Here is a 50,374-nt window from a genome sequence, read left to right as displayed (position 1 = left end):
GGGTAGCATTGTCTAAGCCTAATAGCTCTTTAAAAGTAGAACCGCTAGCCTTAAATAAACGCATATAAGTATTTACAGTATTGCGAGAAATTCCTAGAGTGGATCCTATTTTGCGGTTGCTAAACCCATCAAGATGAAGAGTGATAATTTGTTTTAAGTCCATTGGATCAAGTGTATTGGCCATATCGCTAGTTTTTAAGCGACAAGGTATTATTAACTTAATCTTTCAAATCAGTTCAATCTGTCTTGTGGCACAAAACGAACCGAAAGGACTGGCACAAAAAAAAACCGATATAAGCTCTGTTAAGAACTTAAAGTGGCACAATTTGAACCGAAATGCCTGGCATTAACAAACCGAAATCAGTGGCACAAAACGATCCGATGTATCCAAGCGGATGCTTATTTGCACTTTTAATATCTAAAAACTATAAAAATTAGATCTTACCATTGATAATAACTGCATTTACAAGTTTTTGATACTTAAAAAATTGCACAATAAGACATTTCGTAATTTTTTTTATGTTTTTCATCCTAAAATTTATAGGTAAAATTTTTAATTATTATCCACGGCTTTATTTTACGGAATTAATTTGAGGAGTTATATTTTATTGAAATTTAGAATCTTGCATTTTATCGATGTTGTGTTATTGTTGTTTTAATTGTTGATTATGAGTGTTTTGTCTTATAAGTTGATAGTGGTGATTTGGGGAGGTTGATTGTGTTAGTGTAAAATATTGAGTTTTGTAATGATCCTTAAATCAGGTAATAAGAGATCTAAGTGTGTTTTTTTTAAATAATATGATCCAAATTAAAGATTAGGTCGTACCTCTAAGAGTGAGGAATATTAATAAAACATGTTTTTTGTCCAATAAAAAAAGCATTTTATCGATTTTTTAATTATTATTATGTATTTTGCCGATAATAAACATGCGTTCAACGATATTTTCTTTAAATTTTATATTCAAACCTAAACATTATTAATTGCATTGCCACAAATCATTATTTTTATGAAAACAACTTATAACGTTATGATGCTTACTGTATTACTTTTATTAGTCACGACATCATGTAACAATGAAGAACTTTTTGTTGATACAAGCTTAGAAGATCCGGAAGAAATAATAAAAGACGAGCCTGATGGCATTGAATTGAACGATAAAGAATTCACTTTTATTCCAGAGCATTGGGGAATAGTTCAAGGTGTAGTTGATTCGCAAACTGCCTTAAACAATAGAAATATTTTAGAGTCAATTATGATAAAGGCCAAGTCTCAAGGATTTACGACTTTTAAAATTGATAAGCTTGATGCCTATTTTGAAGTAGGGATAGTTACTAGTGAAACTTCCAATCAAAATTTTTACGCGAGTATAGAAGCGATTAATGTGCCATCTGATTTTAATTTAATCATGACAGATAATACGCATCTACGTGTTCAGCCTAATAGTGCACCTAAGTATTGCTTGTTAGCATTACGAGATGTTAGTAATGTTACTGTAACGGGAGGTAACTTATATGGAGATAGGGATGAACATGATTATTCATCAGGAGGATCACACGAGTGGGGGGATGTTGTTGAATTACATGCAGCCAGAAATAGCACTATTGATAATGTGAAAATGATGAATGGATCGGGTGATGGGTTACGAATTCATAGTTTAAAACATGCATTCGAAGCTGATTATAACCCATCTAATAATTTAACTGTAAAGAATTGTACTTTAGATAGTAACAGAAGAAATAACATTTCTATAGTTGATGGTTTCAACATTTATATTGATAGTAACCAAATATTAAATGCGGGTATCGATACACCAAATTCTAAAGGTGCTAATCCAAGATTTGGTCTTGATGTTGAGGCTGTTAGAAAATCTGACGGTAATGGTGGTTATATCTACTATCAAAAAGCCGAAGATATTTATATTACAAATAATACAGAAAAAGGGAGTGCAAATGGTGGTATGACTGTGCATATTGGATATAATGTCACTATTGATGGAAATTTTTCTGAAAGAGGATTAAGTTATACTTATGCCTATGGTACCAAAATAATTAACAATACAGTAACGGCTGTTCAAGGTAGAGCTGAAGGTGCAGGTATTGGTGGAGGGAAAAACTCTGAGTCAAATTCTATTTATGATAATATTATTGCAGGTAACACGATAACTGGGTTTGACACAGGTATTAATATTAGTAATCGTGATGTTAAAGTTTATGATAATATTATTAAAGATTTTGAAGTTGGCATCTACCCAATTAATTTAATTGATTCCGAGATTTATAATAATACTATGATTAGTACTCAAGATAAAAGTAAAGGAATCTTTGTTTTTAGAAGTAATATGGATAACGTTATTATAAGAAATAACGATATTACAGCAGAAGCCAATTCAATTAAACTAGATGATTGTAATAACAGTGGGGATGCGGTTAATTATAATTTTTTAATTACAGGAAACAATTTTAAATCACCAAGTTATACTAAAATTGATGGCGTTCAAGGTGTTGAATTCTTGAATAATTCATTTAACCAAGGTATACAAGTTTATGACTCTAAAAATCTTGTTTTTGAAGGCAATAGTGTTATAACCAATTCTCATAATGGCATTCGTTTTAGGGAAACTAATTATGATATTACATTAAAAGGTAACAAAATTGACGTAGCTGAAGGGCGTGATTGTGTCGTGATCGATTCTGATACAAATACGAATGAAATTAACCAATCAAGCAATGCGTGCATTTAAAAAATGATATTAAAAACCCTTAAAAAAGGTATCTTAATTAATGGTAAACCAATAAAAACTAATAGGTAAAATAAAGAATACCCTGTTAATAAACTACGTTTGGTAGATTGTATAAATCCCATTGTGGCTAATACAATTGCAAATCCATATACAGTTGCAATAGGGTATGTCGTTAATATAAAAGCGATTAGAAAAATATTTCTGTATTTTGATAATAAAAATTTAGAGGGCAAACAAAATGAGATGGCGATCATGCCTTCGATAAATATAGTCCAATAGGATGTTATTAAGCCAACATCTTCAATTTTATCGGCACCAATAAGGTCGAATGAATAATTTACATTAGAGGTGTTTAGTAGACTTTCCATGTTAGTGGCATTTTCTTTTAATAGCTGCATGTCAATCTCACCCATTACGGAAGTGAGTCCATAAAACCTAGGGTCGATAGTGTTTGTGAATTCAAAAAAGGAGCCATTTAAAAATTCTGGTGCTAAAAATTTCCCGATTACAGCAAATAAGAAACAAAGCCCAATAATGTACTTTGCCTGAAAGCGTAAATTATTTAAAGAGTTTTCTTTTTCAGAGAAAAATAACATTAAAAACACAGCTAATATTACATAAGCAAAAATATGTTTGTGGTTAGGAACATATCCATGTAAATCAAAAATTAAATATGGAACAGTGCCGAATATGGTGAGAATTAACCAGAAGTACTTATTTAATACGACATTTTTAAATAATAAGCCAGGTACCACAATAACGGGAATAAGAATAGATAAAACAGCGTTGTCGTTCATTAAAACCAATAAAATAATCAGTATCATTCGTAATACCAATAATAAAATATCTTGTTCATTATAAAAAACACCTGTTTTGCATTTCAGAAATAACTCTTTAATTTTTTTCATAGGATTATATTTTTTCTGAGTTATTAATTAATTCTATCGATACTTTTTTGTCTTCTTTATTATAATTTACTTTATAAACAGCTATGTTTATAATATTCTCCTTTGCAATTGGTTTTAATATTTCTGGGTCGCCTTGATATTCTTGTTTCAGAATAACTTCATCTAATTCAGGATTGTAATACCAGTCATGGGATTTAATATCAAATAATAATTCATTTAATCGTTCATCACTAGGTAGTATTTTACTTCCTATGTAAACATCTTCTAAGGCTTTAATATTTCTTAGGTTTACAAAATAAGTTTTATTATTATGCTTAACATTTACACCAGAAACACGGTATAACATTTTGTCAATTTTTCCAAACATTCTCATGCCTCCCCCCATCCAACTATCTAAATGAGAAGTTTCAACAAGCACAATGTTTCTTGCAAAAAAGAAAAGCATAATACCAGGAACGAGATATTTAATAAATTTCATGTTTGTTTTCATCTTTCTATGGATTACATTATAAAAATTGGTTTCTCTCTTCTAGGCTAGGCAAGCGGCATGTGCTCTTTTTACCAAAAAACAGGTATCGGTTTTTTGCGATAAAAGTATAAATAGCGTCTCTTATGAATTTTGGTATAACAAACAAAACCCTTGCTAAAAAAGCATGTGTTGTTGATAGTTCTAGAAATATATTTAGTATGGCCGATGATTTACTGTACAGCTTATTATTTGTGAAATAATAAATGGTTGTATAATCTGTGTTTTCTTTTAATTCTATGTGTTTTTTAAGCTTGCTTTTAGCTGTTTCAGATTGTAAAGCGGCATAAAATATACTTTTCTTTTTATCTCTTTTGATGACATAATCAATAAAACCATTGCATAAATTGCAAACCCCATCAAAAAATATAATATTTTCTTTTTCCATTTCTATTTTGTGATATTTTTAATTGGTAGAACAACTTTTAATAGGTAGAAATTTTTTAATAGTACCTTTCTGAATAAATCTTTCTTTTTATTGGAAACGGAATAACTCACTTGAAACAGGCCTTTATCTATTAATTTAGTGCGATATTTACGCATGTCTCTATATGAGTAATTATTTTTAAACATTAAGTAGAATGCATTTATGTTTACCATTGCAAATCTTTCTTTGAAAAATAAATCACTAGATTTTATAGGAGGGAGTTGCTGATTTTTTGTCTGAAAGGATTTAATACTAGATAATATTGTTATGAAATCATTTAAGTATTTGTCCTTCATACTTCTATCCTTATTTCTAGTAATAGAATTTGAAGAATTTAGAAAAGCAGCACATATATTTTTTACAGCCATAACCTTTTTTGCGCAATAAAAAATACGGGTGTTAAATTCGAAATCTTCACCATATATTTTCTCGAGGAAACGCAAATTATTGACTTTTAAAAACTGATTAGAATACAGTTTGTTACAAGCGGAACCTGCATATTTTATTTTGTTGTAATAATCAACACCATTATATATTTTTCCATGGCTACTTTTTGATGAAGAGCTGATAATGGCATGGTCTTCGGAAACTCTGTGTGCCCCAAATTCCAGAACATCTAAATTGTTTTTTGTTGCGATCTCAATAATGTCATTTACAGTATTTGGTATTAACCAATCGTCTGCGTCTAAAAAAACAAGAAAACGTCCTATGGCATTTTCAATACCAGTATTTCTGGCTCCGCCAAGTCCTTTATTTTTTTGCGAAATAATCTTAATAGCATCATGTTTTAGGGCCAGTTTATTGGCGACTTCAAGACTGTTATCGGGCGACTCGTCGTTAACCATTATTATTTCAAAAGTGCCTGGTTTAAAGTTTTGCTCGTAAACTGAAGCCACACATTTATTCAAATATTTCTCAACGTTATACATAGGGATTATAATGCTAATGTTGGTATTTGAGTTATCTTGCATAATATATTGTAAACATTAAATAAGTGAATGAAAAATAAGCGACTAAAATTTGACCAATAACAATGTGTTGATGTTTATGAAACTGCTCTTTAAGTAATGGGTAAATAATAATTAGTCCCATTAAAAACCATGATAAATAAGCGAACCTGTTCGAAAAATTAGCTCGTATAACTAAAATCCAAAAAGCATTGGTAATGAGGTAGGTGTTAAAAATATGATGGTATAATTTATCTTGAAAATCCTTTTTAAATATATAAAACCAACCGGCAATAACAGGAAACGAGCTATAAAATAAAAAGTCATAACGAAAGCCAGATCTTCCAGCACTTTCGTTAGTTAAATAACCACTGAGTCTATCATCGGCAAACCCTAAGGATGCAAATAGTGATTCCCAAAAGCTTCCAAGCGCAATAGAAAGCGGAATTGCAGCTATCCAAAAAATTAAATATGTTTTAGACTTATTATGTAAAAATGTAAGGCTAAAAGCTAGAATTGGTAATAATAAAGTTTTATGAAATAGCATCGACAAAATCATAAACGCAATCATTAATGGTTTTTTCTCGTAAAAGGAAATCGCCCAAAGAAACATAGAGGTTGCTAATCCATTTCTAATACCATTAACACCATAAGACCAAAAAGAAAAAGAAACTAAAAACATTAAAAAAGAGTAAAACCAATATTCTTTAAAAAAGGCTTTCGAAACTCTATACATAGGAACAATATAGAGAACGGCACACATTAAAAAATAGGCGTTTACCGTCATAATTTCTGCACAAAATTTGGTAATTAATTGAAAAAACACGTCTTTATCTGTTTTTAAATCGCCACCATTGGCATAATATTCAAAAGTGTTAGAGTAAGTTCGCATATCGGCAAAATACCTACCACTTACAGGCCTTAAACCAATATATAATAGGATTAAAATAAGCAAAAGATACCCAATAGTTTTTATGTATAGAATGTTTTTATAATCATCTAATTCTAATACCCAAGAGTGTAACATAGTAAATATCACTATAACCAAAGCTGTATTGATATAGTAATATTGGTAAAACTCTAATGGGATAAAATCAATCATTTTTCGCTTATTTAATTATCAATCTAAATGTTTTAAATATTGATTTGCTACAAAATTTAAATCGAATTTTGTAAGTAATTCTATTTTGTGTTCATTTAAATTTAGTTTAAAAGAATCGTTTTCCAATACTTGAATTAATGCTTTAGAAAGCAAAACCTCCTCGTTGGTTAAAGTCGTATCTTTAGGTAATCCTAAAACCCCTTTAAATAGGTTGGGTGTAACAATACCAGATTCAAGGATGATATTTTCCTGGGTCTCTTTGTATTCTTTGGTGCTCATTAATTCAATAATGCCTTTTGTACAAAATGAACTTACAATTGGAGTACCTATAGCAATAGACTCTACAATCACATTTGGAGTACCCTCGTAATGTGATGATAATACTAATACATTTGATGCATTAATATATTTATAAGGGTTGTTTTTTCGGCCAAGAAAACACACGTTTTCAGTTAAATTAAATTCTTTAATTTGTGTCTTAATGTATTGAATAACAGATTTGTCGCCGTCACCTATAAGAACCAAGTTAACATCTTTTAATTCAGCCTGAACCAATTTAAAAGCTTTTATTAAATGCCAAGGTGATTTTTGAACCGATAATCGGCCGAGAAAAAGAACGGTCTTTTTTGAGAATATTTTTTGTTCTTCCACATCCTCAATTTTCACCTTACTGAGGTCTACAATATCTTGAGTATTATGCGGATTATAAATGACTTCTAAATTTGAAAACTTATAATCACATTTTGATATTAAATCTTCTTTTATCGCTTTACTAATACAAACCAATTTATTTAATCTGCCATAAAATTTGGTATACCCAATTCGGGTTAGGGAATTGAAAAACGTTTTATTAGTGAGTTCGACACTTTTTAAAGCATGAATACTTCCAATTTTATATTCGTTAGTAAATGTTAAAGCACTAAATAAATTTGCCATATCGCCAAAAGCGATAGAGTGTGTTATTTTGTGCTTCTTTATTGTTTTTCTTATATATGTAGGAGCTTTAAGATAAAACGACAAGCGTTCTTGTTTGCTCATATCAGCAAAATCATAAGGTTTAATAAATAATTCATCGTCACCAAAATTGATGATGTCATTATTTAACTTAATGAATTTTAAAGCTTTTACGTTGTAGCCTTCAGATTTGTAATAATTGTAAAACGTTAAAGCTAAACGCTCCATGCCACCAACACTGCCATAAGGCATTATAAGTAATATGTTTTTCATCATGCTTTTTTTACAAGTTCCCTAAAAAGGTTATCCCATTTAGGCATTATTTTATCTGGAAAATACTCGCTAGCTTTTAACCTAGCACGTTCTCCTAAGCGCTGTCTTGTGGTTTTATCAAGTATTAGCATTTCTATTTGATTAGCGAAGGCTTCAATATCTCCATTTTTAACTAAAAATCCATTCTCATTATTAGTGATAATTTCTTCAGGGCCACAAGGACAATTGAAGGATATACAAGGTACGCCATAAGCCATTGCTTCAATTAAAACCATTCCGAAGCCTTCAAAACGTGACGACATTACGTAAATAGAAGCTTCTTTATAAACTTTGCCAATGTCTTTAACTGGTTCAAAAAAAGTTGTGGTTTTTTCAATATTTAAGTCCTTCGCCATTTTATGAAATGGTTTTCCATGTTTAAACCTGCCGTAGATTTCTAGCTCCCAGTCAGGATGTTTTTCTGATACTATTTTCCAACTCTGTAAAAGCCTATCGTAACCTTTTTGAATGCATTGTCTTCCAACGGCAAGTACCTTTTTATTGGATAGGCTAGAGGTGTTTTCAGGATAGAATGATAAAGGATTATTAATAACGGCAACATTTTTTAATCGCCACTCATTTAAATTATCATTAGTGAGAACAACAAACTTGTCAAATCGTTTACCTCCAAAATGCATTAATTTATTTAAAATATTGGTTTTTACTTTTTTTGAAAAAGACATACCTTTTCCGTCGCTTACATTAATACTTTTTGAAACATGACGCTCATAAACAATAGGCCTTTGTTTTCTTAAAATAAAGGGTAAGGTGAAAGCTTTTATTCCATCATCACAAACTGAAATAATATCAGGATTAACCGTATTAACTGTGTTTCTTATTTTTGTAATATAATTGTAAATATGCTTTATAGTATGCCCGTTTAAAGCGATATCATGATACGTAATTTTTTTGTTGAATTCGTAAAATATTGGCTTATCAAATTGATTAATGGTTAAAATATGAATGTCGTAGTCTAGCTCCTCGATTAAATAACTTGTTTTTATTGATAGCACTCGCTCAAGTCCAGCGGAACCACAAATTTGATTAGTTATGTAAAGAAGTTTCAAAATAATTTATTTATTTGGTTATAAAGCTCTTACAGCTTTCTTTTAAAGGTTCTGCTAATTTATGGTGCAACCCTAAATTGGTAACAGCAGTGTCTTTCGTAATTTTACCTTTTAGTCCGAAATTATTTGTAAACGAACCATCATCTGCTACATCAATTCTGTTGAATAATTCCGAAATACCATCAAAACGACAGGTGTCTACAAACGTATTAAAGGCATTTAAAAAGATAACAGGCGTTCCCATAGCTAAACAAGGTAGAGCGCAGTGAATACGTGATGTAATCACCAATTTAGCTTTAGCATATTTTTTCAGACAATCTTCCGCGTAAGCGAATTTCTCTTCATCGGTCTGTTTCCCTATCGGCAAAATTTGAGTCACATAATTGGCGCTTTCAAGTAAATCAGCATCGACAACCTCTTTAAGTTGTTTCTGAATTTTATTAAGTTTAAAAGCATCACCTTTTAGCACTCCTTTTACAAGCGCTTTTGTCGATTTTAAAAGTTTATCTGTTGTAGGGTAGTTGTAAAACGGGTCTACAATGTATATATCGTCTCCACGTTCAGAGTCATCAACTTTATAATTATCAAGTGTTAAAGTTAAACAGCCTGTAAAATAAGCTTCAATGCCTTTTTCTTTTAGGATTTTTACGGTGTATTTATCACGACATCCTATGGGAGCATGAGATTTTAGGTAATTAATACCTTTATCGGTTAGCATAAATGGAGCTGCTGTTGAATTCATGTGAAAAGACACAAATAAAGGGTCTATTTGTTTTGCAGGAATCCAATGGTGAATATTGTGCGTAAACCATCCATTCATTATTAATTGTATAGGGTCGCCGTTGTATTCTTCAAGCTTTTCCCTGTTCATAAAAGTATCAGTTTTAGGAAGAAACTGTCTGGCAGCTAGACTTTGAACATAGTCGCCCACATTGTATTTTTCTTTGCCTTCTTGGTATGTAAGTAATCCGTATTTCATTATAATGATTTGATTTTTTGGTAAACTTTATAGAGGAATGGGAACTTATTTTTTAGAATAAATTTCCGTTTTTTATTTTCTTTAACCTGAGATTCGTTTTTGTTAACGATATCATCTAAGTTTAAATCGATAAATTTTTGAATGGCTGCTTTTTCTTTTTCTTCATCTTTTAAAATGAAGAAAGAATCGACACTTCTAGCTTTATCTTGAATGCAAGCCCATTGGTACTTAATCCCAGTTGTCATGATACAATCCTCTCCAAAATTTCTGAAAATTAAATCGTAAAAATTATCAGGTAAATTAAAACCATAATCATTTGGATTGGCGCCAGAAAGTATGATGCTAAGAGCAGTACGCTGACATTTATGGCATGTGTTACAATTGGCTCCAGTACGCTCGTCGGCATAACAAACACGAAGCGTTAACCTATAACCGGTGTCATTTATAAACTTTACAACATGATCGGTTTTATCGGTTCTTTTAAACTGATAGCCCTCGTGAGTTACCGTGGTATTTGCCCACTTCATATTTTCATCAATATACGGGGAAGATCCCCAGCTGTATGTGATTTCGTTTGTTGCTGAAGCTGCAATATTTACATTAGTAATACCAAACTTGTAAGACATTGGTGCAAGAACACCTATTAGTGCCATGCCATGTTGAACAGCGCCCCACCAGCCTAAATGGTCGACTAATAAATCAACTTTATAAGTGTAAAACTCTCTTAAATTAGATTCAATATAAAAGAGTCTATCTTGGTTCAATATCTTTTCTGCTCGGTTAAACTGTTTAAATTCCTCCCAGCGTTTGGTGTCTTTAATTTCAACATCGGCACCATGAATTGAAAACAAATATGGGTCTTTATGATAATGTCTGGTTAAAGAATCAAAAGAGTCTAACCCACCACTAAATAGGAGGGAAGTGCCATCGCCTTTAATTTCATTAGAAATCAATTTAGTGTAATGCAAAGTGCCTTTGATTTCTTTATTGGGATGATATTTTTGAAATTGTTTTTTTAATGTTTGAAGTGAGTTGTAGAATGTTTCATCAATCTCATCAATGTAAACATCGAAACCTACAAACCATGATATAGGCATGATGTTTGCTAGAAAAGGAATAACAGCTATGCTTTTAGGAGTGTTTTTTATGTTTTTATCATAATGAACGTAAAACGGTTTATCTTCATTAAAATAGCTTGAAATAGATTTGCTAACCTCATATTCATAACCAATTTTGGTGTGATTGTCCTGAAACGATATGTTGTTTAGTTTTAACATTATCTGCGAATTTTTATCAAAATAGGATTTAATGAATCCTTAAATAGCTGTTTTTCAAAAGCTATGATGCCTAAATTATAAATTATAAAGAAGTAAGCTACAGAATAGCAAACTGATTTTAACATGAAGTTAGCCCAACCATCTCCTGGTATAAACCTTATTAAATAGCCAATTATAAAAATAAAAATTAAGGCTAATAATGTTTTATTAAAAAGCTCTTTAAAAAATCGTAGAATATTTAATCCAATAACATTGTTGTAATAGAAATTCATGATGTTTTGAACAATAACCCAACCACTTAAAGATCCCATAATCATACCCAATGCGCCATATGATTTTGCCAAATATGCACCTAATGCGGCACCTATCAGTAAGAATGTTAAATATATTGTAGCTTTAAATGCGAGCTTACTTTTAGCTTCCAAAATAGAGTTTCCGAATCCTTGTATGAGTGGTAGTGTATACGCTAACATGATTAATAATGCAATTAGCCATACTTCATAGCTACCATCTGCTCCTAATTCGCCTCCAACCCATAAGGAGACAAACTGATAGCCATATAAGGAAAAAGCACCCAATATATACATAAGAATGATGAATGAAATTCGGCCAATTTTAATCATCATACTGGTTAATTCTTCTGTAGTTGCATTTCCAACTGTCATTTTTGTTGCACGTGGAAGAAATACACTAGTTATTGCAGAAGAAAAAGCACCGTAATAAGTACCTAAAACAATACCCAGACCATAAATGGTTAATACCTCGGGGATTGAAATACGTCCCAATATCCAATGTCCAACTTTCCACTGAATGATTCCTACAAAAGAGAAAACAAAAATCCATAAAGAATATCCGAAAATTTCTTTTAAATATTTTAATGAAAACTCATGAAGTTTAAACCTAACTTTTAGTTTCACAAAAACATAGTATGCATTTACACATACGATTAAAATATTGAAAGTTGTATCTATAATTACAAGGGCAATGGCTTTTCCTCCAAATAAAAGTATGGCAACAACAACAACGCTTCTTAGAATATATCGTATAATTTGAACCGTTTTAGGGAACACAAATGCTTCGTAACCATAACAAATACCTGTAAAACTACCACCTGGTAAACTTATTGCTAAATTAAAAATCAATAAACCAAAAATAGTCTTCGCAGTTTCAATTTCATTGGATGTCATTTTTGTGAAATATGTGTCGATATGACCATAAAACGAGACACCTGCTATTATGATTACCAAAGAAATACAGGCATAAATAACCATGGTTATGGCTAAAAAATTCTCTTCCTGTTTTTTGTTTTTTTCTGCTTTATATTTTGCTACAAATCTAACAATGGTGTTATTTAAACCTAGATCTAAAATAGAAATCGTCGCAACTAAAGCACCTATTGTTGTATAGATACCATATTCCGATTTCCCTAAATGTGATAGAATAAAAGGTGTTAAGAAAAGACCAACAATATTGGTTAGGAAAATTATAATATAATTTAAAACCGCACCTTTTTTTACTTGACTCAAAATATTCTAGATTAAAAAGTTATTATTTTAAGTGAGCCCATTATAATCGTCCGCTTACTTTATTCTTTAGAATACCTTTCACATCATACAATACAGCACTAGGATTCATTAAAGTTGTTAAATCTCTTTGAATAAACTCGTTATGAGCTACTGTTAAAACAACGGCGTCAAATTTAGTTTCTGGTAAAGTTTGTGTGGTTTTAAGGTTGTATTCATGTTCAACTTCATCAGGGTTTGCCCATGGATCGTATATTGTAATTTCAGTTCCGTAGCTCGCTAATTGCCTTATAACATCAACAACACGTGTGTTTCGTACATCTGGACAGTTTTCTTTAAAAGTGATGCCTAAAATTAAAATTTTAGATTTTTTAATTCGAATATCTTTCTGTACCATAAGTTTCACAACTTCTGAAGCAACATATTGCCCCATACTATCGTTTAACCGACGCCCTGCAAGTATAATTTCAGGATGATAGCCTACTTCTTGTGCTTTTTGAGCCAAATAATAAGGATCTACACCAATACAATGTCCGCCCACTAAACCAGGCTTAAACGGTAAGAAGTTCCATTTTGTTCCAGCTGCTTCTAATACCGAATGGGTATCAATATTCATAAGGTTGAAAATTTTAGCCAATTCGTTTACGAAAGCAATGTTAATATCACGTTGTGAATTTTCAATAACTTTAGCCGCTTCGGCAACCTTAATAGTAGGAGCGAGGTGGGTTCCAGCTGTAATAACACTCGCATAAAGGGCATCTACTTTTTTACCAATTTCTGGTGTTGAACCTGCAGTAACTTTTAAAATTTTATCTACAGTATGCAGTTTATCTCCTGGGTTAATTCGTTCTGGAGAGTAACCTGCATAAAAATCTTCATTAAATTTTAAACCACTAATTTTTTCAAGTACAGGGACACATTCATCTTCTGTTACTCCTGGGTAAACCGTTGATTCATAAATAACAATATCTCCTTTTTTTAATACTTGAGCAACTGTTTCACTAGATTTATACAAAGGTGTTAAATCAGGTCTATTGTTTTTATCAATAGGAGTTGGAACAGTAATGATATAATAATTACAAGTTTTTAGATCGTTTAAGTTCGCTGAAAAAAAGAGACCATTATCTTCATTGAATTCAGTTTTTAAGACTTCTTTTAAAGTTTCAGAATCGACCTCTAAGGTGAAATCATTACCTTGAGATAATTCTTCAATTCGTTTTTGGTTAATATCAAAACCAACTACATCATATTTAGTAGCAAATAAACGGGCTAATGGTAGTCCGACATAGCCTAATCCTATAACTGCAATTTTATCTTTACTCATTTGTTATTTTCCTATTGAATAATATTCGAAACCTATTTTATTCATTTCAGCTTTATCTAAAATGTTTCTACCGTCAAAAATAAAGGCAGGTTTTTTCATTTGTTTGTATATTTTTTCCCAATCATAGGTTTTAAATTCATCCCATTCCGTCATTATAGCAACTGCATGCGCATCATCTAAAGCTTCATATGGTGAATTTTTAGATTGTAGAAGTTGTTGGTTTTCCTCTGGCGAACGGGTGTTTAAATAATTTAAATCAGATTGAATCTTATCTTTTGAAACTTTCGGGTCGTAAACAGCAATTTCTGCTTGTTCATTTAATAAATGATCGGCAACAAAAATAGCAGCTGATTCTCTTGTGTCATTGGTATCCTTTTTAAAGGCCCATCCAAGCATGGCAATTTTTTTACCAGACACCGTATTATAAAGTGTTTTTATTAAATGATCTGAGAAACGTCTTTTTTGATGATCATTCAGTATAATAACCTGCTCCCAATAATCTGCAACTTCATGAAGTCCGTAGCTTCTAGCGATGTACACCAGATTTAAAATATCTTTTTGAAAACAAGAACCTCCAAAACCAATTGAAGCTTGCAAAAACTTAGAACCAATTCTAGAATCCATTCCAATGGCTTTAGCAACTTCATTAACATCAGCTTCAGTATGTTCGCATAATTCAGAAATAGCATTAATAGAAGATACTCTCTGGGCTAAAAAGGCATTTGCTGTTAATTTAGATAATTCAGAAGACCATACATTGGTTCTTAAAATTTTGTCTTGAGGGACCCAGCTTCCGTAAATGTTCGCTAACCTATCAATAGCCTCCTCTGAATCTCCCCCAATAAGGACACGATCAGGGTTTAACAGGTCTTGGACTGCGGTACCTTCAGCTAAAAATTCTGGATTTGATAGAATGTCAAAATTAACACCACTTCCAGTATTGCTTAAAATACTTTTTATAGCTTGAGCAGTTCTTACCGGAAGCGTAGATTTTTCGACAACAATTTTATCTGTGGTTGCAACTTTCGCTATGTTTCTAGCACATAATTCAACATATTTCAAATCGGCCGCCATACCTTTTCCCTTACCGTAGGTTTTAGTAGGGGTATTTACAGATATGAATATCATTTCTGATTCATCGATAGCTTTATCAATTTCAGTTGAAAAAAACAGGTTTTTACCTCTAGTTTCGGCAACTATTTCTGCTAATCCTGGCTCATATATTGGTAGTTTTGATACATCGCTATCATTCCAAGCTGCGATACGTTCTTCATTAATATCTACAATGGTTACTTTTAAGTTAGGATTTTTTTTTGCGATAACGGCCATTGTGGGTCCTCCAACATAACCAGCACCAATGCAACAAATTTTGTTAATTTTCATGTTTTTATAGGTTTTTCCAATACCATTTTACGGCTTCTTTTATGCCTTCTTCGATATTGAATTTGGGGTCGTATTTTAAAAGTTTTTTTGCCTTTTCAACCGAGGCAAGAGAATGAGGGATATCTCCAACTCTGTTTTCTCGATGTTTTATTTCTATATCACAGATAGATTCGTCAAAATTTGACAAATGCTTTTTCAATAATGTCGTTAATTCCAAAAGAGTGGTTCTGTCACCGTAAGCTACATTATACACCGTGTTTAAAGCTTCTTGATTAGATGTAGTTAAGGCCAGAATATTCATTTGAACCACATTGTCTATATAGGTGAAATCTCTAGAATAACTTCCGTCTCCATTTATAATAGGGGAGTCGTTATTAATGAATTGTTTCACAAATAAAGGAATCACTGCAGCGTAAGCACCATTTGGGTCTTGTCTTCTTCCGAAAACATTAAAATAACGCAAACCAATAGTGTCTAAGCCATATGTTTTTTGAAAAATATCGGCGTACAATTCATTTACATATTTAGTAATGGCATAAGGAGAAAGCGGTTTACCGATGACATCTTCTACTTTAGGTAAGGCTTCATGGTCACCATAAGTTGAGGAGCTAGCAGCATACACAAAGCGTTTCACTTTAGCATCGCGCGAAGCTACAAGCATATTTAAAAATCCAGATACGTTAACATCGTTTGTGGTAATTGGATCATTTATAGATCGAGGTACCGAGCCTAATGCAGCTTCATGCAAAACATAATCTACCTTTTCGCAAGCCCTGTGACAATCATCAAGATTTCGAATATCGCCTTCTATTAATGTAAAAAGTTTATTATCTAAAAAAGGTGTGATATTTTCTTTTTTTCCAGTAGAAAAGTTATCTAAACAAATTGTTTTTATGTTGTTGGAAAGAAGTGTTTCACAAAGATTAGATCCTATAAATCCTGCACCACCTGTAACTAGAACAGTTTTATTCCGTAGATTTTCAAACATTAATTTGGGTTTTTTTATAACTCGAACAAATATTAAAAAAAATATTGTACTACAAGATATTATTATACTAAGTAGGCGTTTTTAACGATAAAGTGACTTTATAAATTCAGAATAACCTTTAAACGGTAAAAACGGTGATTAAAACCAGCTTAATTAACCATCAGAAAGTCGGCATTTTAAAATTTTTTAATAAATGAGACATTTTAATAGTATGTCCTCCAAATATCGGATAAACTAATTTATCATTTATTAAATAAACAATGTAACTTTTAAGATTTAGGTTTAATATGGTTCTAAAAGATTTAATGAAATCGAAATTTTGATTTTAAAAAAAAACTCTAATAAAATAAACCAAAAGTGCCTTAATTAGCGAGTTTGTGGAAATTAAGGATAGATGTGTATTTGATTATATAATGTTACAGATTTGAGTTTGTGTATTACAATGATGTGATTGATAGGTGGATTGTGTTTTTAGAACTTGAGAACTTTTTATAAAAATCATTTGTGTGAAAGGTATTCTATTGAATAAATTGATGTAGCACATTTTTATTTTTTCGTTAAAAAACTTTTTTTTCAGTTGTAAAAAATCTAAAAATGTAGTTAACCGATTATAACAATGCTTTTAGCGAATTAAGCATATTGAACCGTTAATACGTTAAAACAATTACTAAATTTACAATGTAAAATTCAAAATTAGATTGATTAATAGCGCATTAGTTTAATTGTAGTAATGATTTTAAAAACAGATATTTTAAACTCTCAGGTGATTCATAGTCATATTAAAATGGAATAATGGTTTTTAATTGAAGGATTATAATTTGTGTTAGTAATGAGTTTATAATTTGATTTTATTTAGGAAAAGGGATTCAATCACGTTTTTTATTAAATCAAATTTCATAGTTATTAGATTACTGTGACGGGTAATTTATGGAAATAATTGAATGAAAATTAATTTGAATATTTAACATTAATGTTAACAAAAACAAAAATATACTTATCCTCTCCACATATGGGAGGTGCAGAACAAAAGTTTGTGAATGAGGCCTTTGACACAAACTGGATCGCTCCATTAGGCCCTAATGTTAATGGTTTTGAAAGTGATTTGAAATCATATTTAGGAAACAAGCATGAAGTGGCTGTTTTGAGTTCAGGTACAGCCTCTATTCATTTAGCATTAGAATTATTGAATGTTTCTAAAGGGGATGAAGTTTTATGTCAAAGTTTTACTTTTTCTGCTTCTGCCAATCCTATCATTTATCAAGGCGCAACACCCGTTTTTATTGATAGTGAAGTCGATACATGGAATATGTGTCCAGAACTATTAGAAATTGCTATTCAGGATAGGATTCAAAAATATAAAAAACCAAAAGCAATAATAGCAGTTCATTTATATGGTATGCCATATAAAGCCAAAGAAATTAATGCTGTAGCAGAAAAGTATGATATTCCAGTAATTGAAGATAGTGCTGAAGCATTAGGAAGTACTTATTATAATAGTGCATGTGGGACACTTTCTGATATTGGAATTTTATCATTTAACGGGAATAAAATTATTACTACTTCAGGTGGCGGTGCTATGGTTGTTAAAAATCAAGAGCAAAAGGAAAAAGCAATTTTTCTTTCAACTCAGGCAAGAGACAATGCACCTCATTACCAACATTCAACTGTTGGGTTTAATTATAGAATGAGTAATGTGTTAGCAGGAATAGGTCGAGGACAAATGGAAGTTCTGGATGAGCGTGTTAAAGCTAGACGAAATAATTTTGAATTCTACAAAAGGAATTTAGAGAAGTTCGATACGATTAATTTTCAGGAAGAAAGCGAGACTGTTTTTTCAAATAGATGGATTACATGTATAAAAACAGATTCATTTTCTAAAAGAGAGCAAATTAGACTTGCTTTACTTGAAGATGATGTTGAATCTAGACCATTATGGAAACCAATGCATTTACAGCCAGTTTTCAAAAATTATTTGCATTTTACAAATGGTGTGTCTGAAGATTTGTTTGATAAAGGGCTTTGCTTGCCCAGTGGCTCAAATTTAAGTCAAGAAGATTTAGATAGAATTATAGATATTATTTTAAAAACCCCAAAATTATGATTAAGAATTACGCATCTCTCCTTTCTCATAAATACGCCTCGAAATGGCTTGTTTTTGGCATCGATTTAGCAACTGTATTGTTAACCTTTTTGGCAGCATATTTTATTAGGTTTAATTTTACATTAAATTTTGATATTGAGCACTTATTGATACAGTTACCATTCCTTTTAGTGGTAACTTCCTTTAGTTTTTTAATGGTTGGTTCATTTAAAAGTGTAATTAGACATACTGGTTTTACGGATGTCATAAACTTATTTAAATCAATCACCATAATGGCTAGCTTTTGTGTGATGCTTGTTTTTCTTAATAGAACAACTGGTATTATGCCAAGTTTTACGATTCCGCTTTCTATTATAGTAATGCATGCCTTGTTAAGTTTTGTTTTATTAGCGGCGAGTAGGTTGGTTTTTAAAATCGTATTTAAATATTTGAGTAGTAATTTATCTGCCACAAAACGAGTTTTAATTTATGGAGCAGCAGATTCAGGGATTATAACTTATAACGCATTGGTTAGTAATCCAAATACTACGTTTCAAATTGCTGCTTTTATTGATGATAACCATAAAAAAAGTGGAAACAAAATTAACGGAATCCCAATTATAAAAGGATCATTAATTACTAACGATTATATTGAAAACAATAGTATTGACGAGATAGTCGTGGCTTCTCAATCACTTAGTACTGATAAACTCATGTTTTTGGTAGATAAATTAATTGATTCTAATGTGAAGATTACTAAAGTTCCTCCTATAGAACAATGGATTAACGGTGAATTAAGTACTAAACAAATTAAGCAAGTTCAAATTGAGGATTTATTAGGTCGTGCTCCAATTGAAATTAATAATCCGAAGCTAGAAAATGAATTTAATGGTGAAACTGTAATAGTAACTGGAGCTGCTGGGTCGATTGGAAGTGAGTTAGTTAAGCAATTAGCAAATTTCAATATTAAGGAATTAATTTTAATAGATCAGGCAGAATCACCATTATATGAGGTTCAACAAGAATTAAAAAGAGATGGGAAGTACAATTTTGTTGCAATAGTTGCAGATATTAGAGATAGTTTAAGACTTGATGCTATTTTTCAAAAACACAAACCAACTATGGTCTTTCACGCAGCTGCTTATAAACATGTTCCATTGATGGAACAGACACCATATGAGGCTATTAAAATAAATGTAAACGGAACTAAACTTTTAGCAGATACCGCATCACGATACAATGTTAAAAAATTCGTTTTTATTTCTACTGATAAAGCAGTAAATCCAACTAGTGTAATGGGCGCAACCAAGCGTATGGCAGAAATGTATATTAGTTGTTTACAAAAACAGAGTAAAACAAAATTTATTACCACACGTTTTGGTAATGTTTTGGGGTCTAATGGTTCTGTAATACCTTTATTTAAAAAACAGATAGAAAAAGGAGGTCCATTGACTTTAACACATCAAGAAATTACGAGATATTTTATGACTATTCCTGAAGCATCGCAATTGGTGCTTGAAGCTGGTACGATGGGGAAGGGTGGAGAAATATTTATTTTCGATATGGGTGAGTCTGTGAAAATATTTGATTTAGCTAAAAACATGATTAAATTATCAGGTTTAAGGTATCCAGAAGATATTGATATTAAGATTACAGGGTTAAGACCTGGGGAAAAATTATATGAGGAATTGTTAGCTAATGGAGAAAACACCCTATCAACTTATCATAAGAAAATTATGATTAGTAGGACGAGAGCGTTGCAGTATGCTAAAGTTAAATCTGACATTGAAGAATTATGCATGATAAATCGTTTTCAAAATAACAATATAGTTCTAAAAATGAAACGATTAATTCCAGAGTATAAATCTAACAATTCTTATTATGAAAGATTTGATAAGCAAGTTCAAAATTATAAAAAAACTAAGAATTTTAACGTGGATAGTGCGGATAAAACATATAAGAATATTTAAAACATTATAAATCCCCCAAATTATTAACACTATGAATATATCGATTTCGGTAAAAAAATTATTTGTACTTATATTGGTTTTTGGAATCATTACTTCATGTACAACAAAAAAGGATATTGTATACTTTCAAAATGCAAAGAGTTTTGAGAGTTTAGTGGATACCAATACTTTTAATGCGAGGTTAAAAACAGGGGATATACTCAATATATTTATTTCTACACTGGATTTAACTGTTGCAAAACCTTATAATCTTGTTGAGTATAGTAGCGGTTCTCAAAATGAAGGCGCCGCTTTAGATTACTTAATCGATCCCGACGGAAACATTGATTACCCAGTATTAGGTAAAGTTAAGTTAGTAGGCTTAACAATTGAAGAAGCTAAAGAAGTATTCAAAAAGAAATTTGAAGAAGGGAAATTGCTTAAAAACCCTGTTGTAATTATAAGGATAAAAAATTATAAAATTTCGGTATTGGGTCAAGTTAGAAACCCTGGAGTGTATCCAATTTCGGGTGAGCGTGTAACTATTTTAGAAGCGATTTCCAGTGCTGGAGATTTAACTATTACAGGTAGAAGAGATAATATTTTGGTAATAAGAGATTTTAATGGCACAAAAACATATACTAGAATTGATATAACGAACAAAGAACTGTTTAATTCACCTGTATATTTTCTAACTCAAAATGATGTCGTATATGTGCAGCCGAATACAAAAGGTATAAGTGCAGGTTCGGGAGATGCTAGGATAGGCCTAGTAGCTTCATTATTAGGATTAGCAATAACGATTGGTCTTTTAATACAGAACTAAATATGGGTTTACAGACAGGGAATTTCGCTTCAAAAGAAGATAGTAATAAATTTGATTTTAAGAAAACATTATTAACCTACTTAAAGTATTGGAAATGGTTTGTTTTAAGTGTGTTGTTGGCATTAGGAGCGGCTTATTATATAGCGAAAAATAGAGTGCCATTATATTCTGCGACAGCAAAAATAATGGTTTTAGACAGTGAATCTGGACAAGGGAATGTTGTACTTCAGGATCTGTCTATTATGTCTAATGAAGAGAATTCTATGGTTAATGACGAGATACAAGTAATAAAATCTCGTACATTATTAGGGAATGTAGCAAAGAAGTTAGACTTAAATATATCATATCATGTTTTAGGCAGAGTAAATGAATATGAATTATATAAAAACACTCCAATTGAAATTAATTTTTTAGCTTCAGATTCGATTATTCAAAAAACCAATAACCAATTTTATATACATATTATTTCAGAGTCAACTTTTGAATTCAAACTATTTGAAGACGATATTGTTAAAAAATACACTTTTGGTGAATCTGTAGCAACAAACTATGGAGACATAATTGTAACTCCTAAAGACAACATTAAAGGGGCTATAGACTCCAATATAAAAGTTACAATTACGTCTATTGATAATATTATAAGCAGATTAACTGCTACGATTAATTTATTTAGATCGGAAGAAGGGTCTAAAATTGTTGATATTTATTTGGACGCCCCCAATGTAAATAAGTCTATAGATATTATAAATACCTTAGTTGATGAATACAATTTAGCGACAATTGAAAAAAATAGAATTAGGGCTGAATTTACATCAAACTTTATAGATGATAGGGTGAAGTCTTTAACTTCAGATTTGGTTAGTGTAGACGATAGTATTGTTAAATTTAAGGTCCGTAATCAGATTACAAACATATCTTCGAAAAGTGGTATGTTATCTACTAATAGTATGACCAGTGAACAGGAATTACAGGGGTTGAATACTAAGCGTAATATGTTAGAGTACATGTTAGGACTACTGAAAAACAATACCTATGAAATCATACCTGAAAATTTAGGAGTAGGTGATCTTTCCATTAGTGGTTTGGCCGCACGATATAATGAGCTTTTGGAAAGAAGAAGAGGTTTGTTAAAAAGTGCAGGAGAAAACAATTCTGTGGTTTTAGAATTAGATCAATCTTTAAATTCTATAAAGAAAAACTTAATTAGTAGCGTGAATAACAATATTAAAACGCTTAATATTCAGGCTAACAGTATACAGAACCAACTAAGTAGCATAAATTCAAAAATCGCCTATGTTCCTGCCCAAGAGAGTAAATTAATATCTATTCAAAGAAGGCAAAGTATTAAAGAATCATTGTATTTATATTTATTACAAAAAAGAGAAGAAGCAGAAATCTCTCAAACAACTACCTTGCCTAGTGCTAAAATAATTGATTCAGCTTATAGTTTGGGTAGGCTAAAAAACAGTAACACGCCTTTGTTTTTTGGCTCTATATTACTGGGCTTATTAATACCTTTTGGTGTTATATATATTATGAATTTAATGGACACTAAAATTCATAATAAAGAAGATTTAGAGAATCAGATAAAAACTATGACTGTATTGGGTGAAATTCCAAATATAAAAAGTTCTGCTAATAGATTAATTACATTTAATGATAGGTCTATATTGTCTGAATCTTTTAGAATAATTAGGACAAATTTTGAATTTCTTAACCGAGATTTAAAAGCTGAAAAATATCGCAATGTTATTTTTGTAACATCTACAATTAACGGGGAAGGGAAATCTTTTGTTAGTATAAATACAGCGTTAACATTAGCTAACACGGGTAAAAAAGTTTTATTAATTGGATCTGATTTAAGAAATCCACAGATTTTTTCTGCAATAAAAACAAGCGATAAAGATGAAAGGTCAGAAGTAGGGTTATCTGAATATTTATCAAATTATAGTATAGATTTAAGTGATACTATTAATTCAAGAGAAATAAATGAAATTAACATTGACATATTGTTATCAGGTCAAATCCCACCAAATCCGGCTGAATTATTAATGGATCAAAGGTTAGAAGAATTGTTTGATACAGTTTCAGAATCTTATGATTACGTTGTTGTAGATACTGCGCCATCAATGCTTGTTACAGATACTTTATTAATGCATAAATATGCTGCACATACCCTTTATGTAACCCGTGCAGGTTATACGGAAAAAAGAATCTTAAATTTCGCGAAGGAATTAAAAGAAGACAATAAGTTGAACCACATGATGCTAGTGGTCAATGATGTAAAAGAATCAAATTTTGGATATGGTGCAAAATATGGTTACTATGGTACTCCGGAAAAGAAAAGTTTTTTTAAACGTAAAAAGAAGGTTTAATGTTTTTCTGAAGTTCATTTAGAATGTAAAAAAAGAGGATTAAACTTTGGTTTAATCCTCTTTTTTATTTATTAACAATAGGGGCAGCCAATAATTATTTTGCGTAATAATCAAAAGCATCTATTATTATTTTATCATCAACTAGGCAATCAATTTTATGCTTACCGATATCTTCTAGTAGAACGAAGTTGATGTTTCCATGATTGTTTTTCTTATCATATTTAAGTAATTCAATAATGGTAGCGTGTTCGCTTCTATCAATATCAACTTTGCCGTAATAACTAGTTAATAACGATTTAATGGCTTCCGTTTTTTCCATTGGGAAACCAACAAGTTCACTAGAAATGTAACATGCTAAAATCATTCCTACAACAACAGCTTCACCATGAAGTAAAGTTGTTTTGTTCGGGCTGCTTAAAAAATAAGATTCAATCGCATGACCAAGGGTGTGTCCAAAATTTAATGTTTTTCTAAGTCCGTTTTCAAAAGGATCAATTTCAACAACATTTTTTTTAATTTCAACAGACTCATGTATTAGCCCATCTAAATCATCTAAGGATAATTTAGATAAATCTTCAAATTTACTCCAATAGGTGTTTCCAGTTATAAGCCCGTGTTTCAGCATTTCAGCTAAGCCAGATCGCATTTCGTTTTTAGGTAAAGTATCTAAATACTTTGTGTCTATCAAAACTAAATCAGCACTACTTATTACTCCAATTTGATTTTTTAAGTGTCCTAGATCTACACCTGTTTTTCCTCCAACAGAAGCATCAACCATAGAAAGTAATGTTGTTGGCACATTTACATAAGAAATTCCACGTTTAAATGTACAAGCAACAAAACCACCTAAATCTGTTATGACACCACCTCCAATATTTATCATTAAACTTTTTCTATCTGCATTTAATTCCGAAAGGGTATTCCAAACACCAACACATGTATCAATGTTTTTGTTTATTTCTCCAGATTCAATTTCAATAATTTCAAGAGTAACCTCTGTTTGTAATTTTTCTAAAAAAAGAGGTAAACAATATTGATGTGTATTTTCATCAACTAATATGAAAATTTTTGAAAAGTTATTATTCAGTAAATATGTGTTTAATGAAGAATAACAAGTGTTATTAAAATGAATTAAACTATCATTTGCAGTAATAGAGTCCATAAATATTAATTATAATTTAAGGGTGTGAAATTAAGGAGATTTTATATAAAATGATAATTAAGCTATAATTATATTTCTCTCAAATTTAGGCGTTGAATTCTAAATTCTCAAGAAATTTCACAAATTCATCATTATGGTTTTAAGTAATCTAATAAAATTGATTTTATAACTTCAGGATTATCGTTTGCTGTTATTGATTTTAAAGTGCTGAAATCGAATGCTCTTATTTTTTCATTTATAGAAGATTTTACAATTAAAACTTCTTCTATATTTGATGGTTCTAAGTATTCCTGTTCTGATACAATATCTTCATGAAGTTTTTCGCCTGGGCGTAATTTTGTCGTTTTAATTAAAGCAGATTTAGGGTCTATAGAATAATTATAGAGTAAGCGCTTAACTAACTCACAAATTTTTATTGGGGCTCCCATGTTAAAAGTAAATGTATGTTCTTGTGTGTTTTTTGATTGAGCAATCTTTAAAATTAACTGACACGCTTTATGTTTACTTATAAAATACCTAGATACGCTCGTGCTAGTTAGGGTTATGGGTTGTCCTGATTCTATTTGCTTTTTTAATAATGGAACGACTGAACCATTGGATCCAATGATGTTTCCAAATCGGGTATTGATAAATGAAGTATTAGAAATTGAATTCAAGTAACATAAATAATTTTCACTAATACGTTTAGACATGCCCATGACATTAATCGGGTTTACCGCTTTGTCTGTAGAGATAAAAATAAATTTATTAACACGATGTTCTAAGGACAGGTCTGCTAATGTTTTAGTTCCTAAAATATTGTTGTCTACAGCTTTATATGGGTTTTGCTCTAAAAGAGGGACGTGCTTATATGCAGCAGTATGGAAAACGATTGAAGGATTAAATGTAGTAAAGATGTTTTTTAAAGCAATTTCATCAGTAATATCTAATAGCTTAAAAACGACATTAGAAGTATTTTCAAACTCTAAGTCTTTCATTAAATTATAAAGAGGAGATTCAGCAAAATCAATTAATATAAGTTTCTTGAAAGTACTTTTTACTAATTGTTTCGTGAGTTCGGTTCCAATAGTTCCAGCTGCTCCTGTTATTAAAATGGTTTCTTCGGAAAAATTAAAAATTGAAATTTCTTTTGGAGTCGTTTTTATAAATGGAAATAGTCCAGATTCTGAAAGTAACTCGTCAATAATATTAGAGGTAGGAAGATTCATGGAAGCATTATTAATAAAAATCACTTAGCAATTACTTTAACTATAGTAAGCGCAATTAGTTTCAGGTCAAAAAAGAAATCTCTCTTTTTAATATACTCCTTGTTGTATTTTAGTTTATCTGGAATTATGGTTTCTATAAATAATTTTTCAGGATCGTCTGCCTTTTCCAGAAGCTCAACTTCATTTCTGTATTTTAATGAAGCAAGGCCAGTTATGCCTGGTCTAACTTGAAAAATTCGCAAATCATCTTCACTATAAAAATTGACGTAATATCGTAATTCGGGTCTTGGTCCTACAAAACTCATATCGCCTTTCAAAATATTGATTAATTGTGGGAATTCATCAATTTTGTAACGTCTTAAAATGTAACCAGATTGAGTTATTCTCGAATCATGATTACCAATAGTTAACAATCCCTTAGAATCGGATTGCACACGCATGGTTCTAAACTTATAAATATTAAAATCCTTATTGTTTTTTCCAACACGACCTTGAACAAAAAATACGGGGCCAGGAGAATCGAATTTAATAAGAATAATTATTATTATGAATAAAGGAAATAGAAGTATTAAACCAATTAATGCAAAAGTAAAATCAAAACAACGTTTTATCATGTTACTTGATTAGTTTAATGCTTTTTATTGTTGCAATACTGTCACAATTTTCAACAATAACACTTATGTCTTTATCATTAACTTCGCCTTCAACAGCGTAATATCCACAAGGCTTTTGTCTAGGAGCACTTTCGGAAAAATTTATATCTCCTTTTTTTAAAACCCAAAGAACCTCTGTGGAATCTATTAATTTTTGATTAATAGTACGATTTGCTTCGGTACTATAATGTAGTTTTTTAGTGTTAATGTTTTTAAGAACTCTAGCATCTGGGCCATAACTACAAGATGTTTTTTTTCCGCTTAAAAAGAATGCTAATAATACTAGGCCTATTGAAAAACCACCAAGATAGTAGCCAATGCGTTGAATAAGTTTCATTTAAAAGAGTTGAGAGCAATAAAATAGGTGATCTATTAAAATATAAGTAAATTGATATCACAATATTTTAAATCGAACCATTCACCAACAGGTTTGCTTGTTAAAATTCCGTGGTAAAAATACAACCCATTTTTTAAACCTCTATCTAATCTTAAAGAATTTTCAATACCACCATCTTCAGCAATTTTTAAAAGATAAGGTGTAAAAATATTACTAATTGATACTGAAGCTGTACGGGGGTATCTAGCAGGTATGTTCGGTACACAATAATGCACCACATTATGTTTTATAAATGTAGGTTGTTTGTGTGAAGTGACCTCACTAGTGTCAAAACAACCACCCATATCAATACTAACATCAATAATAATCGCACCCTTTTTCATAGATTCTACCATGGTTTCGGTAACCACAATAGGAGCTCTATTAGTTCCTCTAACGGCTCCAATAACGACATCACAGCGTTTTAAAGCTTTAGTTAAATTTTTTGGTTGAATCGTTGAAGTAAACAACGGACGTCCAAGATGCGTTTGAATACGTCTCAGTTTTGTTATGGAATTATCAAAAACTTTTACACCTGCACCTAAACCAAGTGCACTTCTAGCAGCATATTCACCAACGGTTCCTGCGCCTAGAATGACAACTTCTAAAGGAGGTACTCCGCTAATATTACCAAACATGAGTCCGTTACCATTTTTTGTTTCAGATAATAATTCAGAAGCTATTAAAACGGAGGCGGTTCCTGCGATTTCACTTAAGGATTTTACGGCAGGGTAGCTACCATCTGTATCTCGTATAAACTCAAAAGCTAAAGCGGTTATGCGTTTTGTAGCTAATGTTTCAAAATATTTTTTAGATTGTGTTTTTAATTGTAAAGCTGAAATTAAAATGGTTTGTGGGTTAATCATTTTAATCTGTTCTAGAGTAGGGGGTTCCACTTTTAGAATCATTGGGCAAGAAAAAACCTTTGCCGTGTCTTTTGTTATTTCTGCGCCAGCTTCACTGTAGTCTTTGTCGGTAAAATTAGCCCCACTTCCTGCACCAGACTCCATTAAAACACGATGTCCATTGCTAACTAAAGCATATACAGCGTCTGGCGTTAAACAAATTCTTTTTTCTTGAAAAGCAGTTTCCTTAGGTATTCCTATGAATAATTCTCCTTTTTTTTTGAAAATCTCTAGAGTTTCTTCTTGTGGAATAAGCTGTTGCTTAGTAAACGGTGATAATTGCTTAGACATTATTGATGCGCTTAATAAAAATTCAAATTACAAATAAATATGTTACAGAGCCTTCTAAAGTGATAAATTTGTTAATTTAAAGATTAGAAATTAATTTAAAGCAGAAAGTAACAGCAAGTCTAATTTTTAAGAACGGGATATGATTTAGTTAAGTTTCCTTTTTAATTTAATTTTAAAATACGGTTATTGGAATCATCTATACTAATATGCACCTTATCAAATTCATCAAACAAGTTAGAATCTACTTTTTCTGGCCATTCAATAAGTTTCCAATGATTAGAGTCTAGGTAGTCTTCAATACCAAAATCGTAAGCTTCTTCAGTGCTTTTTAATCGGTATAAATCAAAATGATAGATTTTACTTTCTTTTGAGCTGTATTCATTTACAATAGAGAAGGTAGGGCTGCTTACTTCATCTAGACTGCCTAAGTTTTCAACTATTTTCTTTATTAGTGTAGTTTTTCCAACACCCATTTCCCCATAAAAAAGTAAGGTTTTAGTTTTTGAGTTGTTGATTATTTTATCAGCTACGCATTCAATTTCAGTGAGATTATAGGTTATTTCCAATTTCTAATAATTTAAGAAGGTAAAATTAATAATTAGTTTATGTAAAACCTAAAAAGAAATCTCTAGCAATTTCTTTATTTCGGATTAAAAACAGCAAAAGGAATAATCATTTCTTGAAGAGAAACACCTCCGTGTTGGTAGGTATTTCTAAAATAACTTACATAATGATTGTAATTATTGGGGTACGCAAAAAAGGAATCTCCTTTTGCGAAAATAAAAGAGCTACTCATGTTAATCGTTGGTAGGTGTAAATCTTTCGGGTTTTTCGCAACTAATACTTCTTTTTTATCATAAGTCAAGCTTCTGCCGGTTTTATAACGCAAATTTAAACTTGTGTCCCTGTCACCAACTACTTTTGATGGGTTTTTCACATTAATAGTACCGTGATCGGTAGTTAAAATTAGTTTAAAACCTAATTGTTGAGCTTGTTGAATCATTTCTAATAATGGTGAATTTTTAAACCAACTCAAAGTTAAGGATCTGTAGGCCTTATCATTAGAGGCAAGCTCTTTTATCACTTCCATTTCTGTTTTAGAATGTGAAAGCATGTCCACAAAGTTGTAAACAATTACAGATAAATCATTATCCTTTAGTGATTTAAAATTATCGGCTAATTTTTTTCCAGATTTTAAACTTGTAATTTTATGGTATTCATGTTTTAAGTGAGATAATCCTAATCTTTTTAGTTGTGATTCTAAAAAATCAGCTTCATGTAAATTCTTACCACCTTCATCTGTATCATTTTTCCAGTACTGGGGAAATAATTTTTCCATATCAGAAGGCATTAGTCCTGAAAAAATTGCATTTCTCGCATATTGTGTTGCTGTAGGTAAAATGCTAAAAAATGCTTCTTCTTTATCTTTTTTATAATAGTTGTTAATAATAGGTTCGAAAACTTTCCATTGATCATAACGCAAATTGTCAATAACCACTAGTAGGGTAGGCTGTTCTTTACTAATTTCAGGAACAATTTTTTCCTTAAATAAAGTGTGCGACATGATTGGAGCGTCTGTATTTGGCTTGAACCAATCTTCATATTTTTTTTCTATGAATTTACCAAATTGAGAGTTGGCTTCGTTTTTTTGAGACTCTAGAATTTCAAACATACCAATATCTTCAATCTCCTCAAGTTGTATTTCCCAATAAATTAGTTTTTGGTACAAGGTATACCACTCTTCATAATTATTAACCATAGCCAAATCCATAGCTATTTTTCTAAACTCTTGTTGGTAATTTGAGGTTGTTTTCTCTGAAATAAGTCTAGAATGATCTAGGTTCTTTTTTAACGAAAGTAGAATTTGATTAGGGTTTACAGGTTTAATTAAGTAATCTGCTATTTTGTTACCAATAGCTTCTTCCATAATATATTCTTCTTCACTTTTGGTGATCATAACCACAGGAAGATTGTCCCTTTTTGCTTTAATTTCATTTAAAGTTTCTAGCCCAGTTAAGCCAGGCATATTTTCATCTAAAAAAACAATATCGAAATTTTCTTCATCTAAAATATCAATAGCTTCTGTACCACTTTTGCATTTGGTTACTTTGTAGTTTTTCTTTTCTAGGAATAAAATATGAGGTTTTAATAAATCAATTTCATCATCTACCCAAAGTATTTTTATTGTGTTCATATAGCTATATTTGTAAATATTTAATTATAAAATTTAAAGTTTGAATAAACTTAAAATATTAAACGACCCAATTTACGGATTTATTACGATTCCGAATTCGCTAATTTTCGATTTAATTCAGCATAAATATTTCCAAAGATTACGTAGAATCACCCAAATGGGAATGTCGTATTTGGTTTATCCTGGCGCACATCATACTAGGTTTCATCATGCCATTGGTTGTGTGCATTTAATGCAACAAGCGGTTAATGTACTTCGTTTTAAGGGGGTTAGCCTATCGGAAGAGGAAGAGACAGGCTTGTATGTGGCCATATTATTGCACGATATTGGTCATGGGCCATTCTCACATGCCATGGAGCATAGTATCGTAAATAATGTATCTCATGAGGAGATTTCATTGCTTTTTATGGAGCGTTTGAATGTTGAATTTAACGGAAGTTTAACGGTAGCCATTCAAATTTTCAAGGGTGAATATCCTAGAAAATTTCTATTTCAGCTTATTTCGAGTCAATTAGACATGGACCGTGCCGATTATTTAAAACGCGATAGTTTTTACACAGGAGTAGCTGAGGGTAATATTAATAGTGAGCGTTTAATTACAATGTTGAATGTTGTAAATGATGAACTGGTAGTTGAAGAAAAGGGTATTTATAGCGTTGAGAAATTTATAATTGCCAGACGTTTAATGTATTGGCAGGTTTATCTTCATAAAACAGGATTAGTTGCAGAACAGTTGTTGATTAGAGTTTTAAAACGTGCTAAAGAATTACATGATTTAGGACAAGAGCTAAGAGCAAGTAAAGCATTAGTGTATTTTTTAGATAATAAAATCTCAACCGATAATTTTAATGAAGAGACCCTTGATGTTTTCTCTCAACTTGATGATTATGATATTATTTCTGCTATGAAAGAATGGCAATCACATGATGATTTTGTGCTTAGCGAATTATGTAAAATGATAATCAATAGGCATTTACTTAAAATTAAAGTAAGGAACAAAAGTATTAAAAATCACAGTTTAGAAAAACGCATTGAAACACTTATGGAAGCTTATAAAATAACTAAAGAAGAGGCGCGATATTTTGTGTTTACGGGGCAAATTTCAAATCAAGCGTATCATCTAAAAGATAAGCGTATTAATATTTTGCATAAGTCAGGAAAAACCCAAGATATTGTTAAGGCTTCAGATCAATTAAACTTAAAAGCTTTATCTAAACCAGTAACTAAATATTATATCTGCTATCCTAAGGATAAATTTTAACACATTTTTTCCTATTTTTGCACAATTATAAAAATAACATCAAACTTTAATAGTGAAATTTACAGCACAACAAATAGCGGGAATACTTGAAGGAGATGTTGACGGGAACCCAAATGTTGAAGTGTCAAAGCTTTCTAAGATTGAAGAAGGATTTGAAGGCGCCTTAACGTTTTTAGCAAATCCAAAATATAAGCAACATATATACAGCACAAAGGCTTCTATTACGATTGTAAATAAGAGTTTTATTCCAGATCATGAGGTTGAAACGACTTTAATTAAAGTTGACGATGCGTATTTAGCTTTTTCTAAAATTTTAGAATACTATAATTCTGTTAAGCTTAATAAAACCGGAATAGAGAGTCCTTCGTATATTTCAGAATCTGCCTCACACGGGGATCAGCTTTACATTGGCGCCTTTAGTTATATTGGAGATAATGTTGAATTAGGGAGTAATGTGAAGATTTTTCCAAACTCATATATTGGCGATAATGTCGTGTTAGGAGATAATACCATTGTATTTGCTGGTGCTAAAATTTATTCTGAAACGATTATAGGAAAGAATTGTGTAATCAATTCAGGTGCTATTATTGGTGCAGACGGTTTTGGTTTTGCGCCAAATGAAGAAGGTGGGTATAGTAAAGTACCTCAAATAGGAAATGTTATCATTGAAGATTTTGTTGATATTGGTGCAGCTACAACTATTGATAGAGCTACCTTAGGATCTACTATTATTAGGAAAGGCGTAAAGCTTGATAATCAAATTCAAATAGCACATAATGTTGAAGTTGGAGAAAACACCGTTATAGCTGCTCAAACAGGTATTGCTGGTTCTGCCAAAATAGGTAAACATTGCCAAATTGGAGGGCAAGTTGGTATTGCTGGACATATTACAATAGGTGATAATGTAAGAATACAAGCGCAATCTGGAATTGGAAGAAATGTAAAAGATAACGAGATGCTACAAGGCTCTCCTGCAATAAAATTAAGCGACTATAATAAGGCTTATGTTCATTTTAAAAACTTGCCACTTATAGTTAAAAACATAAACGATTTAGAAAAAACAAATGGGAATAGTTAATACTGAAATCAAACAAAAAACTATTAAAGACAGCATTTCTTTAAATGGTGTTGGGTTACATACAGGTAAAAACGTAACCTTAACTTTTAAACCTGCAGAAGCAAATACAGGATTTGTGTTTAAGCGTGTGGATTTAGAAGGAGAGCCTGTAATTCAAGCGGATGCGAACTATGTTACGAACACACAACGTGGTACTTGTTTAGAAAAGAACGGGGTTATAATTCAAACATCAGAACACGTTTTGGCTGCATTAGTTGGTTTGGATATTGATAACGTTATTATTGAATTAGATGCTTCTGAGCCTCCAATTATGGATGGTTCATCTAAGTTTTTTGTTGAAGCTATTGAGAAGGCTACCATTGTTGAACTCGATTCGTTTAGAGAAGAATTTGAAATTACAGATATAGTGTCTTATGTGGATGAAGATAGTGGTAGTGAAATTCTAATAATGCCTGCTTCCGAATACCAAATCACTACTATGGTAGATTTTGGTACTAAAGTGTTAGGTACTCAAAACGCAACTCTTAATAGAATTTCAGATTTTAAAGATAATATTTCTAATTCTCGTACTTTCAGTTTCTTACATGAAATTGAAATGCTTCTAGAAAATGGTTTAATTAAAGGTGGTGATTTAAATAATGCCATAGTTTATGTAGATAAAGCATTATCACCGGAAACTTTAGAAAAACTTAAAGTAGCCTTTAAAAAAGATAGTATTAGCATAAAGCCTAATGGTATTTTAGATAATTTAACATTGCACCACCCAAATGAGGCTGCAAGACATAAGTTATTAGATGTTCTTGGTGATTTAGCACTTGTTGGAACACGTATTAAAGGTAAGATTATAGCGAATAAACCTGGGCATTTTGTAAATACTCAGTTTGCTAAAAAATTAGCCAAAATTATAAAAAACGAACGTAGAAATAACGTGCCTAATATCGATTTACATGCCACACCTTTAATGGACGTAAATCAAATTATGGCTATGTTACCACATAGGCAACCATTTTTGTTGATAGATAAGGTGTTTGAACTAACTGATAGTTACGTCACCGCTATGAAGAATGTTACCATGAACGAAGAGTTCTTTAAAGGACATTTTCCAGGAGCTCCAGTAATGCCAGGTGTATTAATATGTGAAGCTATGGCACAAACGGGAGGGGTATTAGTTTTAAATACAGTACCAGATCCAGAGAATTATTTAACCTTTTTTATGAAAATGGATAATGTTAAATTTAAGCAAAAGGTAGTTCCTGGTGACACTTTAATCTTCAAATGTTCGTTAATTACACCAATTCGCCGTGGAATTTGTCATATGCAAGGTTATGCTTACGCAAACGGTAAGCTTTGTGCAGAAGCAGAATTAATGGCACAAATTTCTAAAGTAAAATAAATTATGAATCAACCTCTAGCATATGTGCATCCAGGTGCAAAAATTGCAAAAAATGTTGTTATAGAACCATTCGCAACCATTCACAATAATGTGATTATAGGTGAAGGCACATGGATAGGTAGCAATGTTACCATTATGGAAGGTGCTCGTATTGGTAAGAATTGTAATATATTTCCAGGTTCTGTAATTTCGGCTGTACCTCAAGATTTAAAGTATAATGATGAAGATACAACCGTTGAAATTGGAAATAATGTTACTATTAGGGAATGTGTAACTATCAATAGAGGCACAACCGATAGAATGAAAACGGTTGTTGGCGACAATTGTTTAATTATGGCCTATTGCCATGTCGCACACGATTGTGTGGTTGGAAATAACTGTATTTTTTCAAATAATAGCACATTGGCAGGGCATATTACTGTTGGTGATTATGTTGTTTTAGCAGGTATGACAGCAGTGCATCAATTTGTATCCATCGGTAATCATGCTTTTGTAACTGGAGGTTCTTTGGTTAGAAAAGATGTTCCCCCATTTGTTAAAGCAGCCCGTGAGCCATTATCTTATGTAGGAATTAATTCAGTAGGCCTACGTCGTAGAGGGTTTACATCAGATAAAATTAGAGAAGTTCAAGATATTTATAGAATTCTCTATCAGAAAAATTATAATAATACGCAGGCTGCAGGAATTATAGAAGCAGAAATGGAAGCAACTCCAGAACGTGATGAGATTCTTCAATTTATTAAGAATTCGCATCGAGGAATTATGAAAGGATATTTTAAATCAAATTAAATAAATGGCAACAACATCGGATATTAGAAACGGATTATGTATAAGGTATAATCACGATATTTATAAAATCATTGAATTTTTACACGTAAAACCAGGAAAAGGTCCTGCTTTTGTTAGAACAAAACTTAAAAGTGTTACCAACGGAAAAGTTATAGATAACACCTTTTCTGCCGGACATAAATTAGAGGACGTTCGTGTTGAAACTCACAAATTTCAATTTTTATATAATGATGGTGAGTACTATCATTTTATGAATACTGAAGATTATACTCAGATTCAATTGGTTGAGGCTGTATTAGATAATCCAGGTTTAATGAAAGAAGGTGAAGTGGTTACAGTAATTATAAACTCTGAAGATAATGCGCCGCTTTCAGTTGAAATGCCTGCTAGTGTTATTTTAGAAATTACTGCTACAGAGCCTGGTGTGAAGGGTAATACAGCAACAAATGCTACAAAACCGGCTACTGTCGAAACAGGCGCTATTGTTAATGTTCCACTTTTTATAAATGAAGGTGATAAAATTAAGGTAGAGACTGATAAAGGAACTTACAAAGAACGCGTAAAAGAATAAACACGTTGAAGTTTCCAAACCCACACACTTTAAATCAAATTGCAGATTTAATTCAATGTGAATTTATTGGTAATCCTGATTTTCCTGTTCTAGGCATGAATGAGATTCATGTTGTTGAAGCGGGCGATATCGTATTTGTGGACCATCCAAAATATTATAACAAAGCACTTGAATCGGCAGCTACTATAGTTTTAATTAACAAAAAAGTTGATTGCCCTGAAGGTAAAGCTTTATTGGTTAGTGACGATCCCTTTAGAGATTTCAATAAGTTAACGCAACATTTTAAGCCATTTAGAGCTTCAAATACTGCAATTTCAGATACATCCAAAATTGGTGATAATACAATTATTCAGCCCAACTGTTTTATTGGTAACAATGTAGTTATAGGTAATCATTGTATTATTCATTCCAATGTAAGTATTTATGATGACGCGGTAATTGGTGATCATGTAACGATTCATTCAGGAACTGTTTTAGGAGCCAATGCTTTTTATTATAAAAACCGTCCAGAAGGCTATGATCAGCTTAAATCAGGCGGTAGGGTAGTAATTCAAAATCATGTTGATATTGGTGCTGCATGTACCATTGACCGCGGGGTTACTGGAGATACTATCATTGGTGAAGGATCAAAATTGGATAATCAAATTCAAATTGGTCATGATACAGCTATAGGTAAAAAGTGTTTAATCGCTTCTCAAGTTGGCATTGCAGGTTGTGTAGTTATTGAAGATGAAGTTACTATTTGGGGGCAAGTAGGTTGTACAAGTGGCATTACAATTGGTGAAAAAGCTGTAGTTCAGGCGCAATCAGGAATTAGTAAATCTTTACCTGGAGGAAAGGTTTATTTTGGGTACCCAGCCGAAGAAGTTCGTGTTAAACTCAAGGAATTGGCTGCAATACGTCAGATTCCAAAATTATTAGAGATTCTAAAATCAAAAAAACTGTAATTTTCTATAAAAAGTTAATTCAAAAAATTACATTTGTTTTTTAAAAATATTAACAATTAATTATCACTTATGAGTGTTTTAGTAAATAAAGATTCAAAAATTATTGTTCAAGGATTCACGGGTAGTGAAGGTACTTTCCACGCTAGCCAAATGATTGAATACGGAACCAACGTTGTTGGTGGTGTTACTCCGGGTAAAGGGGGACAAAAACATTTAGACAAACCTGTTTTCAATACAGTATTAGAAGCTGTTGAACAAGTAGGAGCAGATACTACTATCATTTTTGTACCACCAGCTTTTGCTGCTGATGCTATTATGGAAGCTGCTGATGCTGGAATTAAAGTGATAATTACTATTACGGAAGGTATTCCTGTAGCAGATATGATTACTGCTTCAAGTTATATTAAAGGAAAAGACTGTCGTTTAATCGGCCCTAACTGTCCTGGTGTTATTACTCCTGGAGAAGCTAAAGTTGGTATTATGCCAGGTTTTGTTTTCAAACAAGGTAAAGTAGGTATTGTTTCTAAATCAGGAACTTTAACTTATGAAGCAGCAGACCAGGTTGTAAAACAAGGTTTAGGAATCACAACGGCTATTGGTATTGGTGGAGATCCAATTATTGGTACAACAACTAAAGAAGCTGTTGAGTTATTAATTAACGATCCAGAAACTGAAGCTGTAGTTATGATTGGTGAAATTGGAGGACAATTAGAAGCTGATGCTGCTAACTGGTACAAAGCTAGTGGAAGTAAAAAACCTGTAGTAGGATTTATTGCTGGTGAAACAGCTCCTGCTGGACGTACAATGGGGCACGCAGGTGCTATTGTAGGTGGTAGTGATGATACGGCACAAGCTAAAAAAGCAATTATGAGAGCATGTGGAATACACGTTGTAGATTCTCCAGCTGAAATTGGTAAGAAAATTGCTGAAGTTTTAGGGTAATACATAAATCAAATACAATGAAACCTTGCAAATCTTTGTGAGGTTTTTTTATTTGAAGCCATTTGTATTTCCTATATTTGAAGTTAACACAGAAATTATTAAAAAGATAATTTGCTGTAATCTAAAAACTGTTATTTTTATATAATAAATAGTGTTTCAGTAGATTACAGGAATTTTAAAATTATAAATAATGAAACTATTAGAAGGTAAAACAGCCATTGTAACTGGTGCTAGTCGTGGAATTGGTAAAGGAATAGCTCAAGTTTTTGCAGCTCAAGGAGCAAATGTTGCGTTTACATACAGCTCGTCGGTTGATGCAGCAAATGCATTAGAAAAAGAATTAATTGCTTTAGGTGTAAAAGCAAAAGGATATAAAAGCAACGCAGCAAGTTTTGATGAAGCTCAAACTTTAGCGGCAGATGTGGTTAAAGAATTTGGATCTATAGATATTTTAGTGAACAATGCTGGAATTACTAAAGACAACTTATTAATGCGTATTTCTGAAGAAGATTTCGATACCGTTATTGAGGTGAATTTAAAGTCTGTATTCAACATGACTAAAGCTGTTCAACGTACCATGTTGAAACAACGAAAAGGTTCTATCATTAACATGAGTTCTGTAGTTGGTGTTAAAGGAAATGCAGGTCAAACAAACTATGCAGCTTCTAAAGCAGGGATTATTGGTTTTTCAAAATCAGTTGCCTTGGAACTTGGTTCAAGAAATATACGAAGCAACGTTGTTGCTCCAGGTTTTATTGAAACTGAAATGACTGCTAAGTTAGATGAAGCAGTTGTAGAAGGTTGGAGAGCTGGTATTCCCTTAAAACGTGGTGGTACTCCTGAAGATATCGCGAATGTTTGTGTGTTTTTAGGAAGTGATATGAGTGCATATATTACTGGGCAAACACTAAACGTTGATGGAGGTATGTTAACTTAACAATACAATTTCTTGTACTTTTAATGAGTTCAGAAACATTATTATACATAATATTTGCTGGAATAATAGCGCTACTCTTAGCGCTATTTCAGTATTTTAGAAAAGGGAAAAACATGTCTAAATTGAACATGTTTTTTTCTTTTTTAAGGTTTATTTCTGTTTTTTGCGTTTTATTGCTCGTTATCAACCCTAGTTTTGAGCAAATTCAATTATCAGTAGAGAAGCCAAATCTTGTGGTTGCTATTGATAATTCTACTTCTATAGAACATTTAAAACAAAACACTCAAACTTTAAACTTTATAGAGGGTATTAGAAACAACGTCGCATTAAATGAGAAATTTAATGTTGATTTTTATACGTTTGGAGACCAGTTAAAGGTGCTTGATTCAGTAAGTTTTTCTGAAAAACAAACCAATATTCATAACGCTTTTAAGCAATTATCTCAAGTTTATAAGCAGTCGATGTCTCCAACGATTTTGATTTCAGATGGCAACCAGACATATGGTAACGATTATCAATTTGTAAATAGCTTTTATAAACACCCTATTTACCCTGTTATATTAGGAGATACAGCACAGTATACAGATTTAAAAATTCAGCAATTAAATGTTAATCGTTACGCTTATTTAAAAAATGAATTCCCTGTAGAGACGATTGTTGTATATAACGGGTATGAGAATGTGAATTCTAAATTCGTGGTTTCAAGTAATGACCGTGTTGTTTATTCAAAAGATCTTAAGTTCTCAAAGGAAGACAATTCCAAAGTCGTTCATTTTACTATGCCTGCAAGTAAAGTTGGTGTTAGTAAATATAAAGCTGAAATCACACCTTTAAGTAATGAAAAAAACACCATAAATAATACTAAAAACTTTGCGGTTGAAGTCGTTAATCAAAAGACGAATATAGCTATTGTTAGTGATTTTTCGCATCCAGATATAGGGGCACTTAAAAAAAGTATTGAAAGTAACGAGCAACGTTTCGTGTCTATTTTAAAACCCAATGAAGTTGTAGGTCAAATAAATGATTTTCAATTATTTATATTATATCAGCCAAGTAATAGGTTTAAACTAGTTTTTGATAAGTTTAAAGCTTTAAATAAAAATTATTTTACGATTATTGGGGTGAAAACTAACTTGAATTTCGTTAATAATAGTTTTGAAAATTATCGGCATGAAATTTCAAATCAGAAAGAAGATTATCAAGCTGAATTAAACACGAAATACAACCCATTTATAATAGAAGATATAGGATTTGAATCCTTTCCTCCGTTACATTCTAATTACGGAAGTCTGCATTTTGATCATCCAATTGATGTTATTTTAAATAAAACGGTTCACGGTGTTTTAACTAACGAACCGCTGCTTCTTACCTTTGAAAACAGTGGCAGACGAGAAGCATTGTTATTAGGAGAAAATATTTGGCAATGGCGCGCTCATAGTTATTTACAAAACCAATCGTTTCATGAGTTTGATGATTTTGTTGGGAAATTAGTGCAGTATTTGGCATCTAACGAACAAAAAAGTAGATTGCGTGTGGATTTTCAATCATTTTACGATGGAAACAATCATGTGGTAATTAAAGCAGAATATTTTGATAAAAATTATGTATTCGATGCCAGAGAGCGGCTTAACATAATAATTACCGAAAAGGATTCGAAATCTCAGATAACACGGCCTTTAATCTTAAAAAACCATCATTTTGAAGTTAATTTAAGTGGTTTAGAGCCCGCTAAGTATAATTTCACTGTAAAATCTAAAAACGGAAATATTTCCAAATCAGGAAGTTTTGAAATATTGGAGTATAATGTTGAGCAACAATTTTTAAACGCTAATGTTTCTAAGTTAGAACAGTTAGCAGATAATAGTTTGGGAACTCCTTATTTTATAGCGAATTCTTCGGGAATATTTAACGAAATATTGGGAGATGAGCGTTATGTCTCCATACAGAAAAGTAGTAGAAATACCATACCTTTGATCGATTGGAAATACCTATTGGCTATCATCGCTTTAAGCCTTGGAGTTGAGTGGTTTTTAAGAAAATATAACGGATTAATTTAAATAAATAATTTATAGAATGGACAAATTACCTAAAGTAGCATTACCTTTTATTATCGCAATCGTCATTTTGGTTGTAATCATTACAAAATCTGCAGTAACTATTGATTCCGGACAAGCAGGCGTATTATATAAAACCTTTGGAGGTGGTGTAGTTACCGATGAAGCGCCTATGGGAGAAGGTTTTCACATTGTGGCACCTTGGAACAAAGTGTATATTTATGAAGTGCGTCAAATGGAATTAACAGAGCGTATGAAAGTGCTTTCTTCAAACGGATTGGATATTCAATTAGAAGCAACCGCTTGGTATATGCCAGAGTTTCAGGAATTAGGGAAATTACACCAAGAAAAGGGTGCAAACTATTTAGACCGTGTTTTAAAACCTGCAATACGTTCGGCTACTAGAAGTGTGGTTGGTAGATATACGCCAGAACAAATTTACTCTTCTAAAAGGGATGCAATTCAAGCTGAAATTTTTGATGAAACTAAAAAAATCGTAGACGATCAATTCATCAATTTAGTTGAAGTTTTAGTACGTGATGTAACCTTGCCAACGGCCATTAAAGACGCAATTGAGCGTAAGTTAGGTCAGGAGCAAGAGTCTTTAGAGTATGAATTTAGATTAGTAACTGCTGCCAAAGAAGCTGAGAAAGTAATTATCGAAGCACAAGGTAAGGCAGATGCTAATAGAATTTTAAGTGCCTCTTTAACAGATAAAATTCTTCAAGATAAAGGTATTGAAGCAACTATTAAATTATCTGAATCACCAAATAGCAAGGTGGTTGTGATTGGGTCTGGAGATAGTGGTATGCCTATTATCTTAGGGAACTAAGGGTAATCAATTAAAAAAACCAGTATTTTTGAATTTCTATTAGAAATTATTGATTTTTATAGAATGAAAAATATAGATAATATAATTTATTAAGAATTGCCTTTTAAATTTGGATTTATCCATATAAAATACTGATATTTGTATCAGAAAAAAAAAGATTATGACCTTTATTCATATACATCATCATTTCCTAATTTGCAATCAAGCGAAGTGAGAATGTATTGAGTAAATTTAAATATATTTTAAACCCGTTTGAGACAATCAAGCGGGTTTTTATTTTTTTTACAGCCAAAAAGATTGTTTCAAACTCATAAAACCAATATAATGAGTAAATTAAGAATTGCAGTACAAAAGTCGGGTCGTTTAAACGAAGATTCGATGCGGATTTTAAAAGACATAGGAATTTCAATCGATAATGGTATCGATCAATTAAAGGCCTCGGCTAGAAATTTTCCTGTAGAAGTTTTTTACCTTAGAAATGGAGACATTCCACAATATTTAAAAGATGGTGTTGTTGATGCTGCTATTATTGGTGAAAATGTTTTAATTGAAAAAGGAAACGGTATTAATGTGGTTGAAAAGCTAGGTTTTTCTACATGTCGCGTTTGTATTGCTGTGCCAAAAACAACAGAATATAGCTCTATTAAAGATTTAGAAGGTAAACGTATAGCAACATCTTATCCAAATACAGTAGAAATGTATTTAAAGGAAAACGGTGTAAATGCAAATCTTCACATTATTAACGGCTCTGTAGAAATCGCGCCAAATATAGGCTTAGCAGATGCTATTTGCGATATCGTTTCTAGTGGAAGCACGCTGTTTAAAAATAATCTTAAGGAAGTTGAAACTATTTTAACTTCGGAAGCTGTTTTGGCAGTATCTCCAATTTTAACAGATGAAAAACAGGCTATTTTAGATACTATTCAATTTAGAATTAAATCTGTTTTAAAAGGTAGAGATTCTAAATATGTGTTATTAAATGCACCTAATGATAAGGTTCAAGATATTATAAATGTATTACCAGGTATGAAAAGTCCGACGGTTTTACCTTTAGCAGAAGAAGGGTGGAGTTCCATTCACTCGGTGATAAGTAAAAACGAATTTTGGAATGTTATTGATGACTTGAAAGCTAAGGGAGCTCAAGGAATTTTAGTATGTCCTATTGAAAAAATGGTGCTGTAAACTACTGTACGTATTTTTAATTTCCACGCAAGTGGGGATCTTATGAGAAGTTTTACTATTCATGAACTAAGTTAGTTTTAAGAGATTTTCGCTTTCGCGGAAATAAAAAAAGTTTAATCATGCAAATCATAAATAATCCCAAGCGCGAGACTTGGTCGGAGATTTTAAAACGACCAACGCAAACGGTAAATGATATTGAAAGCACTGTCAATGAAATTTTTAATGAAGTTTCTCTTGATAAAGAAATTGCTATAAAAAAATACACTTTAAAGTTTGATGGTGTTTCATTGGGTTCTAATGTGGTTTCTTCCGAAGAAATTCAAGAAGCTATCGCATTAGTTCCTGAAAAACTTCAGAAGGCCATAAAATTAGCAAAAACGAATATCGAATGTTTTCATGCCGCGCAGAAAACTTCTAGAATAGATATTGAAACGGCAAATGGTGTACAATGCTGGCAAGAAAAACGTCCTATTCAAAAAGTTGGGTTGTATATCCCTGGTGGAACTGCACCATTATTTTCAACAGTTTTAATGCTTGCTGTTCCTGCGCAAATTGCGGGTTGTAAAGAGATTGTGTTATGCTCTCCTCCAAACAAAGAAGGCAAATTAGCTCCTGAAATTTTGTTCGCTGCAAATCTTTGTGGTGTCACAAAAATTATTAAAGTAGGAGGGATACAAGCTATTGCAGGAATGACTTTTGGAACAGAATCTATTCCGCAAGTATATAAAATTTTCGGACCAGGAAATCAGTTTGTAACCGTAGCTAAACAACTGGCTACTAAGCATGGTGTAGCTATAGACATGCCTGCTGGACCAAGTGAATTATTGGTGGTTGCAGATGATACGGCAAATGCTTCCTATATTGCTTCCGATTTATTAAGTCAGGCTGAACATGGTACCGATAGTCAAGTTATTTTGGTATCTACTTCAAAAGATTTAATCGAAGAGGTTTCAAAAGAAGTTGAATCTCAGTTAGCCGTTCTTCCGCGTAAAGCGATAGCAGAAAAATCTATTGCTAATTCCAAGCTGATCTACATAGAAAATGATGATTTAGGTTTAGAATTAATTGATGAATATGGTCCAGAACATTTTATCATTTGTTCAAAAAACGAAGATTTATACATCAACGGAATCAGTAATGCGGGCTCTGTATTTATTGGAGATTATACTCCAGAAAGTGCTGGAGATTATGCTTCGGGAACCAATCATACCTTGCCTACAAATGGCTTTTCAAAAGCGTATTCGGGTGTGAATTTAGATAGTTTCATGAAGAGTATGACCTTCCAAAAAATATCCAAAGAAGGGATTTTAAATATTGGGGAAACGATTGAACTCATGGCTGCAGCAGAAGGTTTACAGGCTCATAAAAATGCGGTAAGCATTCGATTAAAAGATTTAAAATAAACTTATTCCTGCGTAGGCAGGAATCTCATAATAATGAATACAGAATTTAACCTAGACGCTATAACGCGTCCAACCATAAAAGCATTAAAACCTTATTCCTCTGCAAGAGATGAGTTTCAAGGAAATAGTGACGACATGGTGTTTTTGGATGCTAACGAAAACCCGTATGAAAACGGCGTTAATCGTTATCCTGATCCGCAACAACGTACCGTAAAAGGCTTATTGTCTGAAATAAAAGGTGTTTCTACTAAAAATATCCTTTTAGGAAATGGTAGCGATGAAGTTTTGGATTTAATTTTCAGAGCTTTTTGCGAGCCCAATCAAGATAATGTCATCACCTTGCCACCAACATATGGGATGTACAGTGTTTTAGCCAATATCAATGCCATTGCAATCCAAGAAGTTCAATTAGATGCTAATTTTCAACCCAAAGTTGATGCTATTTTAGCAACAGCAAACGAAAAAAGTAAATTGTTGTTTTTATGTTCGCCAAACAATCCTACTGGGAACAGTTTTGAGGCAGAAGCGATTTCAAAGTTAATCAAAACGTTTAAAGGTATTGTCGTTATTGATGAAGCTTACATTGATTTTTCTAAAGAGGAAAGTTGGGTAAGTAGATTAGTAGAATTTCCAAATTTAATTGTTACGCAAACACTTTCCAAGGCCTATGGTATGGCAGGTATTCGTTTAGGGATTTGTTATGCTTCCGAGGCCATTATTTCAGTTTTAAACCGATTGAAACCGCCGTACAATGTGAACGAATTAACACAACAAAAGGCGATTGCCCAACTTCAGAATAAGGATTTAACAGCACAACAAATTAAAAGTATTTTAGAAGAACGAACACTTTTAATGGAAGCTTTAAAGGCGGTAGATTTTGTTTCTGAAATATATCCTACCGATGCTAATTTCATTTTAGCAAAAGTGGATGATGCTACAAAACGTTACAATCAGCTTATTGAAAAAGGCATTGTAATTAGAAATAGAACTACGCAACCAGGTTGTAAAAACACTTTACGATTCACGGTTGGAAGACCAGATGAAAATAAAATATTAATAGAGACTTTAAAATCTATATAATGAAAAAAGTACTGTTTATAGATCGCGATGGCACTTTAGTGTTGGAGCCGCCAGTAGATTACCAATTGGATAGTTTAGAAAAACTTGAATTTTACCCCAAAGTATTTCAATACATGGCTAAAATTGCCAGCGAATTGGATTACGAATTAGTAATGGTAACTAACCAAGACGGTTTAGGAACAGATTCTTTTCCTGAAGATACCTTTTGGCCTGCACAAAACAAAGTAATTTCTGCTTTTGAAAAAGAAGGGATTTCATTTACCGATATTCATATAGATAAGACCTTTCCGCATGAAAATGCTGAAACTCGTAAACCTAAAACAGGGTTGTTAACAAAGTATTTTTCTGAAGACTATGATTTAGAAAACTCGTTTGTTTTAGGTGATCGTATTACAGATATGGAATTAGCAAAAAACCTGGGAGCGAAAGGAATCTATCTTTCTGAAAACCCGGAATTAGGTGCCGATGAAACTGAAGCCTCACAGCAAGAAATCAACGATTGTATCGCTTTAACGAGCACCGATTGGAAGGAAATCTACGAGTTTTTAAAGTTAAAAGATCGCGTTGCCGAAATCACAAGAAATACCAACGAAACGCAGATTTATATAAAAATCAATTTAGACGGTTCTGGGAAAAATGATATCGATACTGGTTTATCATTTTTCGACCACATGTTAGATCAAATTGGTCGTCATGGTGCCATGGATTTAACTATTAAAGTGAATGGTGATTTGGCAGTAGACGAGCACCATACCATAGAAGATACTATGATTGCCCTCGGTGAATTATTCAATAAAGCACTTGGTAATAAATTAGGAATCGAGCGTTACGGATTCTGTTTGCCAATGGATGATTGTTTAGCACAAGTTGCGGTTGATTTTGGTGGTAGAAATTGGCTAGAATGGGATGCTGAATTCAAAAGAGAGAAAATAGGAGATATGCCTACTGAAATGTTTTACCACTTGTTTAAATCATTCACAGATGGCGCAAAATGTAACCTAAACGTAAAAGCTGAAGGTGTAAACGAACACCATAAAATTGAAGGTATTTTTAAAGCCTTTGCTAAAGCTATGAAAATGGCGGTAAAACGGGATTCAAACAAAATGTTTTTACCATCAACAAAGGGGATGTTGTAAGCCCCCTAACCCCCAGGAGGGGGAATTAAAGAGTTCCTGAAAAAAGAATAAAATTTATAAGATAAGTTAATAAACAATGAGCGAGTTTAAAGACATGAGTGAGAGTTCTTCCGCTTCGGGGAAGCTAGATGGGGCTTCTTCCGTAGTTATCATAAATTATGGCGCAGGAAACATTAAAAGCATACAGTTTGCTTTTAAACGTTTAGGTGTGGATGCCGTTTTGTCTAACAACCCAGAAGTCATTAAGGCAGCCGATAAAGTGATTTTCCCTGGAGTAGGTGAAGCAAGTTCGGCAATGAAAATGTTGAAAGAAACAGGATTGGATACTTTAATTCCGCGATTAAAACAGCCTGTTTTAGGCATTTGTTTAGGAATGCAACTGCTTTGTCTGTCTAGTGAAGAAGGTAACACAAAAGGTCTTGGCGTTTTTCAAACCGAAGTAAAACGTTTTTCAAATGACGTGAAAGTACCACAAATGGGTTGGAACGTTATTAAAGATTTAAAATCCGATTTATTTAAAGGCATCAAAGAAAACGAATACATGTATCTTGTACACAGTTATTATGCCGAGCATTGTAACGAAACCATAGCCAAAACAGATTATGGTCTTAATTACGCCTCCGCTTTACAGCACAATAATTTTTACGGCGTACAATTTCACCCAGAAAAAAGTGGAATTCAAGGTCAAAAAATTTTAGAAAATTTTTTAAAACTTTAATTCCATTCTGAACTTGTTTCAGAATCTGTTTTTTAAATTATTATTAAATTGAAATTTTATTGCTATATATTAACAAATAAAAATAGAACAACTTTATATATTGGTTATACGAACAATTTAGTCAAGAGAATTGAAGCTCATAAAAAAGGAACTGGAGCGTTGTTTACAAAAAAATATAATGTTACAGACCTAGTTTATTTTGAAGATTTCACAAATATTGATTTAGCAAGAAAAAGAGAACAACAACTAAAAAATTGGCATAAAGAATGGAAATGGAATTTAATAAAGCATTCTAATCCCAATTTAAAAACATTAATAATATAATAAAAAGACCCTGAAATTAATTCAGGGTTGACAAAAAACCATCAAATGAGAATAATCCCAGCCATAGATATTATAGACGGAAAATGTGTTCGTTTAACCAAAGGTGATTATAACACCAAAAAAGTGTATAATGAGAATCCTTTAGAAGTCGCTAAAATGTTTGAAGCTTCTGGAATTGAGAATTTGCATCTTGTAGATTTGGACGGGGCTAAAGCGAAACATATTGTAAATTATAAAGTATTGGAACAAATTGCTTCAAAAACAAAATTGAAAATTGATTTTGGAGGCGGTTTAAAGTCTGATGAAGATTTACATATCGCTTTTAATTCTGGCGCTAAACAAATTACTGGCGGAAGTATTGCAGTAAAAGATCGTGAAACCTTTGAGGGTTGGATTTCTAAATATGGGAGTGAAAAAATCATTTTAGGTGCCGATAGTAATGATGGGAAGGTAGCTATTAGTGGATGGCAAGAAGATAGTGAAGAGGAGTTGCTTCCGTTTATCAAAGGATATCAAAAGAAAAGCATTAAATACGTGATTTGTACAGATATTTCGAAAGACGGTATGTTAGAAGGGCCTTCTTTTGATCTATACAAACAAATTATCACTGAATGTTCTAATAGTAGTAGAGGGCAATCCATAAAGCTCATAGCTTCTGGAGGAATTTCAGAAATTGGAGAAATACCAAAACTGAGAGATTTAGGTTGTGAAGGGGTTATTATAGGCAAAGCGATTTATGAAAATAGAATTAGTTTACATCAATTAGAAAAATACGTTTAAAAAAAATGTTTTTTCTATTTCCGCGAAGGCGGAAATCTAATTAAAGTAGATAAAAGTTTCCAACTAGATGGAAATACAAAAAAATAATAAATGTTAACAAAACGAATTGTACCGTGTTTGGATATTAAAAACGGACGAACTGTAAAAGGTGTGAATTTTGTAGATTTACGCGATGCTGGCGACCCTGTAGAATTGGCTAAACAATATGCAGAACAAGGCGCCGACGAATTGGTGTTTTTAGATATTTCAGCCACTCTTGAAGGGAGAGGTACGACCTTAGAGATGGTTTTACGCGTTGCAGAACAAGTGAATATTCCGTTTACTGTTGGTGGTGGTATTTCTTCTGTTGAGCATGTTGATGCTTTGTTGCAATGCGGAGCTGATAAGGTGTCTATAAATTCTTCAGCAGTGAAAAGACCGGAATTGGTTAACGAGTTGTCTAATAAATTTGGAAGCCAGTGTGTGGTAGTAGCCATTGATGCGAAACAAGTGGATGGACAATGGAAAGTGCATTTAGCAGGAGGAAGTATTCCAACGGAAATTGATTTGTTTGAATGGGCAAAGGAAGTAGAGCAGCGTGGTGCAGGAGAAATTTTATTTACTTCGATGAATCATGATGGTACCAAAAACGGTTTTGCTAATGAAGCTTTGTCAAAGTTATCTGAAACACTAAATATTCCTATCATTGCTTCTGGTGGAGCAGGGAATGTACAGCATTTTATTGATACTTTTGTGGAAGGAAAATCGGATGCAGCTCTAGCGGCTAGTGTTTTTCATTTTGGAGAAATTCCAATTCCTGAATTAAAAAAAGAATTAAAACAAAATAATATAGAAGTGCGTCTTTAAGACGGCTCAAGTTTACTGAATAGATTCAGTAATATTAAAAGAAATGATCATGACTATTAAATACGACGCACAAGGGTTAGTTCCAGCCATCATTCAAGATGCTACAACAAGTAAAGTTTTAATGTTGGGTTACATGAATGCAGAATCTTATGAGAAAACTGTAGAAACGAATCAGGTTACTTTTTTCAGTAGAAGTAAACAACGTCTATGGACAAAAGGTGAAGAAAGCGGGAATTTTTTAAATGTTGTTAGTATTAAAAATGACTGCGATAACGATTCGCTTTTAATTCAAGTAAAGCCTGCTGGACCAACTTGTCACACTGGAACAGATACCTGTTGGGCGGAAGAAAACAAGTCGTCTTACGGTTTCTTTTCAGCTTTAGAAGATGTTATTGCTGAGCGCGTAGCTAATAAGGATACAAAAAAATCTTACGTAGCCAGTTTGTTTTCAAAAGGCATCAATAAAGTCGCTCAAAAAGTAGGCGAGGAGGCCGTGGAAACTGTTATTGAAGCCATGGATAATAACGATGAGTTGTTCCTTTATGAGTCTGCAGATTTATTGTTTCACTACTTAATGTTGCTTCAAGCAAAAGGATTCACTCTAAAAGATATTGAAGCTGAATTGAAAGGGAGACATAAGTAAGCTTGTCTTGATAGCTGTTTTTTAGTATTCTTCTAAAATTGAGTTAAACTATAATATCACAAATACGATGTTAAGCCTGTAAACACTGTACCTGTATTATGAATAAATAATACATGTTGAGTTTATCCAAAATTTTAAGTTTTCTAAAAACAGTAAAACAAAAGGTGTTTTAGGGCTGTCATTTCAAAACATTTATACACGTCAAATACCACTATCTGTTTTTTACAGAATTGACAATAATCAAGTTAATAATCTAGATGAGGTGAATCGTATAGAGCAACTATCTTTAGGCTTTACACCTAATGCTTCATTAAGAATAAACTTTTAGAAGTTTTTTGAATCATATTTAAATAATTATATGATTTAGTTTGATTATTTTGAATATTTGATACGCCAGATTTGTACTTTTTTTATTTGAAGCCTTATTAAATAAGTGGTGTTACTTTCTGTATCGGTAAATAGGTTGATATAAATGTGCCGTATCTGTACCATTTTTTTTGAAATGCCTATGAATAGGAGTAAGATACATACTGTATCCGTATCAAGTTTTATTTAATATGTATTAGGTTTGCCAGCTTAAATATTTTATTTTTATTACCTTGCTATCTCTTTTCAGTGATAACCCAAATAGCTCCTTTTGATTGTTCGAATTAAAAATTACCACTATATTATTAATTACTTGATTAAGTATTTTTTTCTTTTTAATTGTTTAGTGGTTTTCTTTAATAGCATGCTTTTTGCACAGCAAGACCTACCTATATCTCAACCCTTAGGCGTACCATTAATGCGCCATTTTTTGCCTGCTGACTACAATAATATGCATCGCCAGAATTGGAGTATTATTCAGGATAAGCGCGGTGTCATTTATGTTGGAAATACCGCAGGGCTACTTACATATGATGGTGTAAAATGGCGAAAATATGAGACTGAAGCGAAATCTTTAATCCGTTCATTTGCAATGGACGAAGATGGCAGGGTTTA

The 50,374-nt window shown here is 32.0% G+C and carries 46 protein-coding genes (1 of these 46 only partly in view); 25 read left to right on the top strand and 21 right to left on the bottom strand.

Annotated features, from left to right (window positions below; translation table 11 throughout):
- Positions 1-184: LuxR C-terminal-related transcriptional regulator (locus KO493_RS10710; protein ID WP_216067959.1), on the bottom strand; the 184-nt coding region annotated here is incomplete at its 3' end.
- An 823-nt stretch (positions 185-1,007) separates the two neighbouring features.
- Here KO493_RS10710 and KO493_RS10705 point away from each other — a divergent pair.
- On the top strand, positions 1,008-2,741 hold the full coding sequence (locus KO493_RS10705; protein ID WP_216067958.1) for a right-handed parallel beta-helix repeat-containing protein: 1,734 nt from the start codon (positions 1,008-1,010) through the stop codon (positions 2,739-2,741).
- On the opposite strand, the gene KO493_RS10700 is transcribed toward KO493_RS10705, so the two are convergent.
- Genes KO493_RS10700 through KO493_RS10640 form a run of 13 tightly spaced genes read right to left on the bottom strand, consistent with a single transcriptional unit; the run spans position 2,738 to position 16,458 of the window.
- Positions 2,738-3,649 carry a hypothetical protein gene (locus KO493_RS10700; RefSeq protein WP_216067957.1) on the bottom strand — a complete coding sequence of 304 codons (912 nt, stop codon included), beginning with the start codon at positions 3,647-3,649 and terminating at the stop codon, positions 2,738-2,740. The genes KO493_RS10705 and KO493_RS10700 overlap by 4 nt on opposite strands.
- A gap of 4 nt (positions 3,650-3,653) precedes the next feature.
- Positions 3,654-4,127, bottom strand: coding sequence for a hypothetical protein (locus KO493_RS10695; protein WP_216067956.1), 474 nt, complete (start codon positions 4,125-4,127; stop codon positions 3,654-3,656).
- 28 nt (positions 4,128-4,155) lie between these two features.
- Complete coding sequence (locus KO493_RS10690; protein WP_216067955.1) at positions 4,156-4,563, bottom strand: thiol-disulfide oxidoreductase DCC family protein; 408 nt, start codon at positions 4,561-4,563, stop codon at positions 4,156-4,158.
- Positions 4,564-4,565: 2 nt separating this feature from the next.
- A complete protein-coding gene (locus tag KO493_RS10685; protein ID WP_216067954.1) occupies positions 4,566-5,573 on the bottom strand; it encodes a glycosyltransferase family 2 protein in 1,008 nt (335 codons plus the stop codon).
- The gene (locus KO493_RS10680) at positions 5,563-6,651 is read right to left on the bottom strand and encodes an EpsG family protein (RefSeq protein WP_216067953.1); all 1,089 of its coding nucleotides are present in this window, start codon (positions 6,649-6,651) and stop codon (positions 5,563-5,565) included. Before KO493_RS10680 ends, KO493_RS10685 begins: the two co-directional genes overlap by 11 nt.
- A gap of 18 nt (positions 6,652-6,669) precedes the next feature.
- Complete coding sequence (locus KO493_RS10675; protein ID WP_216067952.1) at positions 6,670-7,881, bottom strand: glycosyltransferase; 1,212 nt, start codon at positions 7,879-7,881, stop codon at positions 6,670-6,672.
- Positions 7,878-8,984 carry a glycosyltransferase family 4 protein gene (locus tag KO493_RS10670; protein WP_216067951.1) on the bottom strand — a complete coding sequence of 369 codons (1,107 nt, stop codon included), beginning with the start codon at positions 8,982-8,984 and terminating at the stop codon, positions 7,878-7,880. The genes KO493_RS10675 and KO493_RS10670 overlap by 4 nt, the downstream gene beginning before the upstream one ends.
- A 10-nt stretch (positions 8,985-8,994) precedes the next feature.
- Positions 8,995-9,963: a polysaccharide pyruvyl transferase family protein gene (locus KO493_RS10665; RefSeq protein WP_216067950.1), complete on the bottom strand. Its 969-nt coding sequence runs from the start codon at positions 9,961-9,963 to the stop codon at positions 8,995-8,997.
- A complete protein-coding gene (locus KO493_RS10660; protein WP_216067949.1) occupies positions 9,963-11,240 on the bottom strand; it encodes a hypothetical protein in 1,278 nt (425 codons plus the stop codon). Before KO493_RS10660 ends, KO493_RS10665 begins: the two co-directional genes overlap by 1 nt.
- Complete coding sequence (locus tag KO493_RS10655) at positions 11,240-12,766, bottom strand: lipopolysaccharide biosynthesis protein (protein ID WP_216067948.1); 1,527 nt, start codon at positions 12,764-12,766, stop codon at positions 11,240-11,242. The genes KO493_RS10660 and KO493_RS10655 overlap by 1 nt, the downstream gene beginning before the upstream one ends.
- 40 nt (positions 12,767-12,806) lie before the next feature.
- Positions 12,807-14,087, bottom strand: coding sequence for a nucleotide sugar dehydrogenase (locus tag KO493_RS10650; RefSeq protein WP_216067947.1), 1,281 nt, complete (start codon positions 14,085-14,087; stop codon positions 12,807-12,809).
- A gap of 3 nt (positions 14,088-14,090) precedes the next feature.
- On the bottom strand, positions 14,091-15,470 hold the full coding sequence (locus tag KO493_RS10645; protein ID WP_216067946.1) for a nucleotide sugar dehydrogenase: 1,380 nt from the start codon (positions 15,468-15,470) through the stop codon (positions 14,091-14,093).
- A 4-nt stretch (positions 15,471-15,474) separates the two neighbouring features.
- Positions 15,475-16,458 carry an SDR family oxidoreductase gene (locus tag KO493_RS10640; RefSeq protein WP_216067945.1) on the bottom strand — a complete coding sequence of 328 codons (984 nt, stop codon included), beginning with the start codon at positions 16,456-16,458 and terminating at the stop codon, positions 15,475-15,477.
- A gap of 970 nt (positions 16,459-17,428) precedes the next feature.
- Here KO493_RS10640 and KO493_RS10635 point away from each other — a divergent pair.
- Genes KO493_RS10635 through KO493_RS10620 form a run of 4 tightly spaced genes read left to right on the top strand, consistent with a single transcriptional unit; the run spans position 17,429 to position 23,688 of the window.
- The gene (locus KO493_RS10635) at positions 17,429-18,559 is read left to right on the top strand and encodes a DegT/DnrJ/EryC1/StrS family aminotransferase (RefSeq protein ID WP_216067944.1); all 1,131 of its coding nucleotides are present in this window, start codon (positions 17,429-17,431) and stop codon (positions 18,557-18,559) included.
- Entirely contained in the window at positions 18,556-20,508 is a 1,953-nt protein-coding gene (locus tag KO493_RS10630; RefSeq protein WP_216067943.1) for a polysaccharide biosynthesis protein, read from the top strand. The genes KO493_RS10635 and KO493_RS10630 overlap by 4 nt, the downstream gene beginning before the upstream one ends.
- 31 nt (positions 20,509-20,539) lie before the next feature.
- A complete protein-coding gene (locus tag KO493_RS10625; RefSeq protein WP_216067942.1) occupies positions 20,540-21,313 on the top strand; it encodes a polysaccharide biosynthesis/export family protein in 774 nt (257 codons plus the stop codon).
- Positions 21,314-21,315: 2 nt separating this feature from the next.
- The gene (locus KO493_RS10620; RefSeq protein ID WP_216067941.1) at positions 21,316-23,688 is read left to right on the top strand and encodes a GumC family protein; all 2,373 of its coding nucleotides are present in this window, start codon (positions 21,316-21,318) and stop codon (positions 23,686-23,688) included.
- 94 nt (positions 23,689-23,782) lie between these two features.
- On the opposite strand, the gene aroB is transcribed toward KO493_RS10620, so the two are convergent.
- From aroB to KO493_RS10585, 7 genes are all read right to left on the bottom strand, one after another.
- A complete protein-coding gene (gene aroB, locus KO493_RS10615) occupies positions 23,783-24,850 on the bottom strand; it encodes a 3-dehydroquinate synthase (RefSeq protein ID WP_216067940.1) in 1,068 nt (355 codons plus the stop codon).
- Between the two features lie 131 nt (positions 24,851-24,981).
- Positions 24,982-26,058 (bottom strand): SDR family NAD(P)-dependent oxidoreductase, encoded by a 1,077-nt coding sequence (locus tag KO493_RS10610; protein WP_216067939.1) that lies wholly within the window; start codon positions 26,056-26,058, stop codon positions 24,982-24,984.
- A gap of 20 nt (positions 26,059-26,078) precedes the next feature.
- Positions 26,079-26,672: a sugar transferase gene (locus KO493_RS10605; RefSeq protein ID WP_216067938.1), complete on the bottom strand. Its 594-nt coding sequence runs from the start codon at positions 26,670-26,672 to the stop codon at positions 26,079-26,081.
- Position 26,673: 1 nt separating this feature from the next.
- Positions 26,674-27,048 carry a hypothetical protein gene (locus KO493_RS10600; protein ID WP_216067937.1) on the bottom strand — a complete coding sequence of 125 codons (375 nt, stop codon included), beginning with the start codon at positions 27,046-27,048 and terminating at the stop codon, positions 26,674-26,676.
- Positions 27,049-27,083: 35 nt separating this feature from the next.
- On the bottom strand, positions 27,084-28,283 hold the full coding sequence (locus KO493_RS10595) for an alanine dehydrogenase (protein ID WP_216067936.1): 1,200 nt from the start codon (positions 28,281-28,283) through the stop codon (positions 27,084-27,086).
- Between the two features lie 161 nt (positions 28,284-28,444).
- The gene (gene tsaE, locus KO493_RS10590; protein ID WP_216067935.1) at positions 28,445-28,849 is read right to left on the bottom strand and encodes a tRNA (adenosine(37)-N6)-threonylcarbamoyltransferase complex ATPase subunit type 1 TsaE; all 405 of its coding nucleotides are present in this window, start codon (positions 28,847-28,849) and stop codon (positions 28,445-28,447) included.
- A 74-nt stretch (positions 28,850-28,923) separates the two neighbouring features.
- Positions 28,924-30,477, bottom strand: a complete 1,554-nt coding sequence (locus KO493_RS10585) for a bifunctional response regulator/alkaline phosphatase family protein (protein WP_216067934.1) — start codon at positions 30,475-30,477, stop codon at positions 28,924-28,926.
- 40 nt (positions 30,478-30,517) lie between these two features.
- Here KO493_RS10585 and KO493_RS10580 point away from each other — a divergent pair, with 40 nt between their 5' ends.
- From KO493_RS10580 to KO493_RS10485, 20 genes are all read left to right on the top strand, one after another.
- Positions 30,518-31,738 (top strand): HD domain-containing protein, encoded by a 1,221-nt coding sequence (locus tag KO493_RS10580; RefSeq protein ID WP_216067933.1) that lies wholly within the window; start codon positions 30,518-30,520, stop codon positions 31,736-31,738.
- A gap of 52 nt (positions 31,739-31,790) precedes the next feature.
- Positions 31,791-32,816, top strand: coding sequence for a UDP-3-O-(3-hydroxymyristoyl)glucosamine N-acyltransferase (gene lpxD, locus KO493_RS10575; RefSeq protein WP_216067932.1), 1,026 nt, complete (start codon positions 31,791-31,793; stop codon positions 32,814-32,816).
- Positions 32,803-34,209 carry a bifunctional UDP-3-O-[3-hydroxymyristoyl] N-acetylglucosamine deacetylase/3-hydroxyacyl-ACP dehydratase gene (locus KO493_RS10570; protein WP_216067931.1) on the top strand — a complete coding sequence of 469 codons (1,407 nt, stop codon included), beginning with the start codon at positions 32,803-32,805 and terminating at the stop codon, positions 34,207-34,209. Before lpxD ends, KO493_RS10570 begins: the two co-directional genes overlap by 14 nt.
- Positions 34,210-34,212: 3 nt before the next feature.
- Complete coding sequence (lpxA, locus tag KO493_RS10565) at positions 34,213-34,998, top strand: acyl-ACP--UDP-N-acetylglucosamine O-acyltransferase (protein ID WP_216067930.1); 786 nt, start codon at positions 34,213-34,215, stop codon at positions 34,996-34,998.
- A gap of 4 nt (positions 34,999-35,002) precedes the next feature.
- Positions 35,003-35,569 (top strand): elongation factor P, encoded by a 567-nt coding sequence (gene efp, locus KO493_RS10560; protein WP_216067929.1) that lies wholly within the window; start codon positions 35,003-35,005, stop codon positions 35,567-35,569.
- 5 nt (positions 35,570-35,574) lie between these two features.
- Complete coding sequence (locus KO493_RS10555; protein WP_216067928.1) at positions 35,575-36,516, top strand: UDP-3-O-(3-hydroxymyristoyl)glucosamine N-acyltransferase; 942 nt, start codon at positions 35,575-35,577, stop codon at positions 36,514-36,516.
- A 69-nt stretch (positions 36,517-36,585) separates the two neighbouring features.
- A complete protein-coding gene (gene sucD, locus KO493_RS10550) occupies positions 36,586-37,458 on the top strand; it encodes a succinate--CoA ligase subunit alpha (RefSeq protein ID WP_216067927.1) in 873 nt (290 codons plus the stop codon).
- Between the two features lie 190 nt (positions 37,459-37,648).
- Positions 37,649-38,395, top strand: a complete 747-nt coding sequence (gene fabG / locus KO493_RS10545; protein ID WP_216067926.1) for a 3-oxoacyl-[acyl-carrier-protein] reductase — start codon at positions 37,649-37,651, stop codon at positions 38,393-38,395.
- Between the two features lie 23 nt (positions 38,396-38,418).
- Positions 38,419-40,452, top strand: coding sequence for a VWA domain-containing protein (locus KO493_RS10540; RefSeq protein WP_216067925.1), 2,034 nt, complete (start codon positions 38,419-38,421; stop codon positions 40,450-40,452).
- A gap of 16 nt (positions 40,453-40,468) precedes the next feature.
- Positions 40,469-41,281 carry a prohibitin family protein gene (locus KO493_RS10535; RefSeq protein WP_216067924.1) on the top strand — a complete coding sequence of 271 codons (813 nt, stop codon included), beginning with the start codon at positions 40,469-40,471 and terminating at the stop codon, positions 41,279-41,281.
- 324 nt (positions 41,282-41,605) lie between these two features.
- Entirely contained in the window at positions 41,606-42,463 is an 858-nt protein-coding gene (gene hisG / locus KO493_RS10530) for an ATP phosphoribosyltransferase (RefSeq protein ID WP_216067923.1), read from the top strand.
- Positions 42,464-42,582: 119 nt separating this feature from the next.
- Complete coding sequence (hisD, locus tag KO493_RS10525; RefSeq protein ID WP_216067922.1) at positions 42,583-43,866, top strand: histidinol dehydrogenase; 1,284 nt, start codon at positions 42,583-42,585, stop codon at positions 43,864-43,866.
- Between the two features lie 33 nt (positions 43,867-43,899).
- Positions 43,900-44,946, top strand: coding sequence for a histidinol-phosphate transaminase (gene hisC, locus KO493_RS10520; protein ID WP_216067921.1), 1,047 nt, complete (start codon positions 43,900-43,902; stop codon positions 44,944-44,946).
- Positions 44,946-46,082, top strand: a complete 1,137-nt coding sequence (gene hisB / locus KO493_RS10515; protein WP_216067920.1) for a bifunctional histidinol-phosphatase/imidazoleglycerol-phosphate dehydratase HisB — start codon at positions 44,946-44,948, stop codon at positions 46,080-46,082. Before hisC ends, hisB begins: the two co-directional genes overlap by 1 nt.
- Before the next feature lie 94 nt (positions 46,083-46,176).
- The gene (gene hisH, locus KO493_RS10510; RefSeq protein WP_216067965.1) at positions 46,177-46,800 is read left to right on the top strand and encodes an imidazole glycerol phosphate synthase subunit HisH; all 624 of its coding nucleotides are present in this window, start codon (positions 46,177-46,179) and stop codon (positions 46,798-46,800) included.
- Between the two features lie 48 nt (positions 46,801-46,848).
- A complete protein-coding gene (locus KO493_RS10505) occupies positions 46,849-47,124 on the top strand; it encodes a GIY-YIG nuclease family protein (protein WP_252723213.1) in 276 nt (91 codons plus the stop codon).
- Positions 47,125-47,169: 45 nt separating this feature from the next.
- On the top strand, positions 47,170-47,904 hold the full coding sequence (gene hisA, locus KO493_RS10500; protein ID WP_216067919.1) for a 1-(5-phosphoribosyl)-5-[(5-phosphoribosylamino)methylideneamino]imidazole-4-carboxamide isomerase: 735 nt from the start codon (positions 47,170-47,172) through the stop codon (positions 47,902-47,904).
- Positions 47,905-47,994: 90 nt separating this feature from the next.
- Complete coding sequence (hisF, locus tag KO493_RS10495; protein ID WP_216067918.1) at positions 47,995-48,750, top strand: imidazole glycerol phosphate synthase subunit HisF; 756 nt, start codon at positions 47,995-47,997, stop codon at positions 48,748-48,750.
- 49 nt (positions 48,751-48,799) lie between these two features.
- Entirely contained in the window at positions 48,800-49,393 is a 594-nt protein-coding gene (gene hisIE / locus KO493_RS10490) for a bifunctional phosphoribosyl-AMP cyclohydrolase/phosphoribosyl-ATP diphosphatase HisIE (protein ID WP_216067917.1), read from the top strand.
- Between the two features lie 730 nt (positions 49,394-50,123).
- A protein-coding gene (locus KO493_RS10485) for a hypothetical protein (RefSeq protein ID WP_216067916.1) crosses the window boundary here: on the top strand, positions 50,124-50,374 show its 5' portion. It continues 160 nt past the right edge of the window; only the first 251 of its 411 coding nucleotides appear in the window; it begins with the start codon at positions 50,124-50,126; its stop codon lies off the right edge, out of view.

Origin of the sequence: Pseudotamlana agarivorans (genome assembly GCF_018860245.1) — a bacterium.
Lineage (GTDB): Bacteria > Bacteroidota > Bacteroidia > Flavobacteriales > Flavobacteriaceae > Pseudotamlana > Pseudotamlana agarivorans_A.
The sequence above is the reverse complement of the archived record's forward strand: the minus strand, read 5'-3'. Positions and strand labels throughout refer to the sequence as shown.

Bases quoted from the DNA above. Each gene is read 5' to 3' on its own strand.
- KO493_RS10705 (WP_216067958.1), top strand. From the start codon at position 1,008: ATGAAAACAACTTATAACGTTATGATGCTTACTGTATTACTTTTATTA.
- KO493_RS10700 (WP_216067957.1), bottom strand. From the start codon at position 3,649: ATGAAAAAAATTAAAGAGTTATTTCTGAAATGCAAAACAGGTGTTTTT.
- KO493_RS10695 (WP_216067956.1), bottom strand. From the start codon at position 4,127: ATGAAATTTATTAAATATCTCGTTCCTGGTATTATGCTTTTCTTTTTT.
- KO493_RS10690 (WP_216067955.1), bottom strand. From the start codon at position 4,563: ATGGAAAAAGAAAATATTATATTTTTTGATGGGGTTTGCAATTTATGC.
- KO493_RS10685 (WP_216067954.1), bottom strand. From the start codon at position 5,573: ATGCAAGATAACTCAAATACCAACATTAGCATTATAATCCCTATGTAT.
- KO493_RS10680 (WP_216067953.1), bottom strand. From the start codon at position 6,651: ATGATTGATTTTATCCCATTAGAGTTTTACCAATATTACTATATCAAT.
- KO493_RS10675 (WP_216067952.1), bottom strand. From the start codon at position 7,881: ATGATGAAAAACATATTACTTATAATGCCTTATGGCAGTGTTGGTGGC.
- KO493_RS10665 (WP_216067950.1), bottom strand. From the start codon at position 9,963: ATGAAATACGGATTACTTACATACCAAGAAGGCAAAGAAAAATACAAT.
- KO493_RS10660 (WP_216067949.1), bottom strand. From the start codon at position 11,240: ATGTTAAAACTAAACAACATATCGTTTCAGGACAATCACACCAAAATT.
- KO493_RS10650 (WP_216067947.1), bottom strand. From the start codon at position 14,087: ATGAGTAAAGATAAAATTGCAGTTATAGGATTAGGCTATGTCGGACTA.
- KO493_RS10645 (WP_216067946.1), bottom strand. From the start codon at position 15,470: ATGAAAATTAACAAAATTTGTTGCATTGGTGCTGGTTATGTTGGAGGA.
- KO493_RS10640 (WP_216067945.1), bottom strand. From the start codon at position 16,458: ATGTTTGAAAATCTACGGAATAAAACTGTTCTAGTTACAGGTGGTGCA.
- KO493_RS10635 (WP_216067944.1), top strand. From the start codon at position 17,429: ATGTTAACAAAAACAAAAATATACTTATCCTCTCCACATATGGGAGGT.
- KO493_RS10630 (WP_216067943.1), top strand. From the start codon at position 18,556: ATGATTAAGAATTACGCATCTCTCCTTTCTCATAAATACGCCTCGAAA.
- KO493_RS10625 (WP_216067942.1), top strand. From the start codon at position 20,540: ATGAATATATCGATTTCGGTAAAAAAATTATTTGTACTTATATTGGTT.
- KO493_RS10620 (WP_216067941.1), top strand. From the start codon at position 21,316: ATGGGTTTACAGACAGGGAATTTCGCTTCAAAAGAAGATAGTAATAAA.
- aroB (WP_216067940.1), bottom strand. From the start codon at position 24,850: ATGGACTCTATTACTGCAAATGATAGTTTAATTCATTTTAATAACACT.
- KO493_RS10610 (WP_216067939.1), bottom strand. From the start codon at position 26,058: ATGAATCTTCCTACCTCTAATATTATTGACGAGTTACTTTCAGAATCT.
- KO493_RS10605 (WP_216067938.1), bottom strand. From the start codon at position 26,672: ATGATAAAACGTTGTTTTGATTTTACTTTTGCATTAATTGGTTTAATA.
- KO493_RS10600 (WP_216067937.1), bottom strand. From the start codon at position 27,048: ATGAAACTTATTCAACGCATTGGCTACTATCTTGGTGGTTTTTCAATA.
- KO493_RS10595 (WP_216067936.1), bottom strand. From the start codon at position 28,283: ATGTCTAAGCAATTATCACCGTTTACTAAGCAACAGCTTATTCCACAA.
- KO493_RS10585 (WP_216067934.1), bottom strand. From the start codon at position 30,477: ATGAACACAATAAAAATACTTTGGGTAGATGATGAAATTGATTTATTA.
- KO493_RS10570 (WP_216067931.1), top strand. From the start codon at position 32,803: ATGGGAATAGTTAATACTGAAATCAAACAAAAAACTATTAAAGACAGC.
- lpxA (WP_216067930.1), top strand. From the start codon at position 34,213: ATGAATCAACCTCTAGCATATGTGCATCCAGGTGCAAAAATTGCAAAA.
- efp (WP_216067929.1), top strand. From the start codon at position 35,003: ATGGCAACAACATCGGATATTAGAAACGGATTATGTATAAGGTATAAT.
- sucD (WP_216067927.1), top strand. From the start codon at position 36,586: ATGAGTGTTTTAGTAAATAAAGATTCAAAAATTATTGTTCAAGGATTC.
- fabG (WP_216067926.1), top strand. From the start codon at position 37,649: ATGAAACTATTAGAAGGTAAAACAGCCATTGTAACTGGTGCTAGTCGT.
- KO493_RS10540 (WP_216067925.1), top strand. From the start codon at position 38,419: ATGAGTTCAGAAACATTATTATACATAATATTTGCTGGAATAATAGCG.
- KO493_RS10535 (WP_216067924.1), top strand. From the start codon at position 40,469: ATGGACAAATTACCTAAAGTAGCATTACCTTTTATTATCGCAATCGTC.
- hisG (WP_216067923.1), top strand. From the start codon at position 41,606: ATGAGTAAATTAAGAATTGCAGTACAAAAGTCGGGTCGTTTAAACGAA.
- hisD (WP_216067922.1), top strand. From the start codon at position 42,583: ATGCAAATCATAAATAATCCCAAGCGCGAGACTTGGTCGGAGATTTTA.
- hisC (WP_216067921.1), top strand. From the start codon at position 43,900: ATGAATACAGAATTTAACCTAGACGCTATAACGCGTCCAACCATAAAA.
- hisB (WP_216067920.1), top strand. From the start codon at position 44,946: ATGAAAAAAGTACTGTTTATAGATCGCGATGGCACTTTAGTGTTGGAG.
- hisH (WP_216067965.1), top strand. From the start codon at position 46,177: ATGAGTGAGAGTTCTTCCGCTTCGGGGAAGCTAGATGGGGCTTCTTCC.
- hisA (WP_216067919.1), top strand. From the start codon at position 47,170: ATGAGAATAATCCCAGCCATAGATATTATAGACGGAAAATGTGTTCGT.
- hisF (WP_216067918.1), top strand. From the start codon at position 47,995: ATGTTAACAAAACGAATTGTACCGTGTTTGGATATTAAAAACGGACGA.
- hisIE (WP_216067917.1), top strand. From the start codon at position 48,800: ATGACTATTAAATACGACGCACAAGGGTTAGTTCCAGCCATCATTCAA.